Here is a 43745-nt window from a genome sequence, read left to right on the forward strand (position 1 = left end):
AACACATCATGAAAGAACTACTTTGGACGCAGTTTCGCTTTTTGCATGGAGTCGGGCAGTCAATCCCCCAGTGGGTGGACCTAGAAGCTGAGCGTTTTCTCCTGTTTCCTCCCCACCACCACAGCCCAAACTCAAAGTTATTAGGATTGATTTCCTTCTTTTATTATACTAAAATGTTTAATAAGTATAATAATGGGGGGAGAAAATGAACAAGCTCGTAGTGATTACAGGCGTGACACGTGGGTTGGGCAGGGAAATGGTCGAGCGTTTTCACGAAGCAGGCTGGACAGTTGCAGGCTGCGGTCGTTCGGAAAAAGAGGTGCAAGGACTGCGACAGCAATTCGGAGAACAGCATCATTTTTCTGTCGTCGACGTTTCGGTCATGGAGCAAGTGGAAAAGTGGGGAGAGGAAGTCAGAGCCGAGGTCGGCGTTCCCGATCTGTTGATTAACAATGCTTCTATTATAAACCGGAACAGTCCAGTCATTGGTCTTGCGCCAAATGAGTTTTCGAGAGTCATGGACATCAATGTGAATGGAGCTTTCTATGTGATTCGCGCCTTTTTGCCGTTTATGGTTCAGCGCGCAAATGGCGGAGTCGTCGTCAATATCAGCTCATACTGGGGAAGATATGGGGAAGCGTTTTTATCGCCATACTGCGCTTCAAAGTTCGCCATCGAAGGATTGACGCAATCATTGGCAGCCGAATTGCCTGAGGGAATGGTCGCCGTGACGCTTGATCCAGGAGGCAGTATCGATACTGCCATGCTTCGTTCATGCTCGCCAGAAGGTGTGGACAGCGCACCAAATCCGGTAGAGTGGAGCCGTGTGGCGGTACCGTACATCATCGGACTTGGTCCGCAAGACAACGGAAAGTCACTTACCTGCCCACCTGTGAGAAAAAGAACCAACTAAATATCATTGCCATTGTTTCATTAGCTGTCGAGATACCCTCGGCAGCTTTTTTCGTATGAAAAAAATCTCCCGTTTCCAAAAAAAGTTGCGATCTTTTTCCACCATTTTCCGTCGTATTAAGGTGTACAAGCAAAAAGGGGATAGCTGCGCAGCGTACCTTTTTGAACCTGTAGCCCTCGATACAGGTTTTGATATGGGGAGGAAGACAGATGCAGGACGACAGGCTGATCATTGAGGAGGTCCTCCAAGGGAACAAAGAGGCGTATTCTCAGATCATACAAAAATATAACAAAAGGGTCAGATTGCTCATTCGCAAGATGATCGGACAGCCGCATCTTGAGCAGGACATGGCTCAGGAGATCTTTATCAAGGTGTATTACCATCTGGGTGACTACAGCAAAAGCTATGAATTTGGTGCCTGGCTCTACAGGATTGCCACCAATTATTGCTTCGATGAACTGCGAAACCGGAAACGATCCATTCCGGTTGCAGAAGCAGAGATTGAGCTGGCTACCAGTCATACACCTGAGCTCGAATACCTTGCGAAAGAGCAGAAAGTCTTTTTGCAAAATCGAATGATGACCCTGGAGTCCAAATACCGCGTCGTCCTGGAACTGCGTTACCTCCAATTTTTGAGCTACGAAGAAATTAGCGAGGAGCTGGATGTTCCCATTAGTACGGTGCGAACACGTCTTTCCAGAGGCAGGGCCAAGCTCAAAAATGCCATTACGAATTCGGGTAAAGGAGGGGACCTCCACCTATGACATGCTTGGATACATTCATGCTAAACGCGTATTTGGAAGACAAGCTTCCTTTGCGAGTGAAACAAGACGTACAACGGCATTTGGATACATGCAGCGCGTGCCAGATCAAGTTTGAACAATATCTCGAGGAGCTGGATAACTCCGATGATGAAGCCAGAGATGTTTGGCAGACGGAGGCAACCATTCAAAATGTCATGGAAAAGCTCCCCGCTTACCCGATAAACGTACTCAAACTCAAACCCATACAAAAAAAGCCAGTTCAAATAAATTGGAAAAAGCGGAGTGTGGATATTGTGAAGAAAACGACGATTGCAGTTGCAGGGTTGGCTATGGTGGTTACATTCGGAACAGCAGTTTCTCCTACGTTTGCGAACTATATGAATGGAATCTATGCATCGATCAATCCGAGTGAGATCACGGTAACAAAAGGGCCTTACAATGCGAAACAAGTAGTTGACCTGTTTGATAAAAAGCAGACAGACATTGGCGTGAAAAAAGCGGCAGAAAACGGCTTTGTACAGCCGCTTGACATGAAGGTGACAGACCAAGGTCTAACCATGGAAATCAGTGCAGTTGTAGCCGATCCCTTGCGTATCATGGTTCTGGGCTCGGTGAAGGATTCGTCAGGCAAAAAAATTCCTTCGTTCTGGAAGGATCAGTTCTCAATTATTTCAGGTGACACTGTTCATGAATTCAGGGAAGTTCGACTGAAAGATAAAAATGGCAAAGTAATCACGTATTTAGATGATAAATCGGAATTGCTGAGATGGCTGCCGCTGCCAAACGGTGAAAACTTCGCCTACGGAGGACAACTGGGTGTATACTTTAATGAAGCGAATCCGATGCCGGACGAATTGATTTTGGAAATGCGCGTGAAGCGCCTGACAGATACGAAAGGCACGTGGAATTTCGATATCCCGATTGATATGCGACCAGCAAAAGCAGCCATGAAAACAGTAGCGTTAAACAAGGAATTAAAAACTCCAACAGGGGCAACAGTAGAGCTAAAAGAAGCGCGCTTTGTTCCCACTGCTACGCAGCTAGAGTTCTCAAACAGCAATCCGAATGAGAAAGTAGTGGCGGGTTTTCGTTACGAGCTTGTCGATGAAAAGGGGACTGTAGTGGGCAAATGGGATGATATGATTAAATCCGATGAAAGGGATCACAATCTCAATATCATAGGCATGAGCTATGGCTCGTCGGTTGACTTCACAACGAAGTGGCAGCCAAGTACGAGTTTTGTCCATACGTACATGCCACTGGACCCAGCAAAAAACTTGACAATGAAGCTCGATGCTGTCTATACAGGAGAGAAAGTCTCTTCTCAAACCAAGCTATCTCTTGCTGAACTGGAGAAAAATCCGAAAAAAGTAGATGTTGCTGGGAACCAAATCACGTTTAAATCGATCCAAATGAAAGTTGATGAGGGGGATACCTCAATCGATATTCCATTGGAAGTGATTCTTGCCAAAGATATTGTGGGACTTCCAAGGCTATGGACGGTAAAGGACGAAAACGGGAATGAGGCCAGAGTAGTAAGGTTTATGGTCAACAAAAAAGAAAACCAAAATGGTACGATAAAACTCGAAGGGAAGCTAGCAGTGCTCTTTCAGAAAAAAGATGTGAAGGAAATATCAGTCTTCCTCGATCATGTAATAAAAGAGAACAAAGTCGATTGGGAAGTGCAAATCAAGGAAGAAAAGAAGTAGTGTGAAAACCAAGCCGCTCGTTCCTGTAATAGGGATCGGGCGGCTTCTTTGCAAATGAAATCAGTATTTAGCAACCTCTGCTTGTTTTTCCCGATGAAAATAAGCGTGTAACAGACAGAGCAGGACCGAACCCGCAGAGACAAGCGTTGCCAAGAACAGAGTTGGATGAATACCACCATGGTCATACATGAACCCCATAGCCAGCGGCCCCAAGAGCCTTCCACCAGTTGTAATCGCCCCTACGACCCCCAAATAAAAGGGTGCATTTTCTCCGGTTTTTTCCGATATAAAAGTAGGAATAGTGGGCGAGATGAGCATTTCTCCAAATGTAGTGATAACCATTCCGACAACAAATGCGTAATAACTACCGTGGTAGACAAGCATACACCCAAAACCGACAGCATACGCGATAGCACTGACGACGAGTTGGGCAGACAAGCTCTGATTCAATAGCCGCTTGATCCAAGACGTGATAGGCTGCCCGGCAAAAATGATAATCCCGTTGATCGTCCACAGCCAGCTATACGAAGACAGCGGCATGCCTTGTTCGGTAATATAAGGAGCAACGCCTGTATTCCATACCGTATTCGAAAAGAAAATGAATGCTGCGCCCAAGGCCATAAACAAGTACAATTGGTAGCGGAATAACAGGGTAAAGCTGTTTTTCACGCGATGCTTTTGCTGTTCTTCCAAGTTTTCTCCGATCAGCTCCTGATGAGATATATTCTTCATAAAAAGGAAGAAGAACAAGGCAAACAATAAGGTGCTCGTGCTGTTGAACCAAAAAGTAAGCTGGAAGGATAAAGTGGCAATGACGCCAGCCAACGCGGTTCCGATTGCCATCCCCAAATTATTGCCGACGTAGACGATGTTAAATAATTCGCGACGCTGTTCCTTCCAGCGGAAACCAATAAATGCCTGAATCGCTGGAAACGACAGGTTGAAGGTAAAACCAAGCCCCATCATGAGAATCAGGTAGGCAGGCCAACTCTGAACGAAAGGAATGGAAAATTGAATAAGACCTTGAATGATCAATGCGCCGACAATAAGACGCTTGGCACCTAGTCGATGAAACAACGATCCGCCGATGAATTGGCCGAAGATACCAGCCAGAGATTGGATCATCAAGACGAATCCGGCTTCTGTCATCGAGCGTTGCAAAATGGTATGTACGTATAAGGTAGTAAGTGGCCACATAAAAGCACTCCCGGAGGAGTTAATAAAGCTGGCGATGAGGAAGAAAATGGCCTCACGTGGATAGCGATTGAGGAAAACTGACGGTGATATCACGCGAATGCACCCCTTATCAGTAAGGATAAGAACAGTATAACGAATATTCTAAACTTTGTAAAATAAAATGTTTACAATGTCACAGGTACCCAAATAAAGGCTGCTCCACTTTCCGCAAATTCGAGTATACTAATCAAAGTGGAGAGATGACATCAACTGAGGATAGAGAGAATAAAGGTGGACTTTATGAAAATATGGAAACGAGTGTTGCTTCTTTTGCTTGTCGTGATAGCTACGACAGCTGGATATTACGGATACTCTTTTTATCAATTTGCTCAAAATATTCAAGAGCCTAACATCGCACCGCCTAGTGGTGGGAATTCCACCAAAGCAGCGGAAATACCAGAGTGGGATGGCAAGGAACGTGTCAATATCCTGCTGATGGGAGTAGACCGTAGAGGAATGAAAAATAACGGGCTGCCTCGTTCTGACTCTATGATGCTGGTCAGCATCGATCCTACGGGGAAACGTTATGACATGTTTTCAATCCTGCGTGATACGTATGTAGATATTCCCGGTAGAGGTAGCTCGCGGATCAACTCTGCGATTGTAGAAGGTGGACCTGAGCTGGCAATGGAAACGGTTAGTCAGTTCACTGGACTTCCAGTAGATCGTTACGTCATTACTGACTTTGAAGGCTTCAAGGCTTTGATTGATGCAGTAGGTGGAGTCCAGATCGATGTAGAAAAAAACATGTATTATCATGACCCGACAGACAAAGGTGTCTACGATATTAATCTGAAAAAAGGTCTGCAAAAGCTGGATGGAGACAAAGCTTTGCAATATGTTCGTTTCCGCCATGATGCGACCTCCGATTATACACGGACGGAGCGTCAGCGGAAATTAATGACGGCAGTCGTGGATCAGATGAAAAATGGTACGACGCTGATGCAGCTTCCTACAATTCTGAAGGAAGTAACACCGTATGTTCAAACCAATATTAGCTCAGTGGACATGCTGAAGCTGTCTGCACTCGGATTAAAATTGAATACGTTAGAACCAGGTAACTATCAATTGCCACCAATGGGGATGTTCCGTGAATCCCACCGTGCAGGTTCAGTTCTGGTTCCAGATGTCGATCAGGTTCAGTCGTTTATCCAAGAAAAAATCGCACCTCCTACAGAAGCAGCAGATCACCCCGTGGGGGAAAAGAAAAGCAGCACGCAAAACTAAGCGTGCTGTTTTTTTTGTGTTTTTTAGGAAAGACTAACCATGATTTTCTAAGTGCTGAGGTGACAGTGTCGATGGATCGGGAGAGTGCACAGAATTGGTTTACACATACAAGCGACTTGGTCACTGAACATATCGATGAGCCAGAAGGCCGCGTGCGCCTTTTCTATTTATCGACTATGGCGGACGCCAAGGTTGTTTACAGTGAACTCATCCCGAAGCTGCGCGAGATTTGTTTGGAAGAAAGCAGGATTGAAGTGATTGCACAGCACCTGGGAGTGTCTAGCAGCAACCGAGTCTTCGATGACGGGGAAGCCATTGAGCGTTTACTCAGCGGCCATATTGTTATTCGAGTGGAGGAATCGTCCTATGGCTTGGCGTTCCCCAGTGATGGCACAGTTGGCAGAAACATTCAAGCGCCGGAAATCGAAACAGTTGTACTCGGCCCACAGATCGCCTTTGTAGAAGAGCTGAATGTGAACATCTGTATCATTCGCAAATATATGTCTACCCCAAGACTGTTCCATGAACGATTGAGTGTGGGGAAAACCATACCGATGAATGTGTCGATGCTGTATTTGAGTGGGACGGCCGATGAGGAAAATGTGAATACGGTACGTCAACGGATTAATGATCTGGAATTAGACACCAGTCTGGATTCCACCATACTGGCTCAGCATATCGCGGACAATGAGAAATCATTATTCCCTACTCTTCAGCAAACAGAGCGTCCAGACCGTGCTATACACGGTTTGCGACAAGGGCAGATTGCCATACTCGTGGAGGGGAGCCCATTTGCTCTGCTCGGGCCTACCACCCTGTTGCAATTTTTTCAGTCGCCAGATGACTATTACTTGCGTTGGAGTCTTGCTACCTTCAACAGGCTCATGCGCATCTTTGCCATGATTTTGTCCCTGATCCTCACGCCGATCTATGTGGCAGCCCTGACCTATCATTACGAGATGGTTCCAGCTGACCTCTTGCTTTCGCTCGCGCAATCACGCTCTCGGGTACCGTTCCCGCCGTTGTGGGAGGCCCTCTTGATGGAGCTGATCATTGAACTTTTGCGGGAAGCGGGAGCGAGACTGCCGACCAAGGTCGGTCAGACGATTGGTATTGTGGGCGGTATTGTTATCGGACAAGCTATCGTTCAGGCCGGATTCACGAGCAATATCTTGATTATTATCGTTGCCCTCGGCGCTTTGTCATCCTTTATTGCGCCTAGCTATATGATCGGTTCTACGATCCGGGTGGTTCGTTTTCCGATGATTTTTCTGGCAGGTGTGCTGGGTGCATTAGGCATTGTGGTCGGATTTAGTTTTTTGGCCAGTCACTTGCTTCGCCAGACCAGCTTGGGGCGTCCGTATATGTACCCGATTTATCCCGTGCGATTTTCAGATTGGAAGGATGGCTTTATACGCGCTCCCTTATCCTCCCTTTCGGAACGCCTCAAGTTTTTTAACCCAAAACGAATATCGCGCTTTGACAGGGGTAGAGCCAAAGAGAAGAAAGACATTGACGAGTAAGCGAGGCGGCCATGAATATCAACATCGATGTAAGTAAGGATAATACGATAACGGCATTTCTTGCAGGGGTTCTTGTGCATGGCACGCAGGTAGGGATGGGCATTTTGGGCTTCCAACGAATCATTGCCAGGGAAGCGGGGCACGATGCTTGGATATCTGTCATACTCGCAGCTTTGTTTACTCATCTTACGGTGATGACCATTAACAAGACCTTGCAAAAATACCCCTCAGCGGATATTTACGGAATCCAGGAAGATGTGTATGGAAAGTGGCTGGGTACAGCCATTAGCATCATTTATTTGACCTATTTTTTTGTGTCCGCTGGAGTCATTTTACGTACCTACATTGAAGTTGTCCAAACCTGGATGTTTCCGAATTTACCTACGTGGGTTCTGTCAGGGATTATCCTGTTTCTAGCGTTTTACACAGTCGTAGGGGGGATAAGAGTCATCGCAGGCTATGCGTTTTTTTCCGTTATGGTCACGATGTGGATGATATTTGAGTTATATTTTCCCTTGAAATTTGCCAGGTGGGAATATTTGTTTCCCATCATGGACACCAGCCTAGAAAACCTTTTCAATGGAATGATTGCCATGTCTTTGACCAGTGCCGGCTTTGAGATTCTCTACGTTGCCTATCCTTATGTACAAAATAAAGAGAAGGTACACAAAAGTGTACAGTTGGGAGTGCTGGTGACGTATCTGATCTATTTGCTTGTTATGATTGTGGCGCTGGTCTTTTTTAGTCAGGGTCAGCTCATGAGAACGATTTGGGCGACACTCAATATGCAAAAGATGGTGTACCTCCCTATTCTGGAAAGGTTTGAACTGGTTGTCATTTCGTTTTGGCTTCTCGTAATTTTGCCGAATATCATGCTGTATTTGTGGGCTTCTGCCCGAGGTCTCAAGCGCTTGTTCGGATTTAATCTACGTCATTCATTGTATTGGATTATACCCGTGATCTATGTAGCCTCCTTGTCGTTACTTTCCAGACAGCAGATGAGTCGGATGACGACTATTTACTCGCATATAACTCTGTACATTATTTACGTGTACCCCTATTTTTTGTACCTGATGGTCTGGCTGAAGCAACGAAAGCAAAGGGTGAAACCAACCAGCAAAGGAGAGAGTGCCTGATGCTGCCTGTCCAAAAACATTGGATGCAGTTATCCAAGCGGTTTTTTGCGTTGTGGTGTTCATGTGTCCTTGTGTTGGCAGGCTGTTCAGATCGGCAAATTTTTGATGAGACAGGACTTGCCACGGCTGTCGGCTATGATCTGTTAAAGGATGGGGACGTTCGGGGGACAGCAATCATGCCCTCCATTAATCCAGAGGCGAAAGAAAAGATACAGGTTTTTTCAGCCATCGGTGAAACCAGCAAGGGAATTCGGGATCGGATAAATTTACAATCAGATAAAAGAGTATTGGGTGGGCAAATTCGTGTCGCACTCTACAATGAAAAATTGGCAAAACGTGGACTTGGTAGTATCGTTGACACGTTGTATCGGGATTCCTCTATTTCCAGCAGAGTTTATCTTTGCTTATTTGAAGGCGAAACATATGATATGTTAACGCATCGCTATTCGGAAGAAGGGAATATCGGAATCTATTTATACCGTATGATTGAGCAAAATATTGAGGGGGAAAAAATTCCGTCTTCCACCATGCATGAGTTTTTTCGGTCTTATTATGACAAAGGAATCGACCCGATCATGCCGTTCATTGCAAGAAAGGGAAATGAGCTGCAAATCAAGGGGATCGCATTGTTTCAAGGGGATCGTTATGTAGGGTGGATCACACCTAAGGAAGCCTTTTTAATCAAGCTTATGCATGGGAAATTCAGGATTGGCAGCTACGATACTTCTGTCCCTGCTCATATTTTTGGCGAGGTACCCAAGAATCGCGGAAGTAAAAAAGACCGTGTGCAGCTTGTCTTTGATACGATTTCCAGCCATTCAAAAATCGAGCTGACCCAAGTATCTCCCCCGATCTTTGATATTCACATCCGATTAAATGCGCGGATTTTGGAATTAACCCTCCCGCTGAAGCTAGAGAATACCAGGTTGATGAAAATCATGGAACATGCACTGGAAGAAGAGCTCGGAAAAGAACTGCAGAAAGTAGTCCACAAATTGCAGGACCTCAATGTCGATCCCGCTGGTTTCGGGATCGTGTATCGCTCAAATAGCAGAGGGAAGGCAAATATGACGCAGGCTGAATGGAGAAAGATGTTCAAAGACGCGATATTTCGCTTTCACATAAAGTCAACCATCATCCGCAACGGCGTCATGGATTAAAAAACTTTTTCCTGCTATTACTATTGACGTGATATTTTCAAAAAGGATATAATCCGTCTTGTATCATCAAGAAATAGAAAAAACGAACATAATATACGTAGATATCTTTCTTATCAAGAGAGGCGGAGGGACAGGCCCTATGAAGCCCGGCAGCCGGTTCATTTTCGAATGAACGTCGCGGTGCCAATTCCTACAGGATTTTTGGATCTTGTACAGATGAGAAGGGTGGATGCGAACGTATACATTGCGTTGCAGCCCCTTTTTCGTTTGTGAAAAAGGGGTTTTTATATTTTTATCAAGATTATGGTCGGGAGGTGGATGCGTTGATCCAACTGCGTCATTTGCATAAAAGCTATCAAGTACAGGGTAAAACCATCCCAGCGTTAACGGGGATCGACCTTTCCATAGAGCAAGGCGAAATATACGGGATTATCGGACACTCTGGTGCAGGGAAAAGTACGTTGATCCGGTGCATCAATTTGCTAGAGCGCCCAACTTCGGGGGAAGTTATTGTGGACGGCGTCGATTTGACGAAGCTGGATGAAGGGAAGCTGCAAGAAAAGCGCCGCTCAATCGGCATGATTTTTCAGCATTTCAACTTGCTGTCTTCTTCAACGGTCGGCGAAAATGTTGCTTTTCCGCTCAAGCTGGCAAAGCGTTCGAAGGCAGAGATTGATAAGAAAGTAAACGAGCTGCTGAAGCTGGTTGGCTTGGAGGCACATAAGGACAAATATCCGTCTCAGCTGTCTGGCGGACAGAAGCAGCGTGTCGGGATTGCCCGTGCGCTCGCGAATGATCCAAAAGTGCTGCTCTGCGACGAAGCGACATCGGCTCTCGATCCGCAGACGACGAACTCCATTCTGGCACTGCTCTTGGACATCAACCGCAAGCTGGGCTTGACCATTGTGTTGATTACCCACGAGATGCACGTCATTCGCTCCATTTGTGATCGTGTCGGCGTGATTGATGGAGGAAAAATCGTCGAGTCAGGTAACGTACTGGATGTATTCCTTCGTCCAAAGCATCCGACGACACAAGAATTCGTGGAGCAAGTAGCCGATTCTACAGAGCTGCGCGAAGCGGTCGAACACGAAAAGGCTTCGGGGAACCGCACGATTGCTCGTGTCACCTTCCTCGGGGAAAAAACATACCAGCCGATCCTGTTCCAAACCATGCAAGAGACTGGTACGGTGTTCAGCATTTTGCAGGGAACGATTTCTCGCATGAAAGATACGCCGTATGGTCAGTTAGTGATCGAGCTGGAAGGCGATGTCGCACAGAATCAAAAGACCATCGAGACGCTGCGCCAACGTGGCTTGGAAGTAGAGGTGATATAAATGGACTGGACATTCGAAAATGTGGATTGGGCTGAAATCGGCGAAGGTACGATGGACACGCTCACGATGCTTGGCTTCTCCACTCTGTTTACCGTCCTGATTGGTTTGCCGTTGGGCATCATTCTGTTTTTGACTTCTCGCGGACAGCTTTTGCAAAACCGCACTTTTTATACGATTGCATCATTCGTTGTCAACGTATTGCGCTCGGTACCATTTATTATTCTGATGATCTTGCTGATTCCAGTGACGAAAATGATCGTAGGAACTTCACTCGGCGTACTGGGTGCCATTCCGCCGCTCGTATTTGGTGCCGCTCCGTTTTTCGCACGTTTGGTGGAAACCTCCCTGCGTGAGATTGATAAGGGCGTGATTGAGGCCGCACAATCTATGGGTGCTTCCAATTGGCAGATCGTCTGGAATGTCCTTTTGCCAGAGTCTAGATCTGGTCTAATCGCGGGTATTACGATCACGACGGTAACACTGGTCTCCTACACAGCAATGTCTGGGGTAATTGGCGGTGGTGGTTTGGGTGACTTGGCGATCCGATACGGTTATCAGCGTTTCCAAACCGATGTTATGGTTGTGACTGTTGTTATTTTGCTGGTGATGGTACAGATCTTACAATCGCTGGGGGACCGTCTGGTTCTGAAATTCAGCCGTAAATAGGATCTTTCCATATAGATTGTCAAAAAATAAAACGAAATACATGCAAGGGGGAAATCATTCATGAAAAAGCTAGTCGTATCTGTACTTTCTACTGTATTGGCATTTTCTTTGGCAGCTTGCGGAGGCAAAACCGAAACAGCACCTGCTCCAGCTGAAGGCGGCGCACAAGGCGGAAAACAGGAAGTAACATTGAAGGTAGGCGCTTCTCCCGTTCCACATGCAGCAATCTTGAAGTTCATTCAACCAAAACTGAAAGAACAAGGCGTGAACTTGGTAGTCCAAGAGTTCACTGATTACGTACAACCTAACGTTCAAGTGAACGAGAAACAACTCGACGCAAACTTCTTCCAGCACAAGCCTTACCTGGAAGACTTCAATAAAGGACAAAACATGAACCTGGTGCCAGTAGTGGCTGTACACATCGAGCCATTCGGCGCTTACAGCAAAAAAGTTAAATCTGTAGATGAATTAGCTGATGGCGCAACAATCGCGCTGCCAAACGACCCGACAAACAGCGGTCGCGCACTCGCACTCTTGGAGAAAAACGGCTTGATTAAGCTGAAAGAAGGCGCTGGCATCAGCGGTACAGTGAAAGATGTTGTTGAGAACAAGAAAAACCTGAAATTCAAAGAAGTTGAAGCAGCAATGCTGCCGCGCGTTCTGGAAGAAGTAGATTTGGCGCTGATCAACACGAACTACGCACTGGAAGCAAAGCTTGTTCCAACCAAAGACGCTCTGTTTATTGAAGATAAAGATACGCCATACGCAAACTTCTTGGTTGCTCGTCCTGACAACAAGGATTCCGAAGCCATTCAAAAGCTAGCAAAAGAACTGAACTCACCTGAAGTGAAAAAGTTCATTGAAGATGAATACAAAGGCGCGATTATTCCAGCGTTCTAATGTAGAAATTATTGATCGATCAACAAAAGCCCAACTGGCCGAAAAGCTGGTTGGGTTTTACTTTTGTTTATAATATGGTGAATTTTCATAAAATTAAATTAAATCTATACTAACCCCGTTTTCAACCCAATTCCGGTCGCGTATATTGTGTTTGAAACAGAAAAATACAGATAAGGGGGAATTTTCTGATGAAACGAAATCTCAAGTTGTTTCTCGGTGCGATGCTGGTCGCTGGAAGCGTGCTAGCTGGATGCTCCACGAGTACGCCATCGACGACAACCCCTCCAGCAGAGGGAAATGCAGCACCCGCTGAAAAGCCTGTAAATGCAAAGTTGCAGTTATTTCGGGCGAACATTGTGAGTGAGCCATCGACAGCGGACCCTGGTCTTGCGAAGGATGCCACTTCGGGAGCGATCATTCGTGCTACTTTTGATGGCTTGACTCGCTTCGATGCAAACGCAAAGCCAGTGAATTCAGTAGCATCCGATGTGAAGCTTTCAGATGACAAACTGGTGTATACGTTTACGCTCCGCGACTCCAAGTGGAGCAATGGAGACCCGGTAACTGCCCATGACTTCGTGTATGCATGGAAGCGTGCACTCGGCAAGACCTTTGGTGCCGAGTATGCCTATCAACTGTACTACATCAAAAATGCGAAGCCGATTCACGAAGGCAAGGCGAACCCCGACGAACTCGGTGCGAGGGCAATCGATGACAAAACACTGGAAGTCACGCTGGAGAATCCAACGCCTTACTTCTTGGAGCTGACGGCTTTCTACACGTACTACCCAGTTAACAAAAAAGTAGTGGAGGCTAATCCCAAATGGGCAAACGAAGCGGCGACGCACGTAAGCAACGGTCCATTTAAGATGACAGCGTGGGAGCACAAGAGCAAAATCGTGCTTGAAAAGAATGAGCACTACTGGGATAAAGACGTAGTAAAGCTCGATCGCATTGAGTTTGCGATGATCGAGGACGATAATACAGCGCTGTCCATGTTCGAGAACGGTGAGCTGGATTGGGCAGGCCAGCCACTCGGCGGACTTCCCACCGATGCGATTCCGACACTAAAAGAGGCGGGAAAACTCGTTGTTCATCCTAAAGCGACGATGTACTGGTACAAGATGAATACGACAAAAGGGCCGCTCAGCAATGTGAAAATTCGTAAAGCATTGGCATACTCGGTAGATCGTCAAACTATCGTAGATAACATCACACAAGTCGGACAGGTGCCAACGATGGGGATGTTGCCGCAATCCATGATTATCAAAAAAGACGGATACTTCAAGGATAATGATGTAGAAACAGCGAAAAAGCTGCTGGAAGAGGGCATGAAAGAACTCAACGTGACAACGCTGCCTCCGATCACCTTGTCTTACAATCCAAGCGACAGACATAAGAAAATTGCCGAAGCGATTCAGGACCAATGGAAACAAAAGCTGGGCATTGATATAAAGATCATGGTAAAGGAGGCTGCCGTTCATTTGCAGGATATGCATGAACTCAATTACGAGATGGGCCGTATCGGTTGGAATGCAGACTTTAATGATCCGATGAACTACCTGGAAATGTTCCGAGATGGCAAAACAGGCAACAACGACACGGGCTGGGAAGATCCGCGCTATCAAGAGCTGCTGAAACAGTCATCGGTAGAAACTGATCCAGAGAAACGCAAGCAGCTGTTTGCAGAGGCTGAGCAAATCTTTATGGATGCCATGCCGTTGATTCCGCTGTTTACGGATGTGGATGTGTGGGTGCAAAGTGACAAGGTAAAAGGCGTTCAAGTAGATGGGCTCGGATTTATCGACCTCAAGTGGGCAGAAATGACGGAGTAACGAATCAAACAAAAATCCCGAGGCCAACGAAATTTGCTGGTCTCGGGATTCTTTTGTATTAGAAGCCAAAATCAAGTGTCTTGCCTGTCTCCGCATACGTCTTGATCGACGAGAGCATCATCGGCCAATTGTTGCTGGCACTTGCGTGGGAGGGATGGTTTTCTGTCCATTGATCCTGAATCAGCGTCAGCTTGGTGCAGCCGCCAACCGGTTCTAAGGTAATGGTGACACGAGACTGCAATTCCGCATGATTCTCGTAATAGGCAGGGCCAGGATGTTCAGTGAAACTGAAAATGTGATGAGGTTCGAACTGCAAAATTTCCCCGTAAACATGCACCGTGTCGTCACCCGCTTTTCCCGGACCAACGTAAGCCATCTCATCGCCTACTTGAAAAGTTGAGCGAATCGTACAGCCAAAGAAAGTACTCTTTACGCCTTCATCGGAAGTAAGGGTATGCCAGACCAGCTCTGGCGTAGCACCAATGTAGAAATCGAAGCGAAGATCCATCGTTTTACCCCCTCATTTTTTCATTTGGGAATTGTAATCAAGTCTCCCAACTACTACTCTTACTATATGAAGAAATAGGTAGCGTGTATTGTAAAAACACGACAGGAGGCGCATCTTGGAAAATCAGACTGCCAAGCTCCCAAAGGGCGTACTGCATGCCATGATTGGACAGAAAAAATTTTCGCTAGCCAGATACGAGCCATCTGCTGAAATCAGCTACTTCGTGCAGCATTACTGGGTCGTCGGCTGGGATTTGCGTACGGAACCACCTTACTTGCAAACTGTACTGGCTCATCCCAATGTGAATATGGTGTTTGAAAAAGGAGCAAGTGGTATTTTTGGTGTAGCGCGCACGACTTCCTCGCATCTTTTAAAGGGACAAGGTCAGGTGTTCGGAGTAAAATTCAGGCCCGGAGGTTTTTATCCGTTTCTGAATGCCCCGATATCAAAGCTGAGTGGCACTTCTACCAGTCTGGAAGCCGTGTTTGGTATTGCCACTGACCAGCTTGAGAAAGAAGTGCTAAGCCTGCCAAATGATGAGCAAATGATGAAAAGGGTAGAAGCCTTTCTATTCGAACATTTGCCGAAGCCTGACCCGAATGTTGCACGCATCAGTGAAATCGTCAGGATGATCCAGGCAGATCGATCCGTACTCAAGGTAGAGGATGCAGTACAATTGACCGGTATGAACATGAGGACCATGCAGCGCTTGTTTGATCGTTATGTAGGGGTTAGCCCGAAGTCGGTCATCCAACGATACAGATTGCATGAAGCAGCGGAGCAGATTGACCAAGGAACGGTCCGAGATTGGCTGGACCTGTCTACCTCACTAGGCTACTACGATCACTCTCACTTCATTCGAGATTTTCGAGCAATTGTCGGTGTAGCGCCGAACGAGTATCGACGAGCCCAAATTTAATCATAGTGAACCCCTTCACCTTCTGGCTGGAGGGGTTGTTTCTTGCTGCATAAATTTTTATGTACGAGGCATACTTCATCATGATGAAACTACCAATTTTATTTCCTTTAATAGAATTTGATGTTTGAATAAAACATAATTAATTTTACTTAAAATGTCTTCAATATTACTAAAAATGCAGTATATTTGTGGAGTAGCTTTCAAGGAATCTTTACCGATAGAAAAAGAGGGGGTCAACACCATGAAAAAAAGCGTTTTTGCAGCAATGAGTTCTATCCTGGTTCTTAGTGCGGCGCTGGCTGGTTGTGGCGGCGGTGGTGAGAAAGCAGGCGAGCAAGGCAGTGCTTCTAAGGAGCAAACAAGTGGTCCTAAAGAATTGAGAATGAACATGATGTCTGAGCCACCAACTGCTGACCCTGCATTGGCTGAGGATTCTACTTCCAGTGCGGTTCTGCGTGCAACATTTGATGGTCTCACTCGTATTGGCGAAGATGGCAAACCACATCCATCTGTAGCAGAGAAAATTGACGTATCCGAAGATGGCCTTACTTATACATTCACTCTGCGTGACAGCAAATGGAGCAATGGAGAGCCTGTTACTGCAAAGGATTTTGAATTCGCTTGGAAGCGAGCGCTCAATCCGAAGACAGCAGCTAACTACTCCTACCAATTGTATTACCTGAAAAATGCAGAAGAATACAACAAGGGTAAAGCAAAAGCTGATGATGTTGGCGTAAAAGCGAAAGACGATAAAACACTCGTCGTGACTTTGAAGAACCCAACACCATTCTTCTTGGAGCTGACTGCGTTCTATACGTACTACCCAGTTAACCAAAAAGTAGTAGAAGGCAGCGATAAATGGGCAGGCGAAGCAAAAACTCACGTGGGTAACGGTCCATTCAAAATGGAAACATGGGAACATAAGAGCAAATTGGTTCTCGTGAAGAGCGATACCTACTGGGATAAAGACGCTGTAAAACTCGACAAGCTCAACTTCTCCATGGTTGAAGATGCAAATACAGAGCTGTCCATGTTCGACAATGACGATTTGGATTGGTCCGGAGCGCCTCTGAGCTCACTTCCTACCGATGCGATTCCTGCATTGAAAGAATCCGGTCAAATGCAAACACGCCCGATCGCGGGTACGTACTTGTACAAATTCAATACGGAAGTTCCGCCGTTCAACAACGCGAAAATCCGTAAGGCGTTTGCTTATGCTATCGATCGTAAATCGATCATCGACAACATTACACAAGCAAACCAAGAGCCAGCTATGGGTCTGATCCCGCCAACAATGGCAGTGGCAACAAGCCCTTACTTCAAAGACGGCGATGTAGAAGCAGCGAAAAAGATGCTGGAAGAAGGTATGAAAGAAGAAGGCATTACCAAAATGCCTACCCTGACTCTTTCCTTCAACACGTCTGAAGGTCACAAGAAAATTGCCGAAGCCATCCAAGACCAATGGAAAAAAGCACTCGGCGTAGACATTAAGCTGGAGAACAAAGAATGGAAAGTATTCTTGGAAGATGTGAACCAAGGTAAATTCCAAATCGCACGTTCCAGCTGGACTGGTGACTACAACGATCCATACACGTTCTTGGACCTGTTCAAGGACAAAGATGGCGGCAACAACGACACGAAATGGGAAAATCCGAAGTACAAAGAGCTGCTGAACCAATCTGCTCTGGAAAAGGACCCAGAAAAACGCAAACAAATCCTGGCACAAGCAGAAGCTATTTTCATGGACGAAATGCCAGCAGCTCCAATCTACTACTACACACATTCTTATGTGAAAAAAGACAAAGTAAAAGGTGTAGTACTCGACGGTCTCGGTTTCGCAGACTGGAAATGGGCAGACATTCAATAAGAAAAAGCGCATAGCTTATTGTAATAAAGGAAGGGTGCTACGGCACTCTTCTTTTTTTTGTAAACCATTTTAAGAGAGAACAATGGAGCAGAGGATGGAAGGTGATAATAGAAATTATAAAATTATAAATTAAATTACTATTGTCATTTTACTGAACGTGGATAAAATTGGGTGAACAGAAAAATATATAAATAAATGAGTGGTGAATATTCAACTCTGAAAAAGCTTGATTTTATGCGGTTTTTCTTAGAGATATCGAAAGAGGGATGTTATGGAAATTTTATTTATCGATCAATGTATTTTATAATTCGTTAATTCTCTTTATAAATAAATAAAAATTTATTAAATCATTCTAAAACATATTTAAAAAATATATAAAACCATGTATATTGATAAAAGATTTAGAAAAGGGGGATTACTTGTATGAAAAAGAATGTTTTCGTGGCAATGAGTTCTATCCTCGTTCTTGGCGCGGCACTCGCAGGATGCGGTGGCGGAAACCAGGCGGCACCGGCAGATAACAACGCTTCCGGAGCAAAGACAGAAAATTCTGCACCAGCTGGCTCTAAAGTACTGAAACTGAACCTGCACTCCGAGCCACCAACAGCTGACCCAGGTATCGCGGAAGATACAACTTCCAGCACCATCATCACTGCTACCTTCGAAGGTCTGACTCGCGTTGGTAAAGACGGTAAATACAATCCAGCAGCAGCAGAGAGCTACACTGTTTCTGAGGACGGTAAAAAATATACATTCAAAATTCGTGATAACAAATGGAGCAATGGCGATCCAGTATCCGCAAAAGATTTCGAATATGCTTGGAAACGCGCTCTTAATCCAAAAACAGCTTCCAACTATGCATACCAACTGTACTATGTGAAGGGCGCAGAAGCCTACAACAAGGGCAAAGGTAAAGTAGAAGACGTTGGCGTAAAAGCAATTGACGATAAAACACTCGAAGTAGAATTGGCGAACCCAACTCCTTTCTTCCTGGAGCTGGTTGCATTCAAAACATACTTCCCAGTTAATCCAAAAGTAGTGGATGGCAACGAGAAATGGGCTACCGATGCGAAAACAGTTATTGGTAACGGTCCATTCAAAATGGATTCTTGGGAGCACAAGAGCAAGCTCGTTGTTTCCAAAAACGATAACTACTGGGATAAAGACAACGTAAAATTGGACAAAATCGAATTCTCCATGGTAGAGGATGAGAATACAGAGCTGTCCATGTGGGAAAATGGTGAGTTGCACTGGGCGGGATCCCCAACTTCTGCACTACCAACTGACGCGATTCCGGCTTTGAAAGACTCCGGCAAAATGACAACACAGCCAATCGCGGGTACTTACTTCTACCGTTTCAACACAGAAAAACCACCGTTTAACAATGTAAAAATCCGTAAAGCATTTACGTACGCAATCGATCGTCAAAGCCTGATCGACAACATCCTGCAAGCTGGTCAATTGCCTGCAACAGGCTATGTACCACCAAGCATGGCGCTGACCAAAGACGGCTTCTACAAAGATAACGACATCGAAGCAGCGAAGAAAATGCTCGAGGAAGGTATGAAAGAAGAGGGCCTCACCAAATTCCCGGCACTTACTCTTTCCTTCAACACTTCCGAAGGTCACAAAAAGATTGCTGAGGCAATCCAAGACCAATGGAAGAAAAACCTCGGCGTAGACGTGAAGCTCGAGAATAAAGAGTGGAAAGTATACCTGGATGATGTACACCAAGGTAAATACCAAGTGGCTCGTGCAGGCTGGTTGGGTGACTTCAACGATCCAATCAACTTCCTGGAAATGTTCAAGGAAAAAGACGGCGGAAACAACGATACTCGTTGGGAAAATCCGAAGTACAAAGAACTCCTGAACCAATCCGCTCTGGAGCTAGACCCAGAAAAACGTAAAGCAATCCTGGCTCAGGCTGAGCAAATCCTGATGGATGAAATGCCGATTATGCCAATCTACTACTATACTCAATCTTGGGTTAAGGACGACAGAGTACAAGATGTTATCATCGATGGTCTGGGTGCTGTAGACTATAAGTACGCAGATTTCGTAGAAAAGAAATAATAGCTGTGCATGTAAAAGAAGAGAGGTGCTATACTCGCCTTTCTTCTTTTTTTTATCTATTTAATATCCAAATTTTTACTTTTTATTGTATACTATTTTTGGAAGATTCTATCAGAGTTTATTGGAGGGTATATGATGAAGAAGAGTGTTTTTGTGGTATTGAGTTCGGCCCTCATTTTGGGCGGAATGATGACAGGGTACGAAGGCGCTGTCCAAGCGGCTGAGCCGAAGGTTTTAAGGATGAATCTACAATCGGAGCCGCCTACAGCAGACCCAGGAATTGCGGAGGATACTACCTCTGGTACGATCATCACGGCTATATTCGAAGGTCTGACACGTCTCGGAAAAGACGGAAAGGTGCACCCAGCCGCGGCAGAGAGCTATACCGTTTCTAAGGATGGGAAGACTTTTACATTCAAGATTCGTGAAGCAAAATGGAGCAACGGCGACCCAGTAACGGCACATGATTTCGAATATGCTTGGAAACGCGTGCTCGATCCAAAGACAGCTTCTAACTACGCCTACCAGTTGTATTATGTGACAGGTGCTGAAGACTTCAACAAAGGGATCGGTAAAGCAGGAGACGTTGGTGTAAAGGCGATTGACGATAAGACGCTGGAAGTGGAACTGACAAACCCGACACCATTTTTCCCGGAGCTGGTTGCTTTCAAAACATTCTACCCGGTCAACAAGAAGGTAGTCGAAGGCAACAGAAAATGGGCTGACGAGGCAAAGACGGTAGTTGGCAACGGACCATTCAAAATGGAAACATGGGAACACAAGAGCAAGCTGACTGTTGTAAAAAACGAGAAGTACTGGGATAAAGCCAATGTAAAATTGGATAAGATCGAATTCGCCATGGTGGAGGATGAGAATACGGAATTGGCCATGTTTGATAACGACGAAATCGATTGGGCGGGTGCTCCAACGTCCGCGTTGCCAATCGACGCACTTCCGGTTTTGAGGGAAGCTGGCATCCTGAAGACACAGCCAATCGCCGGTGCCTACTTTTATCGTTTCAATACAGAGCAAGCACCGTTTACCAACGCAAAAATTCGTAAGGCGTTCGCCTATGCAATTAATCGTGAAAGTATCACCGCCGATGTCCTGCAAGCGGGTCAAGTACCGGCAACAGGCTATGTACCACCGAGCATGGCGTTGAACAAAGATGGTTATTTCAAAGACAATGACCTTGAAGTGGCAAAGAAATTACTGGTAGAAGGTATGAAAGAAGAGGGTATCTCCAAACTCCCTCCAATTACACTCAGCTACAACACATCCGAAGGTCATAAAAAGATCGCAAAAGAAATACAGGCTCAATGGAAGAAAAACCTCGGTGTAGATATCAAGCTCAAAAATTCAGAGTGGAAAGTATACTTAGATGACGTACACCAAGGTAATTATCAAATCGCTCGTGGAGGCTGGCTGGGTGACTTCAATGATCCCATCAACTTCTTGGAAATGTTCCAGGAAAAAGACGGCGGAAACAACGATACACGTTGGGAAAATCCAAAGTACAAGGAGCTCCTGAACCAATCCGCTCTGGAGCAAGACCCAGAGAAGCGCAAAGCAATTCTCATGGAGGCTGAGCAAATCCTGATGGATGAAATGCCAATTATGCCAATCTACTTCTACGTGAACTCTTGGGTGCAAAACGAGAATCTGAAGGATGTCGTAATCGATGGACTGGGTGATATTGATTTCAAATATGCGGATCTTACCAAAAAATAAAAATGCAGGAGAAGAGGGCTATTTTCGTGCCCTCTTCTTTTTTTCTGTCTCATGGACAAATGACCAATCCATTACGTCCTTGGCTACATAGAGTAAAAAGGAACTAACTGCAATTAGGGGGGATACTGATGGATATTGGGTCTTTGCTCAACATTGTGAAATCCATTCCTAAGGAAAAGCTGAGGACAGATGCCGGAATTAAGGAAGTCATTCGTGAAATGGCCAGAAAGTCAGGGAAAAAATTGACCGAGCAAGAGGTTAACAGTTATGCTGCGCAGTTTCGTCAGATGCAGAAAACAGAAAATGTCGGAAGTTTGTTGAATAAGCTTTCGAAAAAAGGTGTCACTGCAAAGGATTTGGAAAATATAAAAAAACGTTTTAGATAAGGGGGGAGAGTGAGGAGGGAGGTGGGATTATCGTTGAGAAAATGAAAGCGAAAAAGAAGCAGGCTGTCCCCAAGAACCCTTTGCTAGAATCGATCAACAAACTTGCGGATGCGCAGCATGCAAACAATGCCCAAATGATGAAAGAAATGAGTCAGGTGCGCCAGGAGCTACAGGATATGAAAAATACACTGGGGCGTCTCAAACAGGCACCTCCAAAAGGTACAGGAGAACGGCGAAGTCTGCTGTTTGGAGGACGACGGAATACCGCCCAAGTGGAAGCTGTACCCCCACCACAAAAGCCTGCCATTTCTATCGAAGATTTACTGCCGCTTTTACCGCATCTAGGCGACGCTATTCCCCAATTAAAAAACCCCAAGGTAGCCGACTCCATTAAGGTACTATCGAATCCAGCTGTGATATCGCTGATCCAGCAATTTCTTGCTAACGGGGGCTTGAACATGATAAAAAAACCAGTTCAACAAGTAAGTAGGCAAGAGAGAAGGGGATTTTTTCGGTAACAAATGCTCAGTTACAAAGACTGTCTCGCGGGGCTTGCGGAGGCGGTCTTTTCATTTTGGTACCAAAAGACTATAAACTTTACAGATCATCCAGCGTCTAATAGAATGGTGAACGTTGCACATTGGCTGACGCCACATAACGAAGAATACAGACATCACGGAGGAGGTCAGGATGAAGAGACGATTTTACCCTCTGCTTTTTGCATTGCTGGTCCTGCTGCTAATCCCCGGTTGGGCGGTTGCAGCAAGCAGTGCCTCAGAGGAAGCTGTCAATCTCGTGATTGGTGGACAAGCAGTAAATGCTGAAGTGCCGCCAGTCATCAAGAATGGGCGCACGTTGGTACCCGTTCGTGTCATCGCCGAAGGGCTAGGTGCAAATGTGGATTGGAATGAGGCTACTCGAACAGCTGTCATTACCAAAGGCACACAGCAGCTCTCCCTTACACTTGACTCCCGTACAGCAGTGTTGAACGGCAAACAAATGAAACTCGATACGCCGCCTGTTATTTCACAAAAGCGTATGCTGCTGCCACTGCGTTTTGTCGGGGAGTCACTTGGTGTTACAGTCGGGTGGGACAACAGCAAGCGTACTGTCATTGCGAACGAAACACCGCAGGTCAAACTGAATGGCAAGGTACCAACCCAGCCGATCAAGCTGTATCAAGTGGAAGAAACGATGTACGCGTCCGCACAGGCCGTAGCTGAGCAAGTGGGACAAAAAGACTTTACGTGGAAAAGACCTGAGCGCGGGTTGACGATTGATGATCAGTTGGTCCTCCCATTACGTCAATTGGAGGACGAGCTTGGAGGGTCATTTACGTGGGACAAGAAAAATAATCAGGTTGAGATCGATCGCCTCAATATTTTGAAAGGTGTATCTGAGAACGGCGACCGTGTTCGTATTGAAACGACCATACCTGTTATTCCGCAGTCCTTTGTGATGACAGGCCCACACCGGATCGTCTTGGATCTCCCACAAACCGCATTGGATGATGATTTAATCGATGATCTGAAGCGTCAAGACGAGAAAAATGATAGCGTAGGCGAATCCGAGGAAACGGCCTCCGCTGCTGATGAAGACCAAGGCACAGATTCAGATTCTGACGGACTGAATCAGGCAGAACAAGCAACAGAAGAGCCTCTCATCACTAACCTGCGTTACAGCCAATACAGTGCGTCTCCTGACACAGTTCGCGTCGTTATTGAGCTGAACCAAAAGAGCACGTATGAGCTGGCTTACACGAAAGATGGTATCGAAGTAAAATTGGCCCCAAAACCGAAGAAAACAGGCTACCTGATCGTCGTTGATGCCGGTCATGGAGGAAAAGACCCTGGTACGAAGGGCTCCGCTGGCAACAATGAAAAAGATTACAACTTGGCTGTCTCCAATAAGATTGTGGCTTTGTTGAAGCAATACCCAGAGTTTCAAGTCGTTCCTGTCCGCACAACAGATGTGTTTTATGAACTGTCAGAGCGTGTCGCTGTTGCCAATGAGTTAGATGCCGACTTGTTCTTGTCTATTCACGCCAACGCATTCGAGAAACCGACGGCTGCAGGAACAGAAACTTTCTATTATAATGAAAACAGTAAAGACTTTGCCCAATTGGTACATAAATATTTACGTGGGGCAACGCAGTTCCCGGATCGAGGCTTCAAGAAGAGTGGCTTTTATGTGATCAAAAACACGAAAATGCCTGCTGTATTGACCGAAACTGGCTTCCTCTCCAATCCACAGGAGAACGCGCAGCTAACGAATCCGGCATTCCAAGATAAAATCGCGAAAGCCATTGTTGCGGCTATTCGTGAATACTACGAGTCTTATCAGTAAGGGGGCTTTACACGATGAAAAAAAGTCGAGTGATCTGGATGGCAGCGTTAGTGATGCTGCTTTTGGCCGGATGTGGGCAAAACGCGGCAGAAACACCACAGCCAACCACACCAGTAGAACAGCCATCTGGTTCAAACACTGATCCATCGACAACAGAGCCGACTCTGAAAAAACAAATGGTCACCGTTTACTATTCGGATAATAATGTGATGGAGCTGCAAAAAGAAGAGCAAGAGATCACGTTTGCAGAAGATATCGAGAAGTACAAAAAGACACTTGCCCTGCTGGAGACGCCTGTAAAGCCAGACGTGCACGTTCCACTGTGGAGAGACTTTAAGTACCATTCCATTACAATCGATAAAGGCACCCTGACGATTGATGCAGATAGCAAAAATAAGTTCAATATGGGTTCAAGTGGCGAGACAATGGCTTTGGATGCGTTGAAGAATACCTTCTTTCAATTCTCGGAAGTAAAGGAGATTGTCTTCTTGGAGGATGGCAAGAAAGTAGAAACGCTGATGGGGCACGTAGATCTCTCTGAGCCACTGAAACGAGATAATTAATCATCACCATAAAGGCGGCACACCCTGTTTATCAGGATGTGCCGTCTTTTTTGTGGTTAAGATTACAGAGGCTGTTGTGAAGAGAAGAATATTTCCAGTCTAGGCTCCAGGCTCCGTCCCTCGGGGAAGTTGGGACTGCACGCTCCAAAGCGATTAGCGGGGAAACGCAAAAGTGGTAGCCGCTACGTCGCATGGGCACGTTGCGTTTCTGTTGCCCGCTAATCACTTCTCCGCTTGGTAGGACTCCACAAGTCGCTACGTCTGGAAATATTCTTCTCTGTCGTGACTGAGTACATTCTTCAATCTTTTAAGGCTTTTAAAACTTCGAATAGCACGGAAAGCTCGTAAAGGAAACAGGAGAAATAAGCGAAGATCTTTGGTACACCGACCAAGACGGAATGCAAAAAGCGAAACACGTTCTTAAGCGTCCACCTCTGAGACACATCCTGAAGATACCACTTTTGGACGCGGTTTCGCTTTTTGCATGGAGGCGGGCAGTGAATCCCTCAGCGGGTGGGACAAGAAGCTGAGCGTTTTCTCCTGTTTCCTCCTCTCCTCAACAGCCGGACATAGTGTTTATGATGTTGGTGTTTCTTCCCGATCCGTGAATAGAAACTTGATGGCATACACCCCAAACAAGCCTACCAACGTATACACGATTCGACCTACGATAGACTCCGCTCCACCAAACAAGCTTGCGACTAAATCGAATTGAAATAACCCGATTAACCCCCAGTTCAGGGCTCCGATGATCACAAAAAGCAAGGCCAAACGTTCCACATGGACACCCCCACCAAAAGAATAGGGACATTATTCCCATGTTTGCGCCGTTTTACAACAGGAATCCCGGGATCTTTAAGAAAGCTTTACATTCACAACATAATACGACAACATTCCCGCTGTATAGTTTGTACTTGTAAGAGAGAAAAAAACAAACCGAACCTTTTAAGGAGGATTTTCATCCAATGAAAAAACTCAGCAAAATGTTTATTGCGCTGACATGTGTAGGGGCATTACTCGCGGGGTGCGGAAGCGGCAACACTGCGCAGACACAGACACCAGCACCGGCGCAAAAACCAGCCCAGGAGCAAAGCAACTCTGGTTCGACAACAAAAACTTCCGGTGAACCTGTCACAGCAGTGGGTTCTACCGCTTTACAACCTCTGGTCGAGCAAGCGGCCAAAGACTTTATGGCAAAAAATGCAGGCGCACAAATCCAAGTACAAGGCGGAGGAAGCGGCACAGGCTTGAGCCAAGTAGCAAGTGGTGCAGCAACGATTGGTAACTCCGATATTTTTGCAGAAGAGAAAAAAGGCATTCCAGCAAACGAACTGGTAGACCACAAAGTATCGGTTGTCGGAATGGCAGCAGCGGTAAGCCCAAAAGTAAAAGTGGACAACTTGACCAAGCAACAATTGATCGACATCTTCACTGGAAAAATCACGAACTGGAAAGAAGTTGGCGGCGATGATATGAAGATCACGCTGGTTAACCGTCCGAAATCTTCCGGAACTCGCGCGACATTCAGCAAATTCGCGTTGGATGGCAAAGAAGAAGCAGAAGGTATCACAGAGGATTCCTCCGGTACTGTTCGCAAAATCATTGCAGAAACACCAGGTGCAATTGGTTACTTGGCACTGTCCTACTTCAATGACACTGTAAAAGCTCTGAAATTGGATGGCGTGGAAGCAAACGCAGAAAACATTACAACGAACAAATATCCAGTATGGGCGTACGAGCATATGTACACCAAAGGTGAAGCAACTGGCGATGCAAAAGCATTCCTCGACTTCATCCTGACTGACGAAGTACAAAAGAAAACTGTTACAGAATTGGGCTTCTTGCCAATCACAGACATGAAAGTGGAACGTGATGCAGAAGGCAAAGTAACTCAAAAATAAGCGTTATCGTCAACAGCAAAATAGAGGGGTAGGGGGGCCTTCCCCTCATTTTGCTTGCGTACAGTCGTTTTCTTTCCAGGAGGGAGAACATGAGCCATCGTACTGAAGGGATAAATACAGAGCGTAAATCGATGATTGCGCAAAAAATGCTGACAACGAACAAGCGTCAAAAAACAGAGAATATTACTGGCAAAACCATCGCGATGATTTGTGCGGGTTTGCTCGTTATTGTAGTTTTATCGATCACCTATTTTATTGCTTCAAAAGGGCTGTCGACGTTCTTTGTCGATGGAGTAAGCTTCAAAGAATTTTTAACCCATGTTAAATGGGACCCAGAAGGCGAGCCATCCTCGTATGGTGTGTTGCCCTTTATCCTCGGTTCGTTTTTCGTAACGGCACTGGCTGCTTTGATTGCCGCGCCACTCGGAATCGGCGCTGCTATTTTTATGACAGAGATCTTTCCTGGCTTCGGGAAAAAAGTATTGAAGCCGGTTATCGAGCTGTTGGTTGGTATTCCATCGGTCGTTTACGGTTATGTTGGACTAACTTTACTTGTTCCCTTTATTCGCGAACAATTTGATGTTCTTGGCTTCAGCTTATTGGCAGGGGGACTTGTTCTTGCCCTGATGATTTTGCCAACCATTACGAGTGTGGCAGCAGATGCAATTGAGGCAGTTCCGCAAGATTTGCGCAATGCTTCGCTCGCACTGGGTGCTACTCGTTGGCAAACGATTTGGAATGTCGTGTTGCATTCCGCACTTCCTGGCTGTTTGACGGCCATTGTTTTGGGAATGTCTCGCGCCTTTGGAGAAGCTTTGGCTGTGCAGATGGTTATCGGTAACACAACGAAGCTGCCAAGTGGTTTGTTCGAACCAATCAGTACGCTCACTAGCGGTATTACATTGAACATGGGGAACACGATTCAAGGAACTCCGTATAACAATGCTCTCTGGTCAATGGCTTTGCTGCTCTTGGCGATGTCTTTCATCTTTATCGTGATTTTGCGCCTGTTGGGCAGAAAGAGGTTGGCAAAATAGATGAAAGCGAGACTGATGGACCGCGCTGCTACTGTTGTTTTGACACTGATTGCCGTACTGATTATCGGTACCTTGGTGGGATTATTGGGCTTCATTCTCTCACAAGGCTGGCATAAGCTGAATCTCGACTTTTTGACCTCTCCGCCGGATATTGTCAATGCGGGTGGCGGGATTGGACCACAGCTTTTCAACTCGTTGTACTTGCTGGTCCTAACTATGCTGATCGCGTTGCCGCTCGGGATCGGAGCAGGCATTTATATGGCTGAATATGCGCCGGATAACAAGATTACACAGTTTATCCGCATGAGTATAGAAGTTCTGTCTTCCCTTCCGTCTATCGTAGTTGGTTTGTTTGGATTGCTCGTGTTCGTAAATATGACAGGCTGGGGCTATACCCTGTTTGGTGGAGCACTTGCGCTGACGGTATTTAACCTGCCGCTCTTGGTTCGTGTAACAGAGGATGCACTGCGCAACGTACCACGCAGTCAAAAGGAAGCGAGTCTCGCGCTTGGTATTACCAAATGGCGTACCATCGTGTCTGTCATCCTTCCAGCAGCTCTCCCAGGTATCCTTACGGGGGCCATTCTGGCTTCTGGCCGTGTATTTGGGGAAGCGGCTGCCTTGCTGTTTACAGCAGGGATGTCTTCACCGAATCTGGATTTCACCGACTTCTCGATGAACAGTACAACATCACCTCTGAATCCGTTCCGTCCTGCTGAGACCTTGGCCGTTCATATTTGGAAGGTAAACAGCGAGGGGCTGACACCGGATGCACGTGATGTCGCAGATGGCGCGGCTGCTGTTCTGATTATTGCCGTCTTGCTCTTTAACCTTTCCGCTCGTTGTTTCGGGAATTGGGTTTACAAAAAGATGACGTCAGGATCAAACTAAGAAGAGGTAGGTGGCAGCCATGTCCGTACTGACCATGCAAGAAACGATCATTCAGACGAATAACGTGAATGTATACTACGGAGAGAAGCACGCCGTAAAAAATATATCCATGGATATTGAAAAAAACTCCGTGACGGCCTTTATTGGCCCATCCGGATGCGGCAAATCGACGCTTCTGCGGAGCTTGAACCGGATGAATGATCTTGTTCCTTCTTGTCGGGTAGAGGGGTCCATTATTGTTGATGGTATCGACATTAACAGCTCGCAAGTAAACATCGAGAGCCTGCGCCAAGTGGTAGGAATGGTGTTTCAACGAGCGAATCCATTTTTTAAATCGATCTATGAAAATATCGCATTTGCACCGCGTTTCCACGGGATGACCAATAAACGTGAATTGGACGAATTGGTTGAGTCGAGCCTGCAAAAAGCAGCGCTTTGGGATGAGGTAAAGGATCGCCTTCGCGACTCAGCGCTCTCTCTTTCTGGTGGACAGCAGCAAAGGCTTTGTATCGCGCGTGCAATTGCGATGCAGCCAACCATTTTGCTGTTGGACGAACCGGCTTCCGCTCTCGATCCGATCTCTACCATGAAAATCGAAGAGCTGGTCATGCAGCTAAAAGATGAATATACGATCGTGATCGTTACCCATAACCTCCATCAGGCAGCGCGAATTTCTGAGAAAACCGCCTTCTTCCTGATGGGTGAGCTAATCGAGATGGATGAGACAGGAAAAATCTTTACATCGCCTGAAAGCGAAAAAACCGAAGATTATATTAGCGGACGTTTTGGATAAGTGAGAATAGAAAAGAACACGAAGCCCTCCCAAGCAAATCAGCTTGCAGGAGGGCTTCGTGTTCTATTGGTTTCAGATTTTCCGTAGATATCGTGAATAAAAACCATAGTAGGTAATAAACAGACCCAAGAAGAAGAACGCGATGACAGTGCCGTAGTCTTCGCTTGAAGCTTCATAGCCTACAACAGCTTTTACACCATATTTGATAGCCATATAGATGAGGGCAAAAGCAAGTAAAAATCCGTATCTGTACCATTTGCTTTGATGTTGCATGTTCTCGCTTTTGACCTTCATCAAATATCGAACATAACCGACGATCAAGCCAACAAAAAATATCGCCACAAACAAGTAACGCAGATAATGGCTTTGATCAAAGACCTTGATAAAGGTTACGAGGGACATTGCTAGCAGTAAAAAAAGGCAATAACATAAAAGTGAATGGAACGCTTATCCAAGGTCCAGACATCCCCTTTCGCAGGATAGGTTTGTAAAGAGTTCACATTCACTTTATGATATCATGAATTTTTCAAAGAAAGGGTTGTTTCTCCCGCTCGAAAAAATTTAATGGTTTGTTCGAGATCTTCTACGATTTCTGTCAGGCGCAGAGAGTCATCGAGAAATTGCTCCGATAAGGATAGACTTTCTTGATTGGCGGCTACAGCTTGCTGTGTGCCTGATACTACTTGTTGTGCAGAGGCAGACAGATTGTCTACCCGCTGTGAAATGGCTAGGCTCTGTGTCGAGATTGTTCCTGTGAGCATTCTGATCGATTCAAATTGGGCAGTCAACGCTTCGCTGAGCTGGATCGTATTGTGGAAGATAGAAGCGGCCTGGTGCAAGGTTTGGATGCCATTTATAGTAGCATGATCGGTTGTTTGCAAGCAGGCGGCTACATTCTCCATTCGTTCTTCCCCTGATTCAATTACCTTTTGAATACGGGCAGATGCCTCTTCTGTCTGGTCGGACAGCAAGCGAATTTCGTCTGCTACGACGCTGAATCCGATCCCAGCTTGTCCAGCCCTGGAAGCTTCGATTCGAGCATTGAAGGACAAAAGCTTGGTTCGCTTGGAGATAGCGGAAATCAGACCGAGCATTTCGTTGATGTCGCTCATGCTTTCTCTCATGGAGGACATTGCATGCATAGATGCCTTCATATCTTCCGAGATACTGTGCATATTTTCTTTTAGTAAATCGATGGAGGTTGCTGCTTTTGCATTTTGCTGACGTGATTCCTGGCTTTGTACAATTGCTTTTTCCATGGAGTCTGTGATCCGAGACATTTCTTGTGTAATGCCGGCCATCGTGGCGTGGATATCATCGATCTGCTCCTGCTGATTGTCCATTTCTTGGGCAAGCCGCTCTGTTACGGATACGACTTCTGACTGCATGGCGTGAGAATGGCGGGAGCCTTTTCCTACATGCTCGGCTACTTGTTTGACGTCTGAGATGACATACTGGATTTTACCGATGATCGTCCGGATTTGTTCACTCATTCGATTGAAGCTGTCAGCCAGCTGGCGAATTTCATCATTGCTTTGTACGTGCATCGTTTGCAGCAGATCGCCCTCGCTAAAGGCGGACATTTTTTGTTGTGCTTCCTTAATCGGCTTGATGATTCGGCGAACGTACACATACAGCATCAGGGCGAGTGCAGCGAGTCCGACGAGTGAGACGGCCAAAATAGTTAGCTGAAGGCGGCGAACCTCTTGCTTTACCTCGGATACCGACTGTGCGACGATCACTCCCCATTTTAGGGAGGGGTCAAATTGATAGGCGGCAAAAGAATCCACCCCATTGATCCTGCTCGGCTCGTACCCAGATTGACCGGCGATGACGTTTTGTACGATGGCAAGCTCAGTAAGTAGGGGCCGCTGCAACGCATAGGATTGATCGGGATGAGCGACCAGCTTGCCTTGTTGATCAACGATCATGGCAAATCCGGTTTCCCCTAGTTTGATCTGGCCAATGGATTCGCTCAGCTTCGGAACAGAGACGAATGCCACGACGACGCCTACAGGCTCCTCGTCTTCATTGCGCAAAGGGAGTGAGACGGCTATCTTGGGAAACTCCGTCTTGGAAAACTGGAAGACATCTGAGACAAAAACCCCCTGCTGCGGTTGATTCAATGCTCCCTCATACCAGTCCATTTTTCGCGGATCGTAGGAACTGTCGAGGGGGGATCCCGGAAAGGTCAAATACTTTCCGTCTGTGGTGACGATCTGTAATTCGGAAATCGTAGGATTGCTGGTGGACAAATCAGTAAAAATGCCAAAGATCTGACTGTTAGTGATCTTGCTGTTTTTATAAGTGGAGGCAAATGATTGCAAGGCGGTTACGATGTCATAGACCCTGCTATGTACTTTCTGTAGAGCTGCACCTGATGCTTCGTGTAATTGTTGCTTTGTTTTTTCATTGAGTGTCGCCTCGGATTGATAGCTGATGAAGAAAGCGGCAATTGCCATCATGCAGATAACCATTCCCATGATTCCTGCGAACAGCCTGGTGAAAATTGAACGATAATGAAACGACGAGCGATCCCACGGTTTTCTTATGTCTGGCATGAATTGTTCTCCCCTTAACAAAACGTTCAGCTTTATTGTAGGGGGTACCTAGAGGAGCGTATATGCTTTATCGACAAGATTTACCATAAATTAATGTAAGATGACCTATGTAAAAAGTCCTAAGTCGAAATCTTTATCGAAACTTAATAAACACCACACGGAAACCTAACAATGGTGCGCTATAGTGGGGAAGTAAAAGGACGTAACAACCACGAAGGAGCGAAGACCGTATGAGTGTTATTTCGGTGAGGGAGTTGAATCTCTTCTACGGTAATAAGCAAGCCCTCTATCATATAAATCTGGATGTAGAGTCTGATTCCATTACAGCCTTAATTGGTCCGTCTGGCTGTGGTAAGTCTACATTTTTACGGACGTTGAATCGAATGAACGACTCTGTACCGAACACCAAAATTACGGGAACAGTAAAAGTGTTCGACGAGGATATTTATAGCTCTCGTGTAGAAGTTGAGCGACTTCGCAAAAATATCGGCATGGTGTTTCAGCATCCGAATCCATTTCCGAAGAGCATCTATGACAACATCACGTACGGGCCGAGACTCCATGGCATGAACGATCGTCACAAGCTGGACGAGCTGGTAGAGACGAGCCTCAAGGCAGCAGCCCTTTGGGATGAAGTGAAGGATGTATTGAAAAAGCCAGCAACAGGGCTTTCCGGTGGACAGCAGCAACGCCTTTGCATCGCACGGGCACTCGCTGTTCAGCCACAGATCATTTTGATGGATGAGCCAACCTCTGCCTTAGACCCGATTTCGACAGCCAAAATCGAAGAGCTGTTGGAAGAGCTGAAGAACCGTTATACGATTGTAATCGTGACGCACAACATGCAGCAGGCGGCACGTATTTCCGATAAGACTGCGTTTTTCTTGAATGGAGAGCTAGTCGAGTTTGACAGCACCCCGACGATCTTCCAAAATCCTCGTGACAAAAGAACAGAGGATTACATTACCGGACGTTTCGGATAATTCAATAAGCATGATGGTAGGAGAGCGGACTTTTCGAGGTCCGCTCTTTTTGATTTGAAAAACGTTTATAAATGTAACCCAAATCTCTTTAATTCAATGAAAATACCTTCCAATCGTTTCCCTTTCTCCGTTAACGTATATTCCACGCGAGGAGGGACTTCTGGAAACACTTTCCTCTCCAGTATGCCGTGCTCCTCCAATTCCTTTAGTCTGAGCGACAGTGTTTTTGGACTGATTCCATCCATGGATTTCAGCAGGTCGCTGAAACGCAGCGTTCCTTCGATAAGCAGGTCCCGAATGATTAAAAAGGTCCATTTGGTCCCGATTACGTCAAGCGTCTTGGCAATGGGGCAAGGTTGGCCTGGGGTTCCTTTGTTCAGTTCGATTGGCTCAAGAACGTTCATCGGAATATCCTCCAAAAAAATTAGTAGGGTTTTTTGCTATTATAGCGCAATAGTATCTTTTAGGAAACTATATGAAATAAATATCACTACTTCCATAAATGAAGTTAGTGTCATTACAATAGCAATATCAACCGATACTTCCCCTCTAAATAAGGAGCTGATTAGAACGACATGATTCCACTTACCAAAAAAATGAGTTCGATAGCTGGTATTGCTGTCATCTTCGGGACGATGCTGTTCACGACAGCATGCGCTACTGATTCGAAAACGTCTGCTTATGATAAACAAACGGCTGTGTTGTCCGCCAAGACAGACGTCCAACTATTGAAGGATCTTCCTCAACCCGTTTCGATGACGATTGATTCCTCTTTGGATTCAACGAAAGCTACCGAGATGGTACAGACTGCACAACGTTTCTACGGATTCTGGAACACGGGGAATGAGGATTTCATTGCACAAACCGTTTCCCCAAGTTTCATAGATAACACGTTGCCGAAAGGAAGACCTCAAGGCCCCGATGGCTTGTTATTCGCTTCCCGCAACTTCCGTAAAGCAGTTCCCGACTTGCAATGCAAGATTGAGGATTTACTGGTAGTGGGGGACAAGGTGACAGCTCGTCTTTCCTTTACGGGTACGAGCAAAGGCGAGTTTATGGGAAAACCTCTGGTTGGGAAGCCCATTCAATTTATGGCAATTGATGTTTTACGCATCAAGGATGGGAAGCTCGTTGAAGACTGGCACCTGGAAGACAATTTAACTTTTATGCAACAAATTGGCGTTTTAGCGGAAAATTGAACGTCCTAACATAAAGGAGATGGAAAAAATGAAAAAAATCCTTATCATCAATGGTCATCAAAAATATGGCTCATCAGAGGGGAAACTAAACCAAACGTTGATGGATCATATGGTGCGTCTGCTCGAAAAAGAGAACCATGTACGAACTACCATTATTCAAAACGGATACCAAATCGAAGAAGAGCACGAGAAATTTCTCTGGGCAGATATGGTCATTTATCAAACCCCTATCTACTGGTTCAGTGTCCCTGGGTTAATGAAAACATATATGGATGAAGTATATGCCTACGGCTTGTTTTTCAAGGGGGCTAATCAGTACGGAAGAGGCGGTTTATTAACCGGCAAAAAATATATGTTTTCAACGACTTGGAATGCTCCAGAAAAAGCATTTAACGATCCGACCCAATTTTTTAATGGAGAAAGCCTGGAGGATGCAATCAGCCATTTGCACCGCGTACAGGAATTTTTAGGCATGCAACCTGTAAAGAGCTTTGCTTGCTATGATGTCATCAAAAATCCGCAGATCGACCGATTTGTATCCGAACTCGAGGCGCATCTCAAACAGGTATTGAGTTTCTAATAAAAACCTCACAATAAAGGGGAGAGATCTTATCATGTTGCACAATCAAAAGATAGTCATCATCGGCGGAAGCTCCGGAATTGGTTTGGAGACAGCCAAACAGGCAGTAGCGCTAGGAGCAGAAGTGATCATTGCAAGCCGCTCCGAAGAGAAATTGCAAAAGGCAAAAGAGAGTCTGGGCTCCAAAGCCTCGGCGTATACGTTAGATATCACCGATGAGCAGCAGGTTCAGGCCTTTTTTGAAAAAGTAGGCACATTTGATCATCTGGTCGTCAGCGCAGCGGAAACATCAGGTGGTTCATTCCTTCAAACGGATACAGCCCAAGCGCGGAAGCTGTTTGACAACAAATTTTGGGGCCAATACTACGCAGCGAAGTACGGAGCAACGAAGATTTCCACAAACGGTTCCATCACCTTATTCTCCGGGTTTGTTGCCTACAAAGCGATGATCGGTTCGTCTGCCCTTGGTGCAGTCAATGCGGCGGTTTCGAATCTGGGGCAAACCCTCGCCTTGGAACTGGCACCAATCCGAGTGAATATCGTTTCACCTGGCATTATTGATACGCCATCACGGAGTAAAATGCCTGAAGATGTGCGCGAAAATTTCTATGCAACATTGGCAGACAAACTCCCTGTGAAGAGAGTTGGACAAGCGAAAGACGTCGCACAAAGCGTACTATACCTGCTCCAAAATAGTTTTGTTACCGGAACTGTACTTCATGTAGAAGGTGGCCACATTTTACTTTAAAGGATTCCATTACTTGACGTTTCAGATCATTTCAATTTGTAGTATGGTAGGAGAGCGGACTTTTTGAGGCCCGCTCTTTTTGGTTTTTGGAAAGGAGATACTTGCAGTGGTTTGGATTTCATTCTTCCTTTTTTTGATTACGTTGACATTGGTTATCTGGCAACCGCGGGGGTTGTCGATTGGTTATCCGGCTGTCGGTGGAGCACTGCTAGCATTGGCGATCGGGGTAGTCACGATTGGTGATGTTGCAGAGGTAACCTCCATTGTTTGGAATGCGACGCTCGCGTTAATTGGGATTATCATCATCTCGCTCGTATTGGACGAAGTCGGTTTCTTTGAATGGGCTGCGCTCCATATGGCCCGTTTTGCCAAAGGGAATGGGCGGTTGATGTTCGTTTATGTGATCCTGCTTGGTTCACTCGTATCCGCTTTGTTTACGAATGATGGGGCAGCCCTAATCCTGACGCCGATTGTGTTGGCACAGGTGCGGGCACTGAAGCTGGATGGGAAAACAGTTTTGGCATTTGTCATGGCGAGCGGGTTCATTGCAGATACGAGCTCGTTGCCCTTTGTGATTAGCAATTTGGTGAATATTGTTTCTGCTGACTATTTTGATATCGGCTTTGCTGCGTATGCGGCCAAAATGATCATTCCGACATTGTTTTCGATTGGTGGAAGTTTGCTGGTTTTGTACCTATATTTTCGCAAAAGCATCCCGGCGCAGATTGACCTTTCCCATCTAAAAAATCCGGAGGAAGCGATTCGCGATCACAGAATGTTTCGCCTGGCGTGGCCGATTCTTGCGGTGTTGTTGATTGGCTTTTTTATTAGCGAGTCCATCCATACGCCCGTTTCTATCATCATTGCGGGGGCAGCCATCATTTTTTGCCTGGCTGCAAGAAAAAGTGAAGCGATCGCCATGCGGCGGATTATGAAAGAAGCACCGTGGGTAGTCGTTGTTTTTTCAATTGGCATGTATGTCGTGGTGTGGGGCCTGCACAACGCGAAATTGACTGACTTGGTCAAGGACGCCTTGGATTGGTTCATGGGGCATGGTTTATTGGCAACGACCTTGGGAACAGGCTTTCTGGCTGCTGCTCTTTCCTCTGTCATGAACAACCTACCGACAGTCATCTTCAACGCGTTGGCAATTGCAGGGACACAAGCAGATGGAGTGTTGCGGGAAGCGATGATCTACGCCAATGTGATCGGGAGCGATTTGGGGCCGAAAATAACCCCGATCGGATCGCTTGCGACCTTGCTCTGGTTGCACGTCTTGAGACGCAAAGACGTGACGATTACGTGGGGGCAGTATTTTCGGACGGGGGTTATTTTGACCGTACCGACATTGATGTTCACCTTACTCGGTTTGTATTTGACATTGGTTTATTTTTCATAGGGAATGAAAAGCCTGCTGGCTAGTAGCAGGCTTTTTTCTATTCATCATGCTGCTTGTAGTGAAATAGGCAGAATAGGACCTGACAAGGACGGAAAAAATAGGCGCAACGTACGTAAAAAGGAGGATGTTTCCATGTGGCATGGCTGGCCGATCGAACGCGTACTGATACTTTTTACTGGATTGGCGTTTGCCCTGATTGCGGTTCAGGTCACACTTTTTCACTCTCGACAAAACTTCCGACATTGGGCAATGTGGATTCCCGTGCTTGAGCTCCCTGTATTTGCGGTTACTGCTATTGTTTTATCGTTTGTGAATGCGGGTTGGCTACGCTGGGTGTTTGCTTTGATGATGGTCGTTGGCATGGTTGGGGGTTTGTATGGGGCCTATTTACATACGGTTGGCGTCGGGCAGCGTGTGGGGGGGTATTCACAGGGTCAAAATTTTCTCGTCGGTCCTCCTGTGATTCTTCCTTTACTGATCACGGCAATGTCAGCATTAGGGCTTCTTGCGCTGTTTTGGTAAAAATCGTTTTCGAAGGGGTGAGAGGACATGGAAAAGCCTGGACGTTACCCATCCTATGATGTTTGGGACCAGCATACAGAGTGGGATGCTCACACCAGGAAAGTGGTAGGCGCCAGACGAATGCCCGCGATTGCCAATCAATTTTTTACGAAGCCTGAATCCTTGCTTTTGCAGACGATCGTAGGCGTATTGGTCAATGATTACCGTTTGGAGGTGCTGACCTTTGTGGTGGAGCATCTAGATAATACGACGGCTAGTAATATCGGAGAATCACAACGTAAGGTCGGAATTCCACCCAAAAAAGAGTTCTATCGCTCGGGCTTGAAAGGGATTGATGCGGAGAGTCATGCCGCTTATGGAACTGATTTTGTTGCGTTGAAGCTAGACCAGCAAGAAGCCGTTCTTCAACGCGTTGCGAATGGAGGCATCCAAAACCAGGAGGCGTGGAAAGACTTTGCTCCCGCAGATTTTTTCAAGCGGTTGCTTCATGACACAGTCAGTGCGTACTATTCGCATCCGTTAGTTTGGTCGGATATCGGCTATGGCGGACCAGCATATCCGCGCGGCTATGTACGGGTGGAAAAAGGATTGACGGACCCATGGGAGGCGAAAGCAAATGACGAGTCATGACCATCATACGATTACTCATCGCCCTACTCCTGTGGATCAAAGAAAATACGCCAATGACGCAGATGTATGTATCGTAGGTGCCGGAGCGGCAGGAGGCGTACTGGCATATGAGTTGGCAAAGGCCGGGTTGCGCGTAGTCGTACTGGAAGCGGGGCCGTTTTGGGACCCGCAGCACGATTTCGCCAGTGATGAGCTGTCGATGCGGAGATTAGCCTGGCAGGAAACGAGGCTGGTAGCAGGCAAAGACCCGCTGCGTTTGGGACATAACAACTCAGGACGGGGAATTGGGGGAGGCACCGTGCATTTTACGGGGGTGTTTCTGCGTTTCCACGAGAATGATTTTAAGACGAAGACGGTAGACGGCGTAGGGGAAGACTGGCCGATTACGTATCAGGACCTTGCCCCGTACTACGACAAGATCGAACGGGAGATTGCGGTCTCAGGTCCTAATCATTTTCCGTGGGGTTCCTTTCAAGGACCATATCCGTACCCGGTTCGGGAGCCCATCAGCGCCAATGCGCAACTGTTCCGGGAAGCGTGCGAGAAGCTGGGAATCGAGAGTGTGGTCGCCCCTCTGGCGATTTTATCGGGTCCTTTTGATGGGCGTCCCCCCTGTATCAATCGTGGCTTTTGCAATCAAGGGTGCATGCCGAATGCCAAGTACAGCGGGTTGATTCATCATATCCCCAAAGCGATAGCGGAGGGGGCAGAGGTACTGGCCGACTGCATGGTGACGGAAATTTTGATGGCAGGCGACCGGGTCGGCGGTGTGTTGTTTAATCATAGTGGTTTGACGTACAGGCAAATGGCTCGTGTGGTCATTTTGGCTGGGTTTGTGGTGGAGACTCCCCGATTGCTGCTCAGTTCGGCGAATGCTCAGTTTCCGCAAGGGCTGGCGAATTCGAGTGGATGGGTAGGAAAAGCAATTATGCCCCACTCCAGTCATGATGTATACGGACGTCTACCGGAGGAAGTGCGATTGTATAAAGGAACCCCTGTGCTTGCCTTGACGCAGCATTTTTATGAGACGGACCGGGAACGAGGATTTGCCCGCGGATATACATTGAGTGCACACGGGTCACGTCCGGTCGGGATGGCGGCTGCCATTGCTGCCGAGAGGGAAGATGGCTCGTATTTATGGGGAAAACAGCTTCGAGAGACCATGCTGGATTACAATATGTATGCGCGGATCACCTTGGTAGGGGAAGTACTGCCTCACCCTGATAACAGAGTGACGCTCTCAGGGGAAAAGGATGAATATGGAATGCCGATCCCTACGGTAACGTTCAGTTATCAGGAGAACGACAAGCAGCTTTACAAGCATGCCATTGGGCAAATGAACCGGATTATTGAAGCGATGGGGGGGCATCCGGAGCATGTGGTGTCTGATACCGCTCATCTCATGGGGGGATGCCGAATGGGGAATGACAGGGAAACCTCTGTTGTGAATGAATACGGGCAGTCACATGACATACCCAATCTTTTCATAGCAGGTGCTTCTACGTTTGTTACCTCAAGTGGTAGCAATCCGACAAATACAGTCATGGCGCTGGCTGCTCGCACTGCAGACAAGATCATTGAAGCGATGAAAAAGCAAGATGTATAGGCGGGGTTCACATAACTTTTGCGTTCTATCTTCCCCATCATATAAGCCATATAGTATACTGATAAACAGATATGTAAGGCAAAGGTGGGTATCCTTATGGAAATGGATTTGATGCAGGTTCTGTTTTTGTCAGAGACTTATAAGCTACTTGGTGACAAGACGCGCTTGACGATCATGGCTCTCCTGCAAGTACAGTCCTTATGTGTCCGTGATCTCGTGGAAATTTTGCAAACTTCCCAGCCTTCTGTTTCCCAGCACCTGGCTAAGTTAAAAACACATGGTTTGGTCAAAGAGCGCAGGAAAGGACCATGGGTTTATTACTCCGTTAATACGGAATGCAGTCCTGAAGTGAAGCAAATTTTGTCTAACTTGCCGGACATGTCGCCAGTCGTCAAACAAAAATCAGCTGCAAGTGAACCTTCATTTGGCTGATCAGTCGTAAAAAGCGTTGGATCAATTGAGATCCAACGCTTTTTTTAGTTCTTCCTTGTCAAATCCATGGATGACAATTTGCTCGCCGTTTTCCTTTTCAATGTAGGTTACAGGTGTCATGCTGGCGCCTAACTGAATAGCTTCCTGGAAAAAAGCCTCGTTTTGACGGATGTCTCTGTCTTCGAAAGCAATGTTGTTTGAAGTCAGCCACATTTTTTCTTCCTGACAAGGACCGCAAGTGACTTGGGTATAGATAATAACCTTGTGAGCCATACAGATTTGCTCCTTTCAAAAGCAGAGTAGAAGCCTTGCCTTTCCAATATGAATGATCGGTCGAGACAAAGCAAGTAAACAACAGTATGATTTGGAAAAATGAGGATGGATACGCATGTAGGGGGCTGTACAAATTATATTCAGTGACGTCGAGGAGGTGAATGTTAACGATGCCTAAACAAAACAGAGGTATGGGCCAAGCGAACCAAGCTAGCCAAGCAGCAAACACTGCGACTGAATTCGCAAGTGAAACAAACGCAGCAGAGGTTCGTCGTCAGAACCAACAATCCGCACAACGCGCTACTTCCCAAGGCGCTGCGACTGAGTTCGCAAGTGAGACAAATGTTGCGGAAGTTCGCCGTCAGAACCAACAATCGGCTGCACAACAATCTTCTGGCCAAGTTACTGAATAGGAGCCAGCGGACAAAAGCCCTCGCAATTTGCGGGGGTTTTATTTTTTCCATAAAGTCTATGCATGGAATGTGGTCTCTATCCTCCACTTGCAAAAGCGTGGAAGTGGATGATACTGTGATTCGTAAATCAGCCCACTAGGAGGCAAGTGCTCATGATCATTGGAACAGGCGTAGACATTGTGGAAATAGAGCGCATCGCTACTTTGATAAAAAGACAAGAGCGTGCAATCAAACACTTTTTGACCACAGATGAACAACAGCTCCTGCATGGAAAATCAGAGACGAGACAGGCAGAAATGGTTGCAGGCAGATTTGCTGCCAAGGAAGCGGGAGCAAAGGCACTTGGCACAGGCATTGGTGCTGTACTTAGCTTTTTAGATATGGAAATCCTCCCGAATCATTGGGGCAAGCCGGTCATGACCATAAAGAACGAGGTGTACAGCAAACTTGATCTCGACCCCACTCGCGTTCATATTCATGTGAGCATTTCGCATAGCCAGTCGCATGCGATTGCGCAAGTCATTGTAGAAGAACGATAGATGTTTGTAAAAAAACGATAAACTTGTCTGCATATTGGGACGAGGATGGACATACATTTATATCGCGTAGATCAGGAGGGACTACCTGCTCTTACACAGGAAGGCTAAGTCTGTAGCCGATCCAAGCGATATGTCGCCAACTTCGTAACCATTTGCAACCATTGACACGATGTGCGCTGCATGGGCGAGAGACTGACAGATTTCCCAGGAAATAGACAGGGATGCCCTTCTTTGTCGAAAATATTGACAAGGAGGAGTTCATTGAATGAAACGGGTAGCTTTACCACTGGTGTTATTGTTGGTTTTCACCCTGTTCCTCGGCGGTTGTTTCGGTCAGAAAACACCAGAAGATGTGGTGAGCGACCTGAACGGTGCGCTGGGAAAAATGACTGGGTACAAGTCTCAGGCAGTTTTGACCATGCAGACAGGCTCTACCCCCATGGAGTACGATGTTCAGGTCTGGTATGAAAAGCCAACCAACTATCGGGTAGCTCTCACCTCGAAGCAGCGTGGCATTACACAAATCATCTTGCGAAACAATGAAGGAGTCTTTGTACTGACCCCGCATCTGAACAAGAGCTTCCGCTTCCAAAGTGGCTGGCCTGAGAACAACGGACCGTTATATCTATACGAAACGCTGGCCAAGAGCATTATCGATGACACTGAGCGCCAAATGAAGATGGAAGAAAAACAGTATGTATTCGAAGTGAAAGCGAACTACAGCGGCAATCGTTCTTTGACCAAGCAAAAAATTTGGCTGACAGAAGATTTCAAACCAACGCACGCCGAAATTATGGATGCTAGCATGAATCCGCTCGTACGTATTGATTTCACTGATTTTTCGTTTAACCCTATGTTTGACAAAGACGCCTTTGACAAAGAGCGCAATATGACAACAAGCTCGTTGACAACGATCCCAACAATGGCGCAAACAAATGGACAGGTCGTAAAACAACCGAACAGCCAATTCGGTGTTATCGTCCCTACGTATATGCCAGAAGGGGTTAAGCAAGGAGATATCGAGCCAGTCACCCGTGATGGAGAGAGAAAGGTTATCTTAACCTACAAAGGGACTTACAACTACAAGGTAATCGAAGGTCGCCCGACAGCAGCATCTGTATCGTATGAGCAAGGTATGCCTGTGAATCTCTGCTTTACGGTTGGTGTGCTTGCGCAGACAGGTGAAAATCAGCGACTTCTGACGTGGGAGCTCGACGGCATCGAATATACAATCGCGGGGGATCTTCCTGAGGAAGAAATGGTGAATGTCGCACAGTCGACATATGGCCTCAGCGCGAAATAAAAGCGTGGGAGAGGGGACGGTGAATACCGTCCTCTTTTGTTTTCGCATTAGAAAGTGGCTGTAGCGGAGGGGAAGAAGCGCATTTCCAGTCTGCGCTTCGGCCTACGCCCCGCAAGGGGTTAGACTGTCCGCTCCAGAGGCGCTTGGACTGGAAATGCACTTCTTCCCAAGCAACTTTGTTCTACTATTTTAGAAACTCCCCCCTGTTGATACATAAAGGAGAATCTTCCTAAGTTTTAAAGAAGCGATGAATCCAAAAAGCTGGCGAAAAGAAAAAGCACAGGGCTCGCAGACCTTGACAACGCCTACCCAGTTGGCGTGTCAGAGTCGAAGAGAACTGTGCTTTTTCTTTTCCTCCACTATGTTGACATGGTTTTTCACGATTTTCCCTCAAGTTTTCCTTTTTTCTCAAACGGGAATCTAAAAATACCCATGTACACTTGGTCTTGTAACAAAGAACAAGCACACTACACGAGCATAGACGAAAGGGTTGAGTGTATATGTTTAGCAAAACGAAAATGGGAATGCTGATGGGTACGATGGCAGTAGTTTTGAGTCTGGGTAGTATAGGCGGAGCAATGGCAGCCGATTCAGCAAAACCAACTTCATTGAATAAACCCGTAGAAGTAAAATTCAAAACCGGCAAGATGGGCCACCACGGTGGGGTGGGCTTCAAAGAAAATAAAGAGCTGCTCTCGCTGTTAAAGCTGGATGCTGACAAGCTGAAAGAAGAGCTTGCGGCAGGGAAAACACTCGCAGCGATTGCACAAGCCCAAGGAGTTGACACTGCAGATGTCGTGGCACTTCTGGTTGACCAGCAAGAGGCCAAACTGAAAGAAGCAGTAACAGCAGGCAAGCTGACGCAGGAGCAGGCAGATAAGCTGTCTGAAAATCTGAGCGACCGCGTAATAGAACAGGTAGAAAACTCGAAACCGGATAAAGGCTTCGGCAGAGGAGGCTTCATCGGTGGCTTCGAGAAAAACGAAGAACTGCTGTCTCTCTTGAAGCTGGATGCCGATAAACTCCAAGAAGAACTGAAAGCCGACAAATCGCTGGCTACAATCGCAGAGGCTCAAGGGGTATCTGTGGATGATCTGGTAGCATTGTTGGTAAAACAACAGGAAACCAAGCTGAAT

At 46.4% G+C, this 43745-nt stretch carries 43 protein-coding genes, 1 pseudogene and 1 riboswitch; of the genes and pseudogenes, 37 read left to right on the top strand and 7 right to left on the bottom strand.

Features of this window, described 5'->3' with window-relative positions; all coding sequences use genetic code 11:
- The 4 genes from HP401_RS29695 to HP401_RS25565 form a co-directional block, all read left to right on the top strand.
- Window positions 1-209, top strand: a 209-nt coding sequence (locus HP401_RS29695; RefSeq protein ID WP_217366229.1) for a hypothetical protein, incomplete at its 5' end; no start/stop codon positions are given.
- A complete protein-coding gene (locus tag HP401_RS25555) occupies window positions 206-913 on the top strand; it encodes an SDR family oxidoreductase (RefSeq protein ID WP_173607059.1) in 708 nt (235 codons plus the stop codon). The genes HP401_RS29695 and HP401_RS25555, both read left to right, overlap by 4 nt.
- A 209-nt stretch (window positions 914-1122) precedes the next feature.
- The gene (locus HP401_RS25560; RefSeq protein ID WP_173607060.1) at window positions 1123-1677 is read left to right on the top strand and encodes an RNA polymerase sigma factor; all 555 of its coding nucleotides are present in this window, start codon (window positions 1123-1125) and stop codon (window positions 1675-1677) included.
- Complete coding sequence (locus HP401_RS25565; RefSeq protein ID WP_173607061.1) at window positions 1674-3386, top strand: DUF4179 domain-containing protein; 1713 nt, start codon at window positions 1674-1676, stop codon at window positions 3384-3386. Before HP401_RS25560 ends, HP401_RS25565 begins: the two co-directional genes overlap by 4 nt.
- A 60-nt stretch (window positions 3387-3446) precedes the next feature.
- Here HP401_RS25565 and HP401_RS25570 read toward each other — a convergent pair whose 3' ends face one another.
- The gene (locus HP401_RS25570; RefSeq protein WP_173607062.1) at window positions 3447-4676 is read right to left on the bottom strand and encodes an MFS transporter; all 1230 of its coding nucleotides are present in this window, start codon (window positions 4674-4676) and stop codon (window positions 3447-3449) included.
- A 186-nt stretch (window positions 4677-4862) separates the two neighbouring features.
- Between HP401_RS25570 and HP401_RS25575 the strand changes: the two genes are divergently transcribed.
- The 8 genes from HP401_RS25575 to HP401_RS25610 all read left to right on the top strand — a co-directional run bounded on the left by HP401_RS25575 (window position 4863) and on the right by HP401_RS25610 (window position 14406).
- Window positions 4863-5849, top strand: coding sequence for an LCP family protein (locus HP401_RS25575; protein WP_173607063.1), 987 nt, complete (start codon window positions 4863-4865; stop codon window positions 5847-5849).
- Window positions 5850-5920: 71 nt separating this feature from the next.
- Entirely contained in the window at window positions 5921-7372 is a 1452-nt protein-coding gene (locus HP401_RS25580; protein ID WP_173607064.1) for a spore germination protein, read from the top strand.
- Window positions 7373-7383: 11 nt separating this feature from the next.
- Window positions 7384-8508 (top strand): GerAB/ArcD/ProY family transporter, encoded by a 1125-nt coding sequence (locus tag HP401_RS25585; protein ID WP_173607065.1) that lies wholly within the window; start codon window positions 7384-7386, stop codon window positions 8506-8508.
- Window positions 8508-9668 carry a Ger(x)C family spore germination protein gene (locus HP401_RS25590; protein ID WP_173607066.1) on the top strand — a complete coding sequence of 387 codons (1161 nt, stop codon included), beginning with the start codon at window positions 8508-8510 and terminating at the stop codon, window positions 9666-9668. Before HP401_RS25585 ends, HP401_RS25590 begins: the two co-directional genes overlap by 1 nt.
- Before the next feature lie 107 nt (window positions 9669-9775).
- Window positions 9776-9891: riboswitch (SAM riboswitch) on the top strand.
- Window positions 9892-9991: 100 nt separating this feature from the next.
- Complete coding sequence (locus tag HP401_RS25595) at window positions 9992-11005, top strand: methionine ABC transporter ATP-binding protein (RefSeq protein ID WP_142498489.1); 1014 nt, start codon at window positions 9992-9994, stop codon at window positions 11003-11005.
- The gene (locus tag HP401_RS25600; RefSeq protein WP_012684209.1) at window positions 11006-11671 is read left to right on the top strand and encodes a methionine ABC transporter permease; all 666 of its coding nucleotides are present in this window, start codon (window positions 11006-11008) and stop codon (window positions 11669-11671) included.
- Between the two features lie 60 nt (window positions 11672-11731).
- A complete protein-coding gene (locus HP401_RS25605) occupies window positions 11732-12571 on the top strand; it encodes a MetQ/NlpA family ABC transporter substrate-binding protein (protein ID WP_173607067.1) in 840 nt (279 codons plus the stop codon).
- A gap of 188 nt (window positions 12572-12759) precedes the next feature.
- Window positions 12760-14406 (top strand): peptide ABC transporter substrate-binding protein, encoded by a 1647-nt coding sequence (locus HP401_RS25610; RefSeq protein ID WP_173607068.1) that lies wholly within the window; start codon window positions 12760-12762, stop codon window positions 14404-14406.
- Window positions 14407-14464: 58 nt separating this feature from the next.
- Here HP401_RS25610 and HP401_RS25615 read toward each other — a convergent pair whose 3' ends face one another.
- Entirely contained in the window at window positions 14465-14914 is a 450-nt protein-coding gene (locus tag HP401_RS25615) for an SRPBCC family protein (protein ID WP_173607069.1), read from the bottom strand.
- A gap of 115 nt (window positions 14915-15029) precedes the next feature.
- On the opposite strand from HP401_RS25615, the gene HP401_RS25620 reads away from it, so the two are divergent.
- The 8 genes from HP401_RS25620 (at window position 15030) to HP401_RS25655 (ending at window position 24799) form a co-directional block, all read left to right on the top strand.
- Window positions 15030-15833, top strand: a complete 804-nt coding sequence (locus HP401_RS25620; protein WP_173607070.1) for a helix-turn-helix domain-containing protein — start codon at window positions 15030-15032, stop codon at window positions 15831-15833.
- 241 nt (window positions 15834-16074) lie between these two features.
- Entirely contained in the window at window positions 16075-17700 is a 1626-nt protein-coding gene (locus HP401_RS25625; protein ID WP_173607071.1) for a peptide ABC transporter substrate-binding protein, read from the top strand.
- 423 nt (window positions 17701-18123) lie between these two features.
- The gene (locus HP401_RS25630; protein WP_087345579.1) at window positions 18124-19773 is read left to right on the top strand and encodes a peptide ABC transporter substrate-binding protein; all 1650 of its coding nucleotides are present in this window, start codon (window positions 18124-18126) and stop codon (window positions 19771-19773) included.
- Window positions 19774-19908: 135 nt separating this feature from the next.
- Window positions 19909-21504, top strand: coding sequence for a peptide ABC transporter substrate-binding protein (locus tag HP401_RS25635; RefSeq protein WP_173607072.1), 1596 nt, complete (start codon window positions 19909-19911; stop codon window positions 21502-21504).
- Between the two features lie 128 nt (window positions 21505-21632).
- On the top strand, window positions 21633-21890 hold the full coding sequence (locus HP401_RS25640) for a hypothetical protein (RefSeq protein ID WP_007721136.1): 258 nt from the start codon (window positions 21633-21635) through the stop codon (window positions 21888-21890).
- Window positions 21891-21931: 41 nt separating this feature from the next.
- Complete coding sequence (locus tag HP401_RS25645; RefSeq protein ID WP_050763813.1) at window positions 21932-22408, top strand: hypothetical protein; 477 nt, start codon at window positions 21932-21934, stop codon at window positions 22406-22408.
- Between the two features lie 172 nt (window positions 22409-22580).
- The gene (locus HP401_RS25650; protein WP_173607073.1) at window positions 22581-24236 is read left to right on the top strand and encodes an N-acetylmuramoyl-L-alanine amidase family protein; all 1656 of its coding nucleotides are present in this window, start codon (window positions 22581-22583) and stop codon (window positions 24234-24236) included.
- 14 nt (window positions 24237-24250) lie between these two features.
- Window positions 24251-24799, top strand: a complete 549-nt coding sequence (locus HP401_RS25655) for a GerMN domain-containing protein (RefSeq protein WP_087345570.1) — start codon at window positions 24251-24253, stop codon at window positions 24797-24799.
- Window positions 24800-25375: 576 nt separating this feature from the next.
- Here the strand turns inward: HP401_RS25655 and HP401_RS25660 are convergent.
- The gene (locus tag HP401_RS25660; RefSeq protein WP_173607074.1) at window positions 25376-25579 is read right to left on the bottom strand and encodes a DUF378 domain-containing protein; all 204 of its coding nucleotides are present in this window, start codon (window positions 25577-25579) and stop codon (window positions 25376-25378) included.
- Between the two features lie 185 nt (window positions 25580-25764).
- On the opposite strand from HP401_RS25660, the gene HP401_RS25665 reads away from it, so the two are divergent.
- From HP401_RS25665 to pstB (HP401_RS25680), 4 genes are all read left to right on the top strand, one after another.
- Entirely contained in the window at window positions 25765-26700 is a 936-nt protein-coding gene (locus tag HP401_RS25665; RefSeq protein WP_087345563.1) for a phosphate ABC transporter substrate-binding protein, read from the top strand.
- Between the two features lie 89 nt (window positions 26701-26789).
- Window positions 26790-27737, top strand: coding sequence for a phosphate ABC transporter permease subunit PstC (pstC, locus tag HP401_RS25670; RefSeq protein WP_016740802.1), 948 nt, complete (start codon window positions 26790-26792; stop codon window positions 27735-27737).
- Window positions 27738-28628, top strand: a complete 891-nt coding sequence (gene pstA, locus HP401_RS25675) for a phosphate ABC transporter permease PstA (RefSeq protein ID WP_173607075.1) — start codon at window positions 27738-27740, stop codon at window positions 28626-28628.
- 19 nt (window positions 28629-28647) lie between these two features.
- On the top strand, window positions 28648-29421 hold the full coding sequence (pstB, locus tag HP401_RS25680) for a phosphate ABC transporter ATP-binding protein PstB (protein ID WP_173607076.1): 774 nt from the start codon (window positions 28648-28650) through the stop codon (window positions 29419-29421).
- A 72-nt stretch (window positions 29422-29493) separates the two neighbouring features.
- Here pstB (HP401_RS25680) and HP401_RS25685 read toward each other — a convergent pair whose 3' ends face one another.
- Window positions 29494-29823 carry a hypothetical protein gene (locus HP401_RS25685; RefSeq protein WP_254457190.1) on the bottom strand — a complete coding sequence of 110 codons (330 nt, stop codon included), beginning with the start codon at window positions 29821-29823 and terminating at the stop codon, window positions 29494-29496.
- A gap of 113 nt (window positions 29824-29936) precedes the next feature.
- Entirely contained in the window at window positions 29937-31982 is a 2046-nt protein-coding gene (locus tag HP401_RS25690) for a methyl-accepting chemotaxis protein (protein WP_173607077.1), read from the bottom strand.
- A 230-nt stretch (window positions 31983-32212) separates the two neighbouring features.
- Here HP401_RS25690 and pstB (HP401_RS25695) point away from each other — a divergent pair, with 230 nt between their 5' ends.
- A complete protein-coding gene (pstB, locus tag HP401_RS25695; RefSeq protein WP_173607078.1) occupies window positions 32213-32965 on the top strand; it encodes a phosphate ABC transporter ATP-binding protein PstB in 753 nt (250 codons plus the stop codon).
- A gap of 65 nt (window positions 32966-33030) precedes the next feature.
- On the opposite strand, the gene HP401_RS25700 is transcribed toward pstB (HP401_RS25695), so the two are convergent.
- Window positions 33031-33369: a winged helix-turn-helix transcriptional regulator gene (locus HP401_RS25700; protein WP_007721121.1), complete on the bottom strand. Its 339-nt coding sequence runs from the start codon at window positions 33367-33369 to the stop codon at window positions 33031-33033.
- A gap of 171 nt (window positions 33370-33540) precedes the next feature.
- On the opposite strand from HP401_RS25700, the gene HP401_RS25705 reads away from it, so the two are divergent.
- The 8 genes from HP401_RS25705 (at window position 33541) to HP401_RS25740 (ending at window position 40081) form a co-directional block, all read left to right on the top strand.
- On the top strand, window positions 33541-34164 hold the full coding sequence (locus tag HP401_RS25705; RefSeq protein WP_173607079.1) for an ester cyclase: 624 nt from the start codon (window positions 33541-33543) through the stop codon (window positions 34162-34164).
- A gap of 28 nt (window positions 34165-34192) precedes the next feature.
- Complete coding sequence (locus HP401_RS25710; RefSeq protein WP_173607080.1) at window positions 34193-34744, top strand: NAD(P)H-dependent oxidoreductase; 552 nt, start codon at window positions 34193-34195, stop codon at window positions 34742-34744.
- A 34-nt stretch (window positions 34745-34778) separates the two neighbouring features.
- Window positions 34779-35492 carry an SDR family oxidoreductase gene (locus HP401_RS25715; RefSeq protein ID WP_173607081.1) on the top strand — a complete coding sequence of 238 codons (714 nt, stop codon included), beginning with the start codon at window positions 34779-34781 and terminating at the stop codon, window positions 35490-35492.
- 106 nt (window positions 35493-35598) lie between these two features.
- Complete coding sequence (locus HP401_RS25720; RefSeq protein ID WP_173607082.1) at window positions 35599-36891, top strand: arsenic transporter; 1293 nt, start codon at window positions 35599-35601, stop codon at window positions 36889-36891.
- 132 nt (window positions 36892-37023) lie between these two features.
- The gene (locus tag HP401_RS25725; RefSeq protein ID WP_012684232.1) at window positions 37024-37413 is read left to right on the top strand and encodes a hypothetical protein; all 390 of its coding nucleotides are present in this window, start codon (window positions 37024-37026) and stop codon (window positions 37411-37413) included.
- Window positions 37414-37440: 27 nt separating this feature from the next.
- Window positions 37441-38043, top strand: a complete 603-nt coding sequence (locus tag HP401_RS25730; protein ID WP_173607083.1) for a gluconate 2-dehydrogenase subunit 3 family protein — start codon at window positions 37441-37443, stop codon at window positions 38041-38043.
- The gene (locus tag HP401_RS25735) at window positions 38030-39649 is read left to right on the top strand and encodes a GMC family oxidoreductase (protein WP_173607084.1); all 1620 of its coding nucleotides are present in this window, start codon (window positions 38030-38032) and stop codon (window positions 39647-39649) included. Before HP401_RS25730 ends, HP401_RS25735 begins: the two co-directional genes overlap by 14 nt.
- A gap of 96 nt (window positions 39650-39745) precedes the next feature.
- Window positions 39746-40081 carry an ArsR/SmtB family transcription factor gene (locus HP401_RS25740; RefSeq protein ID WP_012684235.1) on the top strand — a complete coding sequence of 112 codons (336 nt, stop codon included), beginning with the start codon at window positions 39746-39748 and terminating at the stop codon, window positions 40079-40081.
- A 21-nt stretch (window positions 40082-40102) separates the two neighbouring features.
- Here HP401_RS25740 and HP401_RS25745 read toward each other — a convergent pair whose 3' ends face one another.
- Window positions 40103-40354 carry a glutaredoxin family protein gene (locus tag HP401_RS25745; protein WP_012684236.1) on the bottom strand — a complete coding sequence of 84 codons (252 nt, stop codon included), beginning with the start codon at window positions 40352-40354 and terminating at the stop codon, window positions 40103-40105.
- 170 nt (window positions 40355-40524) lie between these two features.
- Between HP401_RS25745 and HP401_RS25750 the strand changes: the two genes are divergently transcribed.
- The 4 genes and pseudogenes from HP401_RS25750 to HP401_RS25765 all read left to right on the top strand — a co-directional run.
- Window positions 40525-40767 (top strand): gamma-type small acid-soluble spore protein, encoded by a 243-nt coding sequence (locus HP401_RS25750; protein WP_173607085.1) that lies wholly within the window; start codon window positions 40525-40527, stop codon window positions 40765-40767.
- A 152-nt stretch (window positions 40768-40919) separates the two neighbouring features.
- Complete coding sequence (acpS, locus tag HP401_RS25755; RefSeq protein ID WP_173607086.1) at window positions 40920-41306, top strand: holo-ACP synthase; 387 nt, start codon at window positions 40920-40922, stop codon at window positions 41304-41306.
- Window positions 41307-41571: 265 nt separating this feature from the next.
- Window positions 41572-42609, top strand: coding sequence for an outer membrane lipoprotein-sorting protein (locus tag HP401_RS25760; RefSeq protein ID WP_173607087.1), 1038 nt, complete (start codon window positions 41572-41574; stop codon window positions 42607-42609).
- Between the two features lie 500 nt (window positions 42610-43109).
- Window positions 43110-43745, top strand: a pseudogene (locus tag HP401_RS25765) (hypothetical protein); the annotation flags it as partial.

The organism is Brevibacillus sp. HB2.2, from assembly GCF_013284275.1.
Taxonomy (GTDB): Bacteria; Bacillota; Bacilli; order Brevibacillales; family Brevibacillaceae; genus Brevibacillus; species Brevibacillus brevis_D.

Bases quoted from the DNA above. Each gene is read 5' to 3' on its own strand.
- HP401_RS25730 (WP_173607083.1), top strand. From the start codon at position 37,441: ATGGAAAAGCCTGGACGTTACCCATCCTATGATGTTTGGGACCAGCAT.
- HP401_RS25750 (WP_173607085.1), top strand. From the start codon at position 40,525: ATGCCTAAACAAAACAGAGGTATGGGCCAAGCGAACCAAGCTAGCCAA.
- HP401_RS25565 (WP_173607061.1), top strand. From the start codon at position 1,674: ATGACATGCTTGGATACATTCATGCTAAACGCGTATTTGGAAGACAAG.
- HP401_RS25560 (WP_173607060.1), top strand. From the start codon at position 1,123: ATGCAGGACGACAGGCTGATCATTGAGGAGGTCCTCCAAGGGAACAAA.
- HP401_RS25640 (WP_007721136.1), top strand. From the start codon at position 21,633: ATGGATATTGGGTCTTTGCTCAACATTGTGAAATCCATTCCTAAGGAA.
- HP401_RS25625 (WP_173607071.1), top strand. From the start codon at position 16,075: ATGAAAAAAAGCGTTTTTGCAGCAATGAGTTCTATCCTGGTTCTTAGT.
- HP401_RS25740 (WP_012684235.1), top strand. From the start codon at position 39,746: ATGGAAATGGATTTGATGCAGGTTCTGTTTTTGTCAGAGACTTATAAG.
- HP401_RS25715 (WP_173607081.1), top strand. From the start codon at position 34,779: ATGTTGCACAATCAAAAGATAGTCATCATCGGCGGAAGCTCCGGAATT.
- HP401_RS25635 (WP_173607072.1), top strand. From the start codon at position 19,909: ATGAAGAAGAGTGTTTTTGTGGTATTGAGTTCGGCCCTCATTTTGGGC.
- HP401_RS25585 (WP_173607065.1), top strand. From the start codon at position 7,384: ATGAATATCAACATCGATGTAAGTAAGGATAATACGATAACGGCATTT.
- HP401_RS25610 (WP_173607068.1), top strand. From the start codon at position 12,760: ATGAAACGAAATCTCAAGTTGTTTCTCGGTGCGATGCTGGTCGCTGGA.
- acpS (WP_173607086.1), top strand. From the start codon at position 40,920: ATGATCATTGGAACAGGCGTAGACATTGTGGAAATAGAGCGCATCGCT.
- HP401_RS25725 (WP_012684232.1), top strand. From the start codon at position 37,024: ATGTGGCATGGCTGGCCGATCGAACGCGTACTGATACTTTTTACTGGA.
- HP401_RS25710 (WP_173607080.1), top strand. From the start codon at position 34,193: ATGAAAAAAATCCTTATCATCAATGGTCATCAAAAATATGGCTCATCA.
- pstB (WP_173607078.1), top strand. From the start codon at position 32,213: ATGAGTGTTATTTCGGTGAGGGAGTTGAATCTCTTCTACGGTAATAAG.
- HP401_RS25630 (WP_087345579.1), top strand. From the start codon at position 18,124: ATGAAAAAGAATGTTTTCGTGGCAATGAGTTCTATCCTCGTTCTTGGC.
- pstB (WP_173607076.1), top strand. From the start codon at position 28,648: ATGTCCGTACTGACCATGCAAGAAACGATCATTCAGACGAATAACGTG.
- HP401_RS25705 (WP_173607079.1), top strand. From the start codon at position 33,541: ATGATTCCACTTACCAAAAAAATGAGTTCGATAGCTGGTATTGCTGTC.
- HP401_RS25615 (WP_173607069.1), bottom strand. From the start codon at position 14,914: ATGGATCTTCGCTTCGATTTCTACATTGGTGCTACGCCAGAGCTGGTC.
- pstA (WP_173607075.1), top strand. From the start codon at position 27,738: ATGAAAGCGAGACTGATGGACCGCGCTGCTACTGTTGTTTTGACACTG.
- HP401_RS25760 (WP_173607087.1), top strand. From the start codon at position 41,572: ATGAAACGGGTAGCTTTACCACTGGTGTTATTGTTGGTTTTCACCCTG.
- HP401_RS25735 (WP_173607084.1), top strand. From the start codon at position 38,030: ATGACGAGTCATGACCATCATACGATTACTCATCGCCCTACTCCTGTG.
- HP401_RS25600 (WP_012684209.1), top strand. From the start codon at position 11,006: ATGGACTGGACATTCGAAAATGTGGATTGGGCTGAAATCGGCGAAGGT.
- HP401_RS25575 (WP_173607063.1), top strand. From the start codon at position 4,863: ATGAAAATATGGAAACGAGTGTTGCTTCTTTTGCTTGTCGTGATAGCT.
- HP401_RS25555 (WP_173607059.1), top strand. From the start codon at position 206: ATGAACAAGCTCGTAGTGATTACAGGCGTGACACGTGGGTTGGGCAGG.
- HP401_RS25650 (WP_173607073.1), top strand. From the start codon at position 22,581: ATGAAGAGACGATTTTACCCTCTGCTTTTTGCATTGCTGGTCCTGCTG.
- HP401_RS25590 (WP_173607066.1), top strand. From the start codon at position 8,508: ATGCTGCCTGTCCAAAAACATTGGATGCAGTTATCCAAGCGGTTTTTT.
- HP401_RS25580 (WP_173607064.1), top strand. From the start codon at position 5,921: ATGGATCGGGAGAGTGCACAGAATTGGTTTACACATACAAGCGACTTG.
- pstC (WP_016740802.1), top strand. From the start codon at position 26,790: ATGAGCCATCGTACTGAAGGGATAAATACAGAGCGTAAATCGATGATT.
- HP401_RS25685 (WP_254457190.1), bottom strand. From the start codon at position 29,823: ATGTCCCTCGTAACCTTTATCAAGGTCTTTGATCAAAGCCATTATCTG.
- HP401_RS25655 (WP_087345570.1), top strand. From the start codon at position 24,251: ATGAAAAAAAGTCGAGTGATCTGGATGGCAGCGTTAGTGATGCTGCTT.
- HP401_RS25690 (WP_173607077.1), bottom strand. From the start codon at position 31,982: ATGCCAGACATAAGAAAACCGTGGGATCGCTCGTCGTTTCATTATCGT.
- HP401_RS25605 (WP_173607067.1), top strand. From the start codon at position 11,732: ATGAAAAAGCTAGTCGTATCTGTACTTTCTACTGTATTGGCATTTTCT.
- HP401_RS25700 (WP_007721121.1), bottom strand. From the start codon at position 33,369: ATGAACGTTCTTGAGCCAATCGAACTGAACAAAGGAACCCCAGGCCAA.
- HP401_RS25645 (WP_050763813.1), top strand. From the start codon at position 21,932: ATGAAAGCGAAAAAGAAGCAGGCTGTCCCCAAGAACCCTTTGCTAGAA.
- HP401_RS25665 (WP_087345563.1), top strand. From the start codon at position 25,765: ATGAAAAAACTCAGCAAAATGTTTATTGCGCTGACATGTGTAGGGGCA.
- HP401_RS25745 (WP_012684236.1), bottom strand. From the start codon at position 40,354: ATGGCTCACAAGGTTATTATCTATACCCAAGTCACTTGCGGTCCTTGT.